This is a genomic window from Pseudomonas sp. BRG-100, assembly GCF_000737955.1.
GTDB lineage: Bacteria > Pseudomonadota > Gammaproteobacteria > Pseudomonadales > Pseudomonadaceae > Aquipseudomonas > Aquipseudomonas synxantha_A.
The window spans coordinates 408,463-465,963 of the sequence record NZ_JPRX01000001.1; the positions used below are offsets into that span (position 1 = coordinate 408,463).

The window sequence follows — 57,501 nt, forward strand, 5'->3', positions numbered from 1 at the left end:
GCCACTTCCAAGCTGACTGACACACCGCTTTCGCGGGCAAGCCCGCTCCCACATTTTTTGTTCTGCGCATGAAAATGAAACCGGTTTCAGAGGTAAACAACAATGCATAAATACCCCGTCTCCATCAGCCTTTCCAGCTACGGCGCCGACCTGGTTCGCCAGCAGGGTCAATTGAGTTTTGTCGCGCTGCTCAGCGCCGCCGGTGCCCAGCGCATTGAATGGCGTGAAGAACTGCTCACCACCGAGCAACCGGCCGAGCTGGCCCTGGCCGCTGCAGAACAAGGCCTGGAATCAGTATTTTCCTCGCCCTTGGAGCTGTGGGTCGCCGGCCGTGCCCAGCCCAATGCCGAGCTGGCCGCCACCCTGGACCGTGCCCAGGCCTTTGGCTCGGGATGGCTGAAGGTCTCGCTCGGTTACTTCACCGACACAAACGACCTGGAAAGCCTGCACGCCTTGCTCAACCGCCACCCGGTCAAGCTGCTGGTGGAAAACGACCAGACCCTGCACGGTGGGCGCATTGAACCCATGCAACGGTTTTTCACCGAAGTCGAACGCCTGGGCTTGCCGGTGAAAATGACCTTCGATATCGGCAACTGGCAGTGGCAAGACCAGTCCGCGCTCACTGCTGCGCGGTTGCTGGGCCGGCATGTGGATTACCTGCACTGCAAGGCCGTGGCCCGTCGCGCCGACGGCAAGCTCGTGGCCTTGCCGCCGGGCGCCACCGACCTGCATCTGTGGGAACAACTGCTCAAACACATGACTCAAGGTATTACGCGGGCGGTGGAATTTCCGTTGCAGGGCGATGACCTGGTCGAGGTCACTGCGCAACAGGTCGCCACCCTCGCCTGCCTTGGCCAACCCCGCGTGGAGAATGCGCATGTCTGAGATCGATATCCTGTCGTTTGGTGAAACCATGGCGATGTTTGTCGCCGAGCAGACCGGCGATCTGGGCCAGGTCGCGCAGTTTCACAAACGCATTGCCGGCGCCGACAGCAATGTCGCGATTGGCTTGTCGCGCCTGGGGTTCAACGTGGCATGGCTGAGCCGAGTAGGTGAGGACTCCCTCGGGCGCTTTGTGGTCGACACGCTTGGCAAGGAAGGCATTGATTGCCGCCATGTGGCCGTCGACCCGTTGCATCCCACCGGGTTTCAGCTCAAGTCGCGCGAAGAGGCCGGCGCTGATCCCCAGGTCGAGTACTTTCGCAAAGGCTCGGCGGCCAGCCATTTGTCCATCGCCGATATCAGCCCTGCGTTGTTGCAAGCCCGCCATCTGCACGCTACCGGGATTCCACCGGCATTGTCCGATGCCACCCGTGAACTCTCCTTCGAACTGATGACGCAGATGCGTAACGCCGGGCGCAGCGTGTCATTCGACCCGAACCTGCGCCCCTCGCTCTGGGCCAGCCAGGCGCAGATGATCCGCGAAATCAATGCCCTGGCCACTCTGGCGGACTGGGTGTTGCCGGGCCTGGGTGAAGGCCGCCTGCTCACCGGTTTCGAGGATCCTGCGGATATCGCTGCGTTCTACCTCGACCAGGGCGCCGAAGCCGTGGCGATCAAGCTCGGCCCCGAAGGCGCCTATTACCGCACCCACATGGACCAGGGCTTTATCGCCGCAGTCAAGGTGGAAAAAGTCGTGGACACCGTCGGCGCCGGCGATGGTTTTGCCGTGGGCATGATCAGTGCCCTGCTGGAAAACTCAAGCTTCCCCGAGGCCGTCCAGCGCGCTAACTGGATCGGCAGCCGCGCCGTGCAGAGCCGTGGCGATATGGAGGGTTTGCCGACCCGCGCCGAATTACCCACTCGATCCGTTGCGTAACCCATTACCTGTTGCCACAACTACAACAAGCTCAGGAGCAACCCCATGGAAACCGTGAAACTCGCCACCCGTCGTTGGTGGTACATCATGCCTATCGTGTTTATCACCTACAGCCTGGCCTACCTGGACCGAGCCAACTACGGCTTTGCCGCCGCCTCCGGGATGGCCGAAGACCTGATGATCACGCCCGGCATGTCTTCGCTGCTCGGTGCGCTGTTTTTCCTCGGCTACTTTTTCTTCCAGGTACCGGGAGCAATCTATGCGCAAAAGCGCAGCGTCAAAAAACTGATCTTCGTCAGCCTGATCCTCTGGGGCGGCCTGGCGACTCTGACCGGCGTGGTGTCCAACGCCTATATGCTGATCGCCATCCGCTTCATGCTCGGGGTGGTCGAAGCCGCGGTGATGCCAGCCATGCTGGTGTACCTGTGCCATTGGTTCACCCGTGCCGAACGCTCGCGGGCCAATACCTTCCTGATCCTCGGCAACCCGGTGACCATGCTGTGGATGTCGGTGGTCTCGGGCTACCTGGTGCAGCACTTCAGCTGGCGCTGGATGTTTATCATCGAGGGCCTGCCGGCCGTACTGTGGGCGTTCATCTGGTGGAAGCTGGCGGATGAAAAACCCGCCGACGCCAAGTGGCTGAGTGAACAGCACAAAAAAGACCTGGAAACCGCCCTCGCCGCCGAACAGGTGGGTATCAAGGCGGTGAAGAATTACGCCGAGGCGTTCCGTTCGCCCAAGGTGATCATCCTCGCCCTGCAATTCTTCTGCTGGAGCATCGGCGTGTATGGCTTTGTGCTGTGGCTGCCGTCGATCCTCAAGGCCGGCTTGCAGATGGACATGGTCGAAGCCGGCTGGCTCTCGGCGCTGCCGTACCTGGCGGCGGTGATCGGGATGCTGGTGGTGTCCTGGGGCTCGGACAAACTGCAAAAGCGTAAGCGCTTTGTGTGGCCACCATTGCTGATTGCGTCCATCGCCTTCTACGCGTCCTACGTGTTGGGTGCCGAACATTTCTGGTGGTCCTACACCCTGCTGGTGATCGCCGGTGCATGCATGTATGCACCCTACGGCCCGTTCTTTGCCATTGTCCCGGAAATCCTCCCAGCCAACGTCGCCGGTGGCGCCATGGCGCTGATCAACAGCATGGGCGCGCTGGGCTCGTTCGGTGGCTCGTACCTGGTGGGTTACCTCAACAGCAGCACCGGCTCGCCTGGCGCTTCGTACCTGTTGATGAGCGGCGCGTTGCTGCTGTCGGTGGTGCTGACGATTTTCCTCAAGCCCGGCGCGAGTGACCGCTCGCCGGTGCCAACCCTGGAGTTGAAGGTAAAAACCTCATGAAAAAGTCCGTTGTGTTGTACAAGAAACTGTCCGCGCCGCTGATGGCCCGCCTGCATGAGCAGGCCGAGGTCACGCTGATCGATGCACTGGATGAGGCCGGCCTGGCCAAACTGCGCGATGCGCTGCCCAGCGCCCATGGTCTGTTGGGTGCAAGCCTGCGCCTGGATGCCCGGTTGCTCGACCTGGCACCCAAGCTGGAAGCCGTGGCCAGCGTCTCGGTCGGGGTCGACAACTACGACATCGACTACCTGACCCAACGCGGCATTCTGCTCAGCAACACCCCGGATGTGCTCACCGAAACCACCGCCGACACCGGCTTTGCGCTGATCCTGGCGACCGCCCGGCGTGTGGTCGAGTTGGCCGACATGGTGCGTGCCGGCCAGTGGAACAAGAACATCGGCCCGGCGCATTTTGGCAGCGATGTGCATGGCAAGACGTTGGGTATCATCGGCATGGGCCGCATCGGCGAAGCCTTGGCCCAGCGTGGGCATTTTGGCTTCGGCATGCCGGTGATCTACCACAGCCATTCGCCAAAGCCTGCGGTGGAGGCGCGCTTTGGCGCGCAGTACCGAAGCCTCCAGGACTTGCTCAAAGAGGCGGATTTTGTCTGCCTGACCCTGCCGTTGACCGCCGAAACCGAGAAGCTGATCGGCGCCGAAGAGTTCGCACTGATGGGGCCGGAGACGATCTTTATCAATATCTCCCGCGGCAAGGTGGTGGACGAGGCTGCGCTGGTCGAAGCGTTGCAGCAACGCACCATCCGGGCGGCTGGGTTGGATGTGTTCGAGAAGGAACCGCTCAGCCACGACTCGCCGTTGCTGCGCTTGAACAACGTGGTAGCGACGCCGCATATCGGCTCGGCGACTCATGAGACGCGCGAGGCGATGGCCAAGTGTGCGGTGGATAATCTGCTGCAGGCGTTATCAGGCGAGCGGCCACAGAATCTGGTCAATCCACATGTGTGGAAGCGTTCTTAACACGCCAAAACTGCGGTGCCTAGCTGTGAACCTTGACAGTATCCCTGTGCTCAGAAAAGCGCTGGAATGACTTTGCGCCCCAACTGAGGCAGGGGCACTAACTCAAGGAGAGTAATGTCATGACGCCTGAAAACAGCACAGGTCCGGTTCCCGTCAAACCTGAGTTACCGGCGGAGGTCGCCAATGGCGTTACCCCCGCCTACCTGCAAGCCAACGGCGACACACTACTGATGACAGTTCCCGTTTATCCCACGCAAGTCGTAGGAAGCAAGATAGGAATGCGGATCGGGGGGCCTGACGAAGAACCCATCGTTCCTTACGTTATTACCAGCACAACCACCGCAGCAATTGTCCCGATCACTGGCGATGTGCTACGTACCTTTCCAGACGGTGTTCACCTGATCTATTACACCATCACCAACACCTCCGGCCAAGTAAGCCCTAACTCCAAAGGCGCATTCCTGCGCCTGGCCTTGAAGACAACCACATGAGAACACGCTGAGCGGTTAGATAACGAACCTGGCCACCATCCCATTCAAATCCACCGCCAACCTCGACAGCTCATGGCTGGCCGCGCTGGTCTGGTTGGCGCCCGCCGCTGACTGGGTAGCCAGGTCGCGGATGTTGACGAGGTTGCGGTCTACTTCGCGGGAGACCTGGGCCTGTTCTTCCGAGGCGCTGGCAATCACCAGGTTGCGTTCGTTGATCAGGCTGATGGACTGGGTGATCTGCTCCAGGGCCACGCCGGCAGCACGGGCCATTTCCAGGGTGGCCTGGCTGCGTTGGTTGCTTTGCTGCATGGACTGCACCGCTTCACCGGTGCCATTTTGGATGCCAGCGACCATCTTCTCGATTTCCTGGGTCGATTGCGCGGTGCGATGGGCCAGGGCCCGCACTTCGTCGGCAACCACCGCAAAGCCGCGCCCGGCTTCGCCGGCACGGGCGGCTTCAATCGCGGCGTTAAGCGCCAACAGGTTGGTCTGCTCGGCAATCGCACGGATCACGTCGAGGACCTTGCCGATATCCCGTCCTTGAGTCGCCAGGCCTTCGATCATCACGGCGGTGTTTTGCACATCCTGGGTCATGGTCTGGATCGCGCCGACAGTATCCATCACCCGGTCGCGGCCTTCGCGCGCCACGTGGTTGGACTGCCCGGAGGCCTCGGAGGTGGAGACAGCATTACGCGCCACTTCCTCTATCGCTGCGGTCATCTCGTTGACCGCCGTGGCGGCTTGATCGATTTCATTGTTCTGTTGCTGCAGGCCACGAGAGGCTTCCTCGGTCACCGCACTCAGCTCTTCTGCCGCCGAAGCCAGCTGCGTGGCCGAGCCGGCGATATGCTGGATGGTCTGGCGCAGGTTGGCCTGCATGCTCGACAAGGCACTGAGCAAGCGCGCAGGTTCATCCTTGCCATCGTCCGCGAAGGTTTTGCTGAGGTTGCCGGCGGCGATGGTCTCGGCAACTTCCACGGCTTTGCGCAATGGCGTAACGATGCTGCGGGTCAGCAGCCAAGCCAACAGCACCGTGAGCAATGCGGCCACCACCGACACTGCCACCACACCGGTGATTGCGCCCTCATAACTTTGCCCAGCCGCCGCGTCGGCGGTTTTAGCATCGGCGGCATTGAGGGCGATCAGCTTGTTCAACTGCTCGCCCATCTGGTCGGTGCCGTCCTTGATGCGGCTGTTGATCAGCGCGCGCATTTCATCGACCTTGCCTTGCTTGGACAACACCAGCATGTCGGCCTGGGCCTTCAAGTAATTATCCAGCGTCACGCTGAAGGTCTTGTACATCACCGCCTCTTGCTCGCCCATCGATAGCTGGGCGTAATGGGCCTGGGCGGCCTTGACCTTATCGGTCAGCACGCCGATGCGGGTTTCGGCTTCCTGCAGGGCAGCCGGTTCGCGGTTGACCAACACCCGGAACGACAGGATGCGCATGCGCAGTACGTTTTCAGTGATGTTGCCCAGGGACGTCACGCTGGGCAGCTGGGTTGCGCTCATGTCCACGGAAGACTGCCGGATCTGCGTCATGCGGTTGACCGCAAACACCCCCAGGATGACCACTAACACTGCAATGAAGGCGAAACCGAGAAACGCTCGAGGCGCAATATTCAGGTGACGAAGGGACATAGGGCTGCTCTCAGAAGTAGTGTTTGCGAACGTCCCTGTCGCGAAACGATCTGTCAGCGTCAACGCGCCGGCCAGACCTTGGTCACCACTGTTGTCGTTGTAATGTGGGCCTATATTCACTATCGGCCGGGACAGTTTTTTTGCGCAGGGTCTTTATTAATATTTTTTTACACTTCTGACGACTGACGGTTTCTGGCATTCTTCGCCTCCATTTTCCGACCCGAGCCATCATTTTGTCTGACGCTCAAGCCCCTCGCCCGCGCTATAAATCCGACCTGATCTACGGCCTGGAAGACCGCCCGCACTTCACCGCCGCGATATTTGCCGCCCTGCAGCACGTCTTGGCCAGCTTCGTCGGCATCATCACCCCGACCCTGATTGTCGGCGGCGTGTTGGGCCTCGAAAGCGAAGTGCCCTACCTGGTGAGCATGGCGTTGTTCGTCTCGGGGCTCGGCACCTTTGTGCAGGCACGCACGTTCGGTCCAGTGGGTTCGGGCCTGTTGTGCCTGCAAGGCACCAGCTTTTCGTTTATCAGCGTGATTCTCAGTGCGGGCTTTATGGTCAAGGCCCGGGGCGGCGGCACCGATGAAATCCTGTCGACGATCTTTGGCATCTGCTTTTTCGCCGCGTTTATCGAGGTGCTGCTGAGCCAATTCATCGGCAAGCTGCGCAAGCTGATCACCCCGGTTGTGACTGGCACCATCATTACCTTGATGGGCCTGTCACTGATCAAGGTGGCAGTCACCGACATGGCGGGCGGCTATGGCGCGGGCGACCTGGGCGCCGCCAGCAATATGGGCCTGGCGGCGCTGGTGCTGCTGACCATCGTGGTGCTCAACCGTTTCAACAACCCGTTCCTGCGCCTGGGTTCGATCGTGATCGGCCTGACGTTGGGCTTTGTGGTGGCGTGGTGGCTGGGCCGCGTCGACATGGCCGCCCTGCCCCAGGTGCCGTTGATCAGCGTGCCGGTGCCGTTCAAGTACGGCTTCTCGTTTGACTGGGTGGCATTTATCCCGGTGGCGGTGATCTTCCTGATTTCGCCTCTGGAAGCGGCTGGAGACCTGACAGCCAATTCGATGATCTCCCAGCAACCGGTCAAGGGCCCGCTGTATATCAAGCGCATCAAATCCGGCCTGCTGGCCGATGGCCTCAACTCGGCGATGGCCGCTACCTTCAACAGCCTGCCGATGGTGACGTTCGCCCAGAACAACGGCGTGATCCAGCTGACCGGCGTGGCCAGCCGCTACGTGGCGTACTTTATCGCCGGGCTGCTGGTGCTGCTGGGGTTGTTCCCGATGATCGGCGCGGTGCTGCAACTGATGCCCAAACCAGTACTTGGCGGCGCGACCCTGATCATGTTCGGCACCGTGGCCGTGGCCGGGATCAAGATCCTCGCCGAAGCCGGCCTGCACCGGCGCAATGTGCTGATCGTGGCGATTTCCCTGGGGATGGGCCTGGGCGTCGCCGCAGTGCCGGAAGTGCTGCGCGATTTGCCCAAGGCGCTGCACAACATCTTCGAATCGCCGATCACTGTGGGCGCGTTCTGTGCAATCCTGCTGAACATTTTCCTGCCCGAAGAGTTCATAGAGCTGGAAGAAGATGAATTCGATCCGGAGTCCTCTACCCTCAAGGTCATGCAGGACCCGGACGTCACGAAACAGTAGGAGCACTTTTATATGCGCAAGCTCATGGTTCTTTCGTTGTTGTTGCTGAGCTTGAGCGCCTGCGCGCTGTTCCCCAATCGCGACCCGGTGAATATCAACGTGGTGGGCATCGAGCCCCTGCAAAGCCAGGATCTGGAAGTGCGCTTTGCCGTGAAGCTGCGGGTGCAGAACCCCAATGAAACGGCAATCGACTACAACGGCGTGGCGCTGGATCTGGAAGTCAATGGCCGGCCGTTGGCGTCCGGGGTAAGTGACCAGGCCGGCAGCATCCCACGTTTTTCCGAGACGGTGCTGATGGTCCCCGTGAGTGTTTCGGCGTTCTCGGTGTTGCGCCAGACCCTGGGCCTGAGCCAGACCCAAAGCCTGAATAACCTGCCCTATGTGCTGCGCGGAAAACTGGCGGGCGGATTGTTCGGCACCATGCGCTTTGTAGAGCGTGGCACTCTGGATTTGCCCAATACCGCCACCTGGTGATGCGCGAGTGATCTGATCCAAATCTGCGAAATGCAAGCTCGCGCCTACAAAAGCCTTGGGTTGACCCGGTTCAATCAGTGATGTAGCGCACGCCTGACTTGGCGCGCTCGTCCACCACCAATTCAAAAATATCCGGCCGAGCGTAATGCCCCACTACGTCGTAGTCGTAGCGTGCCCGCACCAGATCATCTGTATTGATCTGCGCCGTCAACAAACCCGCCTCCCCCAGCAACGGCCCCGCCAAAATATCGCCCATGGGCCCGACGATCACGCTACCGCCGGCAATCAACGGGCGCTCCGCCGGCCAGTTGGCAACCTCCACACCCAAGACCTGCGGTGATGCCTGCACCTGGCAGGCGCTGACCACAAAGCAACGGCCTTCATGGGCAATATGGCGCATGCTCACCTGCCACATCTCGCGCTCGTCCACTGTGGGCGCACACCACACCTGCACGCCCTTGGCATACATCGCCGTGCGCAACAGCGGCATCATGTTTTCCCAGCACACCGCCCCGCCGATACGCCCGACAGCCGCGTCAATCACCGGCAAGGTTGAGCCGTCGCCCTTGCCCCAGATCAGCCGCTCAGTGCCGGTCGGCATGAGTTTGCGGTGCTTGGCGACCAAACCGCTCGACGGTTCGAAATACAGCACCGTGCAATACAGCGTGCTGCCACTGCGCTCGATCACGCCGAGCACCAGGCTCGCACCGGTACGCGCCGATAACCCGGCCAGCGCCTTGGTCTCCACGCCCGGCACGTCGATGGCATTGGCAAAGTACCGCGCAAAGGCTTCACGGCCTTCGGGCAGGCGATAGCCCAATTGCGTGCCGAAGCTTTCGCCCTTGGGATATCCCCCCAGCAACGCCTCAGGCATCACCACCAACTGCGCGCCACTGCGCTGTATTTCATCTTCATAGGCCAGGATCTGCGCCAGGGTTTGCGCTTTGCCGCCAGGCAAGGAGCCGATTTGCAGGGCTGCGACGATCGATACGGGCATGTGCTCACTCCGGTAATAAGGGTTGCCCATTCTCCCGCCAGACTCGATCATGAATAAAGCCCACCTCAGTGCTAAATGATATGAGCCAAATGAATATCGCCCAGGTTGACCTGAACCTGCTGAAAACCTTCGAAGCCCTGCACGACGAGTCCAGCGCCAGCCGTGCTGCCTTGCGCCTGGGCGTTACGCAATCGGCAATCAGCGCCGGTTTGCGGCGTTTACGCGAACTATATGGCGACCCACTTTTCGTACGCACCGGTCGCGGCCTGGCGCCCACCCTGCGGGCCAATCAGTTGAAACCGGTGATCAGCGAGGCATTGGACCGCTGCCGACAAAGCCTGGCGATGATCCACCCGGATAACCCGCATTATCAGGGGCGATCGGTGGTGTTAGGTCTGTCAGACGATTTCGAAATCGCCTACGGCCGGCAGCTGATGGACGCCATTGCAGAGCGCCTGCCGAAACTGCGGGTGATCTTTCGCCAGACCCACAGCCAGATCGTTGCGGCTGCCCTGCTCGACCGCAACCTGGACCTGGCCATTACCGCCGGCGGGTTTGCCGAGCGCAGGCTGAGTCGGCAAGTGCTGGGCGAAGGTGACTACCGTTGCCTGGTTGACCCAGGTAGCCTGGCGCCCGATCAGCAAGGTATCGAGCTTGCAGAATTCATCGCACGCGACCATGTGCTGGTGTCGTCAGGCGGGTTTATCGGTATTACCGATGAAGGGTTGGCGGCGCAGGGCTTGAGCCGCCAGGTATGTGCGTCCACCAGCCACTTTGCGGCGCTGCCGTACCTGCTCAAAGGCAGCGCGGCGGTGGCGACGATCCCCGGTCATGCGGCCCAAGCGATTGCGCAGATGACCGGCTTGCGTGTGCTGCCCTGCCCGCTGGCGCTGCCGCACTACCCGGTGGAGTTGGGCTGGCGTACCCAGGCCCAGCTTGATCCGCTGTTGCTCAAGGTTCGCGAGGCGATCGTGGCGTGCTTTATTTCGCCGCTGCCATCAGCTTGTTGACTTCACTGCGCACCATGTTGGAAAACTCCGGCGGCGACATGCCGTCAAGTTCGGCGCGCACCCACTCGGCCCATTTTCCCTTGCGCTTGGCGCGCTCGCCGAACAAACGGGCCGCTTCGCCCTTGGCTTTGCCCAGGTTGGTTTGCCAAAGGTCGTAGAGGCGCGACTTTTCGTCTTCCAGCTCGGCGCGTTCGGCGAGGGTCTTGTTGGCGAGATTGAAGCTCATGTTGTATTACCTGCTGCACAAATGACTGACATCTTACACTGTAGGCCCAAAGGGCCTGATCACCATTGTGCCGCAAATGGACGGCTCGCAAAATAACTGCAACTTTTGCCGCTGCCCGATACTCCATTGTTCACTGTCACATTCACTTGCAAGGAGTCACACATGGCCCGCAAAACCGCCGCCCAAGCCGTCGAAGAACAAATCAAGGATCAAGCCTTCAGCGAACTGACCGCGCTGATCGAAGAATCGGACAAACTGCTCAAAAGCAGCGCATCCCTGGTAGGCGAGGAAGGTGAAACCCTGCGCGAGCAGGTTGCCATCAAACTCAAGCAAGCCCTGGATTCGGTGTCCAGCGTCCGTGAGCGCAGCAAGCCAGTCGTGGACGCCACCGAGACCTACATCGGCGGTCATCCATGGCAGACCGTGGCCATTTCCGCAGGCTTTGGCCTGGTGGTGGGTCTGCTGCTGGGTCGCCGTAACTGATCAGCACGGGCTGCGCCCATGGCGCAGCCTGTTTCACCCCGCCGCCAGTTCTCGCAGTTGCCGAAGGTCCTGCGCGTCAAGCTCTATGCCTGCTTCCTGCGACTCCGCCCGTGTGCGATGGCGCCGATCCCCCGGTAATCGCCGTAACCCCGCCGCATGCATCTGCCGCACCAGTTCCTGGCTGCGCTCGGCAAAGCTTTGCCCGGCGGTTTTGCGCGGATCGATCACTATCAGTAATTGGCCGGTCCAGGGCGTACGCGCTCCCGGATGATCGGCCCAATTGAATTCGAACGAAAAATTGCCGCCTGTCAGTGCCGCCGCCAGCAACTCGACCATCATCGACAACGCCGACCCCTTATGCCCACCAAATGGCAACAGCGCGCCCCCCTCCAGAATGGCTTTCGGGTCCTGGGTCGGCTGGCCCAGGCTATCGACGCCCATGCCTGGTGGGAGCCGTTCGCCTTTGCGCGCGGCGATCTGCACGTCGCCATGGGCGATGGCGCTGGTGGCCAGGTCGAACACAATCGGCGCGCCATCGGCCCGCGGCGCAGCAAACGCGATGGGGTTGGTGCCGAACAACGGGCGATCAGCGCCATGGGGCACCACGCAGGTCATGCTGTTGACCACACTGAGTGTAACCAGCCCTTCTTCGGCGAAAGGTTCGACGTCCGGCCACAAGGCCGCAAAGTGATGGGAATTGTGGATAGCCAGTAACGCAATGCCGGCGCTGCGGGCCTTGCTCACCAGTAACGCACGCGCGGCCGCCAGAGCGGGTTGGGCGAACCCATTGGCGGCGTCGACCCGTACGAAGCCTGACGCAACGTCGGTCACGATCGGCACGGCGGCGCCATTGACCCAACCGCTGGCCAGGGTCGAGAGGTAACCCGGGATACGAAAAATACCGTGGCTATGAGCGCCATCACGTTCAGCGCTGGCGCAATTATGCGCAAGGATCGCCGCCACTTCTGGCGAGGTGCCGTGCCTGACGAAAATCTGTTGGAGCACCCCCACCAACTCAGTGAAGCTGATGAAGGCCGTGACAACTGTCGGAGACTGCGCAGACATTTGAAGCTCCATTTTTATGATTGGAAGGGGCAACGAATGGACATCCAGGCCGTCGATTAAACACCACCTGCAGCGCTCACTGTCAACTTACGACGAGACTCAATAGTTACCCCCGCCAGTCATCGGTGCCTGCCTACCCTGTGTCTTCCTATTCACGCTGGAGACAGGCGATGACCCGTGTCACCCCGCCCTATTTTTTCGACGAGTTCCTGCTACCCGTCAATCGCTCGACGTTGAGCGAGCGCGAACGCGCCCTGGGGTTCACCGTCAAGGATCTGGAATGGCTGCACGGCGTGTATTACGCCAGCGACGCCAGCCGTCAGGATACCCGCCTGCAAAGCCCGCCCATGCGTGTAGAAAAGCTAATGATCAATGTGTCGGGGCAGGCTGCGATCCCACTGGCCGGCGCGTTTTTGATGAGTTCCACGCCCGACGGTGCCAAGGCTCTGCTGTACACGCCTTATGGTGGCATCCAGGTGTTTGACAGCCATGCCTCGCTGCTTGCCGAGGTCAGTCAGGCGTTGGCTGATTCGGTACAGCGCGTGGAGTTGCTGAGTTTTCTGTCGATTGCACAGCGCAACAGTCTGCCGGCGGATAGCGTTCTGACACTGACCACTTCGCCGGTCCTGGGTGCGGTCATGCAAGACCAGGAACAAACCCTGCAGGCCTGCCAACAGGCCAACGTGCAAGCAATGCTTGAGCACTTGCAGAAGACCCCGACCTTGTCCGCCATGCTCGACACATTGCTCGGCATAATGGCGCACCCTCATTTCCCCGGCCTGGATCAGCGGCAAACGCAAGTGAACTGCTTTCTCCAAAGCCCGACGGATGCCGATCGACGCTGGATCGACTCCCTGTCGTTACGTGATGCGTTATTGCAGTTCTATGTCAAACATGCCTGGCCCTTGGGGCAAACTCGCGAATTCATCAACCCCAAGCACGTCACCAGCCACTTCACCCAGCCCCAGTTGCAACAAGACCGCGAGTATTGGGACACGCTCATCGAACAAACCTCCGGTACGCTGTCCAAATTGCTCGAGAGCCTGCTACAGACCTACTGGAACGAAGACATCGACAGCGGCACCTCACGCCTTGACCTGTTCGCGCAAATCCTGGCTGACAAGTTCCGCCTCGATGTGCTGCTCAAGCGCCAGAACGGCATCCTCAGTGCTGACGAAAGCCATATGCTCCAGGCCCTGCTCCTCAGCGACCAGGGCGCTCGCAGCACCTACGCCGCCAAACTGAGCGTAGAAAAAGTGCGCATCTACGCGCCGTACCAGCACTACGTGGAACTGGCCAGTACCCTGATGCTGCATGACAGCCATGCCTACCTTTACACCCAATCCCGCGGCTTGCAGGTACTTAAAGATCTGGACGATCTCAAAGACACGCTATTGACCATGCTCACCGCCGCCGGGCACGAAGATGAACTGCTCAATTTCCTGTCTCTGGACGAGCGCAACACCTTTATCGGCCTGGACCAGATCAACGTTGCCGCACACCCCGTCACCGGGCACGTGTTCACCGACATGATCGAAGACATCGCCGCCAAGCAGACCAGTAATATGAATCATGCCCTGAGCCTCTATCGCAGCAGCGCCGGCCAGGTGGACCTGGAAGCATTGCTCGATTACGCCCTGGACATCCGCACCATGCTCGACAGTCGCCTGGCCGACCTGGACACCGATGGGCGCTGGACGATACATCCCGTCAGCAGCGGCAATGGCCGCCCCTCCACGGTGCAAGCCGAGCGCGCCAAGCTGCACCTGCAACGCCTGCGCGCTGCCCAAGAAGGATTGCAGATCGAGCGCCTTAAGCACCCGACACTGCGCAGCATGGCCACCCTGGCCCTGAACACAGAACTGCAAACCCAACGACTGGACCTCAAGGCCGACGAGATTTATGTCAACACTTACGCGTCCCGCGCCGAGCAGCGTGAGGAGCGCGCGCCTGTGTCTTCGCTGAGCATGGTTGAACATTTCATCGAGCGCCTCGGCCAGAAGAGCAAGCCGCTCCCAGTGTCTTCCAGAACTGGGTTTTACGCAGAACGCAACCAGGGTGTCGCCCTGAAGCTCAATAACATGCCCCTCAAAACCTTCAACAACATGATCGAACGGGTCTTGAAGGTGTTTGCCGGCCACGAGATGCGTGAACTCCCGCGCCTGTTCCTGAACAATATCCGCGATAAACACGCGCACTCGATGCTGTTGGGCTTGCGCAGCGAGGCTGAACTGCGACTGCTGGGTAAAACGCTGACGCACCGCAGCAACGCCATTCTTGATGCGGTCCTGCGAACTGACAGCCTGGCGCGCCTGACCCGACATGGGATCAACGGGTTTCTGCCGGATGCTTATGCGCTGGCATTGCACAAGGGTACGTCCGACGCGCTGCTGCCGCTGGCCAATCTGTTTGTGCTGACCGAACGTGGCGGCCTTGACCCCAAGAATTCGGGCCAGGCGATCCTATGGACGCCTCGGCGTGGTCATGAGGTTTTTGCGTCGGTCTCGACCCTGCGCGAGGCGCTCACCCAGCGCCTGGCGCATCCGATCAAACGACTATCGCTACTGGAGAATCTGTCATTGTCCCAGCGCGTGCCTCATCAGGCGTATCGCCTGGCTGCGCTGCAACGTATTGACGATAACCTGCTGGACAATCGCCTGAAAACCTACGGCGATTACGTCATGGACTCGGTAGACCGACTGCTGGCCATGGACTTGCCGGCGCGCGCCGTGCAGGACCGCCTGGATGAGATCCTGCAGATCCCGGCGCCCACCAACCTTGCACGAGCCAAGGCGCTGGCCGATGCCATGGTCACCCAGCAGGCCCTGCCCGTGTGGCTGGCAATGGCGCCCGCCAAGGAGCAGATCTACCATGCAGAACTGCTTGAGCAATACCACAACAGCGCCCCGGAAGAGGAAGACTACCTGCAGGGCATCCTGTCCCTGCGCGAGCACACCTTTGGCGCCCTGAGCAAGCTGCTCCAGGCACGCTTCCCCGAACACACAATCAGCCCCGATGACGTGCTGATTCCCGTGCACCAGGCCCTCGACATCCATGACTACAGCCTGACCGATTTTGCCTTGCGTCACTGGCCGGACCTGAACAACCAGACTATCGGCCCGCGATCGCGCACCGCCACACCGCTGCCGGACACCCTGGATGCCAATGCGCTGGTTCAACTGGTGCGGCAACTGGACTTGAAATCGGTGTACCAAAAGCGATTGCAAACCGAGATGGACACCCGCACGGAAGCTGCACGCAAACGCCGGCGCCTGTTCTGTCGGCAACTGCCATGGCAGGTGTTGCAATACGCCCACGAGCAACATCTGCAAGAACGCCTGTCAAACAAGGCCTTGGGCTTGGTCCAGCAGGTGTTCGACATGCCTGACGGCCTGGCACGTGCGGCGTTGAAGGACGTATCGACGCTGATCCGGCCCGTTGAGCTGGTGGCGACTGCAGGCGCTACTGCCGCCAAGGTATTGGGCATGTACCTGATCAGCCCTGGAGGTAAAGAGGCCGGTCCGGTAGTGCTCTATGCGCCCTACAGTGAAAACCACGTGCTCAAGCAATATGACAACGAGCAAGCGCTGCTGGATGAAGTGGAGCGACCAGGGGAACTGCAGGACTGGGTCATTCAGCACCTGGAAGATCCGCACCAGGCCGTTTACCGCAGCTTGCTGCAAAACAACCTTCATCGCTCTTCGGATATGAGCCTGGCCTCATCTGCCGTGACCGGCAACCTGCTGCACTATTTATTCAGTGAGAACACGCTGATCCTGCTAAAAATGCTCGCCTGCCAGTTCGAAAAAGGCTCCAAGCTGCTTTGGGATAAAGTGGTGGGCGTGTTCGGCAAGGGCATACCCACGGCAGTGCACTTCATGGCGGGCAAACTCGCCTATCCACTTGTGGTCTGGCGCAGCTACCAGTTAGTCAAGCGCTCGGCTGAAGCGCTGCAACTGCACCAGTGGAAAGCCGCGATGAAGGACTTCAGCCTGGCCGTGGTGCAAATGGCCGCCCTGTACAGCGAGCTTGATGGCAGCGAAACCCCACCGCCTGATGACGCTGACCTGGTCGACCTGCCGGAAGGCGGCCTGCCCACCGCCACTGCCCCGGGCCTGCGGGACGTCACCGCCACTTCGCGAACGCGGTTGCAGCGCTTGGAGGGCTACGACATCGCCCTGGAGGACCTTGAGCTGGACACCTCCACCCATGTCTACAAGGATAAGGCGAGCGCCAAGAGTTACGTGCCGCTGGCAGGCAAGGTGTATCCGGTGAAGAAAACCAAGGAGCACTGGCGCCTGGACAACGACGATCAGCAGGGCCCCTACGTCGGTCGCAATGCTGATGGCAAATGGGTAATGGACCTGAGCATACACAAGCCCCGCTTCGGCCAGGCCTGGACGCGGCAAAAAGTGCGACGAGCCGAAAGGCGCGACATCAATATTGAAGCGCAGGGCATAAGGGCGATCGCTGCAGTGTCAAGCTGGAAAGCCCAAGTCATCGACGAAGCCTTGAACGTATCGACTTACTACGCCGTCAACTGCAAGCGCAACATCCATCACTTTGCAGAGCTGCTCAAGCCTGATAGCCGGGTAGGCCTGTTTTTGTGCGACCTGTTCGGCACTCTCAATCTGAACCCGGCCCAAGTGAAGAAAATCGAGGACATCATCGATGGAATACTGGATGAGCTAAGCGACCCCACCTTGATCGGGCCTGACTCAATGCGCTTTGTCAGCGGGGAAAGCGTGAAAGCCCCCACCACTGATTACGCGATGGTGCTTCTCGGTGACAGCGAGCGCAAAGTGTACCTGTTCGAAAGGTTCTTCCATCCAAACCTGGCTGAATACGCCACCATACTGAGTGAACCTTTCGACATGTTCGCCCATGCCAGAGCCTCTACCCTGATCCATGAGCTGACGCATCTGCGGTTCAAGACAGAGGACATTGCCTACCTGCGGAGCCTGGAGCCATTCCGAGACCTGATCGATACGGCAAAGCCGGGTGCTCAGGCGGTGAAGACGCGCCAAGATGATTTGCAAACGAGCGGGCTGTCGACGTTGACGCCGGCAACTATGCTATTCAAGGCATGGGATGACATATCCAATACCTGGGAGGATTACGGCTTTTTCACCGCCACCAGCTTCCTCAAACGCAGAGTCCTGAATATCACGGGTGCCAAGACCCTGAATGAGGCCCGAGAAGTTTTCATGAGCAATGTCGACAAGCGTATTGACGTCATTCTATCCAACGCCGACTCAGTCAGTTACCTGATTACACATCTGGGGAGAATGCTGGATGAGGGGGCCTGAGCAGGCCCCCAACACGTGAATCAATCTTTCTGGTCGCGCAGGACATTGCCCGAGGCGCCGTCGATTCGTGCTTCATACACCACGCCGTCGGATTTACGGCCTTTGACTTCCCAGTAGCCGTCGTTATCGGCTTCGGCGGCGTAGACCTCGACATACCCAGCCTTGGTCTTCGCCACTTCAATAGCTTTTTCAATCGGAATCCAGCCCGCACCCGGCTTGTCTGCCAGCGCAGCGCCGGCGCTCAACAGCGCGGTGGTTGCACACAGGGCGGCTAAGGTTTTCTTCAACATTTTCGTACTCCTTGGTGGATGACAGTGTGTTTCCTGATTTTTTAGGCGCGTTTAAACAAGAATAAGTTCCAATTGATATGCAATCGCCATGATGCTGTTCTCGCCGTAAGGCTCGGGGGGGTAGAATGTGGGGAAATCAGGATGGATAAATGAGCGAAAAGTCCCTTTCAGAAGCCGAATACGACGCCATCACCGACGCCGCTGCGCATTGGTGTATGCGTGTGCATGCCAGCGACTGCACGGCGGCTGAACGTCAGGCCTTCGAACATTGGCACGATGCCCACCCGCTGCACGCCTTCGAGTATGCCGCGATGTTGGAAATCTGGGACGTGGCCGATCATTTGCCCCGCAATGCGCCTGCACCGCTTGTGGTGCCGCTCAAGCCTCGTAAACGCTGGCGCTCTTATGCGGTGGCAGCCGCTATCTGCCTTGCTGCTCTGCCGCTGGCCGCCTTCACGGGCTGGGAAGCCGGTTGGTTGCCAAGCTCATACGAGCGGTTTGACGCCACCAACGGGCTGCGCAAAGTTACCCTCGGTGACGGCAGTGAGGTGGAGTTGAACCTGGGCACCGAGCTGGTCTACAGCCACTACAAGGATCGTCGCCAGGTGAAGTTGGCCAAGGGCGAAGCGTTTTTCAACGTCACCCACGACAGCGAGCACCCGTTTATCGTGCAGGCTGGCGAAGGCCAGGTTCGGGTGACGGGCACCCAGTTCAATGTGTGGAAGTATGAAGACCAGGTGCGGGTAATGTTGCTGGAAGGCTCGGTGCAGATCACCAGCGACGCGGTGCATGGCAGCGTGCCGTTGACTCCGGGGATGCAGGCCAGCTACCACCGCGGCGACGCCACGCCGCAAGTCGCCGCGATCAAACCCAATGACCCTGCGCTTGCCTGGCGTACGGGCAAGCTGGTGCTTGATAACCTTGCATTGGCCGATGCGTTGCCGCTGATCAACCGATACCTGAACAAGCCAGTGATGCTGGCGGATGCTGGCACCGGGAGCATTCGCATTGGTGGCATCTATAACCTCAGCGAGGTCAACAACCTCATCCCTTCCCTGCCCAAGGTCCTGCCGGTCTACCTGACCCGCAACCAGGATGGCAATCCCGTACTCAACTCCATCCCGGGTAAAACGCCCAAGGGTTGAGGCGCGTTTTTTTTACTTCAGTGTCCACTTTTGAAACACCTCGGTACGCTGAATCGCCCAGCGGCTGCGGATTCATGCATCTGTCATCGAGACTGTTTCATCGCTGACACAGTTGAAGAGTGTGGCCGGGCATATCGCGCCGCCCAGCGACTGTTTCATGCTTGAAACACTGCTATCGGCGATGCGCGCAGAAAAATCGCAACCTATTGAGTTTCAAACGTAAACGAAAAGCGGCACGGGTTCTGCTCTTTCCCTGATAACGCTGTTTAGGGTCAGCGTTCAGAAAAAGGACTGCCGCCGTGATCACACTCACACACGCCTCGATAACCGTACTGCTGATCAGCTGCGTGCTCAGCGCCGGCATCAGCCATGCGGGCGATGGCGTTATCGTGACAGGGCGAACCGTGCAGGGTCACATGTACGGACGCACCTCCCTCCCCGATCCATACCCCACCACTGCCAACGCCAACCCCAGCAAAGAAATCATCAGTGCCACCTCCGGCGAACTCAGTGATCGGGACATTGGCGGCATCCGCAGCGGTTCTGGCCTTGCGCGATCCATCCAGCCCAACGGCAACCTGTCTGGCCTGGGCGCCACGCAAAACAGCCTGTCGACCCAGGGCGCCGGTGCAGCCGCCGGCCATGGCGCGGGCAGCAGCATGGCTGGGCAGATCAATGGTTCGATCCAGCGCGGCATGGCGCCCTTGAACAATCTGGGCAACATGCTGGGGGGCAAATGATGAAGCGCATCCTGTTGACCATCGCCCTGCTGGGCAGCGTCTCGGCAATGGCCGACAACACCGCCGTTATCAATAACAGCGGCCAACAGTACGAAGGTGTGCTGTCGATCAACCAGGCCGCCGGCAACCAGCAACAGATGTCCAACAGCCGCGCAATTGCGCTCGATGGCCAGGCCACCAATGTGAATATCCAGCGGCTCGACGGCAACGTCGACCCGTCCTTGAGTGCCAAGGTGGCGATTCAGGGCGCTTCATTTATCAATGGCAACGGCGTGCTGGGCGTTAACCAGTCGGCCGGGGCCAATAACCAATCAATCAACGCGGTGCGGATCAGCCTCAACCCTGGCCCGCAAAGCATCGATGACAGCGTCCTGTTGCAACAGAACACGACGCAGTTGACCGACTCAGGGCTCACCCCCACCACTGGCAGCCGCCAGGTCGCGACCAGCGACCAGGCCTTCACCGGCAGCCGAGGAGTGATTCAGGTGAACCAGAGTGCCGGGGTGGGGAACCGAGTGGCTAACACCCTGGGCATCACTATCAAGTAACCGCTTGGTAGACGTTAGTTAGACCGTACCAACACTTAACCCAACTAATTAGAAGCAAGGAGAAACACCATGAAACCTCAAATGGCTCTGAAACCTCTGGTTTTCGCTCTCGCCGCACTCATGGCAGCAGCTGCTCAAGCGGGTGGCTGGCACCCAGCGCCTCAGCCAACGGGCGTAATTGCTGCTGTCGTCACGGATGTACAAAACAGCGCAGGCAATAAATTCAACGACACCAAAACCGAAAACAACGCGTCTGCCGATGACTCCGTCAATGGCAACAGCGGTAACGTCGGCGTCAACGTGCAGTCTGGCAGTGGCAACCAGGCCGACAACTCTGCCGCCATCTCCAGCGCCAAAGGCGATGCAGCGACCGTGTTCGGCGTGGTCGACGTGAATCAAAACAGCGGGCTGAACAGCTTCATCAACAAAGGCACGCAAAACAACTCCTCCCTGGATAATGCTGTTAACGGTAACTCCGGCAACGTCGGTTACAACGGCCAGTCCGGTCAAGGCAACCAAGGTAAAAACAACCTGGCTATCGTGACCGCTGACGGGAAAAATATCGCGGCGGCAGCCAATACCGAACAAAACTCGCTTGCCAACAACTTCCTCAGCACCGCCGCCAGCAGCCACGGCTATGGTGGCAAAGCTCAATACGTGTCGAACAATTCCAGCCTCGACAACTCGGTCAACCGCAACTCCGGCAACGTAGGCGTCAACCTGCAATCCGGTGCGGGCAACCAGGGCAGCAACAGCCTGTCGATCGGCCAGGGTTGCACTGTGTGCAGCAGCGGCGTGCGCTTCTGATCCAACGGGGCCTTGGCAACAAGGCCCTTTTTATTTCAGTGTCCAACAGGTCATTCGATCATGCGTATCGCGACCCTCACCCTCTTGATGTTGCTCACCGGCACGACCTGGGCAGGCACCATGGCGATTTCCGCCATGCCCGGCGGTGCGGTGATCTTCAAGAAGGTCGAGAGCATCCGTGAGCGCCGGTTCGCCAACCTGGTGGAACAGAAAACCGATTTCAGCTGCGGTGCCGCGGCACTCGCGACCATCCTGCGCCAGGCCTATTGGCTGGACGTCGACGAAGACCACATCATCAAAGGGATGCTGGTAACCGCCGACCAGGACCTGGTGCGCACCCAAGGCTTTTCCATGCTGGATATGAAGCGCTACCTCGAAAGCATCGGTATGCGTGCCCGCGGCTACAAGATCGCACCCGATACCCTGGTGACGGTGAAGATTCCCGTGGTGGTGCTGCTGGAGATTCGTGGCTACAAGCACTTCGTGGTGATGCAGCGGGCCGACAAGGACTGGGTGTATATCGGCGATCCCGTGCTGGGGCACAAGCGCTATTCCCGTGACGACTTCGTCAAAGGCTGGAATGGCATTGTGTTTGCCGTGCTGGGTGAAGGTTACGACAAGGCCAACGTCTTGCTTGACCCGCCCACTCCGCTGACGGCCAAGAACCAGTTGAACGAGTTCCGGCCCGTGGGCGATGCCGAGTTGATGGATTTCGGTTTTATCCAGAGCGACTTCTTCTAGAAGCGCAATAAGGGGCAGGACGCCCCAGGAGCAGCAGATGAACACTTTCCGTTGGCTGACGGTCTTGTGTCTGGCAGCCTCTATGCCCGCCTATGCTTCATCGGCTTTCAAACCGATCGAACTCAATGATGCGCAGATGGCCGACTTGCGTGGCCGTTACGTAATGCCGGGGCGCATCATCAGCTTCGGTATTGTCATGAGCAGCACCTGGACCAACGCCGTCGGTGACCGCATTACCGGCACGGCCAACATGCAGATCGACAAGACCACCGTTACTCCGCAATTCTATGTGCAAACCACCGGCTCCACGGGTAACGGCAGCCTGCCAAACACCGGCACCGGTAATGTGGTCGGTGGCGCCGGCCTCGGCAGCGGCCAGGGCGTAACCCAAAGCGTGCGCACCGCAGGCGATGGCAACACCGCCTACAACGATGTGGGCATCAGCATCGAGAATGGTGTCGCCCCCGCCAGTAACCTGCAAACGGGGCAAGTGCTGATGGCCGGCGGCACCGTGACCGGCGACAGCGCGGCGGGCCGCGTCAGCGTTTCGGCCAACAATGGCGGCGTGCAGATGGCGATCCAGGCCAACCACAACCAGGGCAACAGCCTGCAGCAGATCGGCGGCGGCAATGTGCTGCAGGGTACGGTGCTGACCGGCAACAGCAACCTTGTCAGAAACATCACCCAACTCAACGTCGTGATGAACAATAACGGCTTGAACAACGGCGCGTTGAACTGCAATTTGGATCAACTCAAAGGCCTACGCACGCTCGGTTATTGAACTACGCTGACCCTCGACACTTTCGCATTAGAACAGGACGGCTTATTTCATGCATCGATCGTTATCGCTACGCGCGGTGATTTGTTTAAGTACGCTCTTGCCCGCATCCTTGCTGTATGCCGCGCCAGACGCCGATATCGAAACCCTGAAAAAGGAACTGCTGGAACTCAAGCAACGCTATGACGTGCAGCAAAAAGCCTTGGCCGTGCTGGAGCAACGCGTGCGTCAGGTAGAGGATCAACCCGCAGCGCCCGCCCCCAAGCGCTTGGCCAAATCACCTGCCGACTTCAAGCAAGGCGCTAACGCTGTCGCCGCCACGGGTACCGGTGCAGCCGCAGCGTCAGGTGGTGCAGGCGGTGGCGGCAGCTCCTACGGCCAATCCCTCAAGGACGACTCGGCCCCTGCGCAAAGTGTGAGCAACCTGTACAACGAGGCCAGCGGCTTTTTCGGCAATGGCAAGTTCAGCGTGGAAACCGGCATCACCTATGCCCGTTACGATGCACGCCAATTGACCCTCAATGGCTTCCTGGCGCTGGACTCGATCTTTCTGGGCAATATCAACCTGGACCGGATCAAGTCCGACAGTTGGACCCTGGACCTTACCGGGCGCTACAACGTCGACAACCGCTGGCAGTTCGATCTGAACGTCCCCGTGGTGTACCGCGATTCGACCTACCAGTCCGGCGGCGCCGGCAACGATGCCACCGCCACCTCGGAAGCCTCGGTGACCCGCGACCCTACCATCGGTGACGTCAACTTTGGCGTGGCCTACAAGTTCCTCGACGAAACGCCGACCTTGCCGGATGCGGTAGTGTCTGTGCGCGTCAAGGCGCCCACGGGTAAAGAGCCGTTCGGCATCAAGCTGGTCAGGCAACCCAATAACGACAACCTCTACTTGCCGGAAAGCCTGCCTACGGGCAACGGGGTCTGGTCGGTTACACCGGGCATTTCCCTGGTCAAGACCTTCGACCCGGCGGTGCTGTTCGGTTCGCTGTCGTATACCCACAACTTCGAAGACTCGTTCGATGACATCAGCAGTGAAGTCAACCAGAAGGTGGGGGGCAAAGTACGCCTGGGCGACAGCTTCCAGTTCGGTGTCGGTGTGGCGTTCGCCTTGAACGAGAAGATGAGCATGTCGTTCTCGGTTTCCGATCTGGTGCAGCGCAAGAGCAAGCTCAAGCCGGACGGCGGCGACTGGCAATCGGTGGTGTCCAGCGATGCCAACGCGGGTTATTTCAACGTAGGCATGACGATTGCCGCCTCGGATAACCTGACCATTGTGCCGAACCTGGCGATCGGGATGACCGATGATGCGCCGGACTTTACGTTCAGCCTGAAATTCCCGTACTACTTCTGACCGCGAAAAAGTGGGAGGGGCAAGCCCGCGAAGACGTCGGCCCAGCAAACATTGATGTTGGTTGATCCACCGCTATCGGGGCATAGGTATCTACACAACTTTGCAGTCGCCAATGGCAACCACGATGCGAAGCGAGCCGTTCTTGATCTTGATCTGCTTTTGATCTCAGGCGCCCCGTCAAACCACGCTGGCCGGAATTCGACAGGGATTTGGGGGGTAAACCGGCAGGGATGCCGGTTTAGCCGCCCCGCGCCATGGATGGCGCGTGGCGGCGGCCCCCCAAATCCCTGGCGGATTACGGGCACACCGAGCCCAGGCGAGGTGCCGAGTGGTGGGGCAAGAGCCTTTTGGTTACTTTTGGGCTCTTCTTTTCAAAAGTGACCCGCTGTAAGAGCGGAACCAGTAGCAGCCGTTACCCAAATAACGGATATGTACTCGGTCTAATCCAACATCCCGGCCGGTCCTGAGGCCGCCATCGGGAGCAAGCCCCCTCCCACAGGGGATCTGCGCTTAACTGACCGGCATTACCCTCCACAACCCGCCTTAGCGGATCTGGTGCTTGTGCAGCAGCCGGTAGAACGTCGGCCGGGAAATCCCCAGCACACGGGCTGCAACACTGAAATTATCACTGTGCCGATTGAGCACATCGCACAACGCCTGGCGTTCGGCGCGGTGCTTGTAGTCTTCCAGTGTCGCCATCGGCGGCGAAAGTACCTGCTGGCCTTGCAGCCCCAGGTCCACGGCTTCGATCTGGCGCCCTTCGGCCAGCACCAGACCGCGGCGCACACGGTTGGCCAGCTCACGCACATTGCCCGGCCACGGGTGTTGCCCCATCGCCACCAATGCCTCTTCGCTGAAGCTGCGCGGGCGTCGGCCGGTTTCCTGGCTGTAGAAACGCGAAAAATGATTGGCCAGCATCGCCACGTCACCATGGCGCTCGCGCAATGGGGCCGTGACTACTTGCAAGACATTGAGGCGGTAATACAGGTCTTCGCGAAAGGCGCCCTTCTCCACCGCGGCTTCAAGATCCACATGGGTGGCTGCCAGCACCCGCACATCCACCGAAATGGGTTGGCTGCCGCCGACGCGCTCGATATGTTTTTCCTGAAGAAAGCGCAACAGGTTGGCTTGCAGCTCCATCGGCAAATCGCCGATTTCATCCAGAAACAACGTGCCACCGTGGGCCGCCTCAATCCGTCCGACCTTGCGCTGATGTGCGCCGGTAAAGGCGCCCTTTTCATGGCCGAACAGTTCCGACTGGATCAGATGTTCAGGGATCGCCCCACAGTTAATCGCCACAAACGGCTTGGCGTGGCGCTGGGATTGCCGATGAAGGGTCTTGGCGACCAGCTCTTTGCCGGTGCCGCTGTCGCCACGAATCAGTACCGGCGATTCGGTGGGCGCCAACTTCGACAACAATTTGCGCAGTTCACGAATCGGGCGGCTGTCGCCTAACAACTCGTGGGGTTCATCTACCGGCACGACACCTTTGCCCCGCAATCGCGCCATGCCAAACGCACGCCCAATGGTCACCTGGACCCGAGCCACATCGAACGGCAAGGTATGAAAATCGAAGAACCATTCGCAGACAAAATCTGCGACATTCTGCAAACGCAGGACTTCAGGACTGAGCACGGCGATCCACTCGGTACCGCTGCGGCCAATCAACTCCTTGACCGCCTCGGGGCGTTCCAGATGGCAGGGCTGCAAGCGGAGCAGGCCCACATCGCAAGAACGATCCCCCACCGCCTGCAATGCACAGCTGTCAACTTCCCAGCCGGCAGTGCGCAAGCCGGGTAGTAGCCTGTGACAGTCATCACAGGGCTCGACTACCAGCAAGCGGCGTTGAACAGGTGTCACAATCATGACGATTCCTTGGCGCCAAGATTATTAAAGTTATTTAGAAACAAGGATTTGGGGCGCCTGGCGCTAACCCTAGCAAGATCTTGACGCTCACCTTGTACTATTTCGCTATAAGTGCGGGCAAAAAGCCATGTGTGTTTAATCGGGGGCAAAAAGTTTGCTGCTGCCGAAACTTTCAATCAGCTTTCAAAACAGCCGCTTACATGACGTTAGTCAGGGAAAGTTAAAATTTCTTGCTCTAGCATGTGACCCGCACCCCACCATCGTGCATCAGTACAAGTAACCCACCGCACGGTCAGCCCAACCGCCGGTACTCACTTGAATGGGCATACAGAGAGAAGACCCAAATGAACGCTCCGCTGCGCATCAACGAAGCTCTTTTGATTGCAGACCGTGCCTTCCAACCCTTTCAGTGCGTGGCCTGGCACGATGGCAATGGCGCCCTCAGCCTGAGCGTCATCGACCGTACCAACACCCGTATCGGCAGAAAACAGCTGTCGTCGACTGCCTATACCGACCCGGCTCAACTTGAAGACCTGTTGTTGCAGGCTCGCGCCGAGCTCGACAAAGATGGCTACCAGTTACAGTCCTGGGCAATGCCGAAGTAATTCAATGCGGCAACTTCCAGCCAACGTCAAACATCGGCTGGAAGTTGTGCAATAACACTTCAAGTACTTAGCGTGCCGCGAGAATAAACCGCTCGAATGCCTCGGCAGCCCCGTCCTCGACGTTGCTGCCGGTCACCAAATTGGCCTGACGCTTGACGGTTTCTTCGGCCTGGCCCATGGCAATCGACAACCCAGCCACGTGAAACATCGCCGGATCGTTGCCGCCGTCGCCGATGGCGGCGGTCCGGTTCAGCGGCACGCCAAGGTGCTCAGCCAGGGTTTTCAAGGCTTCGCCTTTGTTAGCCAGCATTGCGGTCACGTCCAGATACACCGGCTGCGAACGCGATACCTGAGCCAAACCTTGTACCTTGGGCTGCAACTGCGCTTCCAACTCCACCAGCAACTGCGTGTTGTTACTGGCCGCGACAATCTTATCGACCCGGTCCAGGTAGGGCTCGAAACTCTCCACGACCACCGGGCCATAGCCCAGGCCATCAGCTTCGCGCTGCATCATTGGCCCTGGCGGGTCGCGGCGCAGCCAATCGCCGTCGGCAAACACCCACACTTCTACATCCGGCTCGGCAGAAAACAGCGCCAGCGTGACCAGTGCCGCTTCTGCCGGCAAATGGTGAGCCACCAGGATGCTGCCATCCGGGTTGACCAGCGTGCCGCCGTTGAAACCGGCCACCGGCACATCGATGCCAAACGTCTCGATCAAATGCAGCATGGCCTTGGGCGGACGCCCGCTGGCGAGGCTGAACAGCACCCCGGCTTCACGCATCGCACCAATTGCATCGGCGGTACGCTGGCTGAGGCTGTGGTCGGGGTGCAACAGCGTCCCGTCTACATCACTGAGGACAAAGCGGATGGGATGAATCGTTACGTCACTCATCCGAGGCTGTGCCAGGTGCGGCCGTCACGAGCGAGTAACGCATCCGCTGCCACCGGGCCATCTTCGCCAGCCTTGTAGGCCTGGATACCGTCGTCTTCCTTCCATGCATCCAGGAACGGCTGCACGGCGCGCCAACCGTTCTCGATGTTGTCGGCACGCTGGAACAACGTCTGATCGCCGGTCAAACAGTCGTAGATCAGGGTTTCGTAACCTGTCGAGGGCTGCATCTCGAAGAAGTCCTTGTAGTCAAAACCCAACTCGATATTGGCCATCTCCAGAGTCGGCCCAGGCTTCTTGGCCAGCAGGTCGAACCACATGCCTTCGTTCGGCTGGATCTGGATTTTCAAGTAAGTGGGCTTGAGCTCATCGACTTCGGTATCGCGAAATTGCGCATAAGGCGCCTGCTTGAAGCAGATCACGATCTCGGTGTCGCGGATGCTCATGCGCTTGCCGGTTCGCAAGTAAAACGGCACACCGACCCAACGCCAGTTATCGATCATCACTTTGAGCGCAACGAAGGTCTCGGTGCTGCTGTCGGGTGCGACGTTGGCTTCTTCGCGATAACCGGGCAATGGCTTGCCAGCGATTTCGCCAGCGGTGTACTGACCACGCACGGAGTTGGCCCGCGCATCTTCCAGCGACCAGGGACGGATCGCACCCACCACCTTGGCTTTCTCACCGCGCACCGCATCGGCACCAAAGGCTGCCGGCGGTTCCATGGCGACCATCGCCAGTAGCTGGAACAGATGGTTGGGCACCATGTCGCGCAGTGTGCCGGTTTTTTCGAAAAAGTTACCTCGGGTTTCAACGCCGACGGTTTCAGCCGCGGTGATTTGCACGTGATCGATGTAATGGTTGTTCCAGAACGCTTCGAACAGCACGTTGGAGAAGCGGCTGACCAGAATATTCTGCACCGTCTCCTTGCCCAGGTAATGGTCGATGCGGTAGATCTGCTTCTCGCTCATCACCTTGAGCAGGCACGCGTTCAGCGCCTCGGCGGTGGCCAGGTCGGAGCCGAACGGCTTCTCGATAACCACGCGCCGAAAGCCATCGTCCGTTTCATTCAACAAACCGGCACTGCCCAGGCGCTGCACCACTTCACTGAAGAAGCGCGGCGCAGTGGCGAGGTAGAACACGGCGTTGCCGGTGCCGCTGTCGGCGATCTTCTGCGCAATATCCGCGTAGGTGCCGTCGTCGAGGAAGTCGCCCTCGACATAGCTGATGCCCTTGGCCAGTTGCGCCCACAGCGCAGGGTCCAGGGCATGTTCAGCATTGCCCCGGACCTTGCTGGCGGCTTCGGTGCGAATGAAATCCTCAAGCTTCTTGGCGAAGTCTGCGTCGCTGATGGCGTTGTGATCAACGCCGACAATACGCAGGCCATCGCCCAGCAACCCGTCGCGGCTCAGGTTGTACAGCGCCGGCATGAGCAGGCGCTTGACCAGGTCGCCATGGGCGCCAAACAGAAACAACGTGGTAGGTGGAGCAGGTTCGGCCTTGGGTTTCTTGCCGTTGGCGGTCATTTTTTGGAGGTCTCCACATGGCCGCCAAAGCCGAAGCGCATGGCAGACAGCATTTTGTCGCCGTAGGTGCTCTGCTGGCGGGAGCGGAAACGCGCAAACAGCGACGTCGACAGCACCGGTACCGGCACCGCTTGTTCCATGGCCGCTTCGATGGTCCAACGGCCTTCGCCGCTGTCCGCTACGGAACCGGAGTAACCATCGAGTTTCGGGTCGGTGGCCAGGGCGTCGGCGGTCAAGTCCAGCAGCCACGACGACACCACGCTGCCACGGCGCCAGACTTCGGCGATATCGGCAACGTTGAGGTCAAAGCGCTGATCCTCCGGCAGGTTTTCCGAGTTCTTGGTCTTGAGGATGTCAAAACCTTCGGCGAACGCCTGCATCATTCCGTATTCAATGCCGTTGTGGATCATCTTGACGAAGTGACCGGAACCCGCCGGGCCTGCATGGATATAACCGTGCTCGGCGCGTGGGTCGGCTGCGGCCGAACGGTCCTTGGTGCGCGGGATATTGCCAAGGCCAGGGGCCAGGCTCTTGAAGATCGGGTCCAGGCGCTGCACGGTCTCGACGTCGCCGCCGATCATCATGCAATAGCCACGCTCCAGGCCCCAGACGCCGCCGGAAGTGCCGACGTCAACGTAGTGCAGGCCCTTTTCAGCCAGGGCCTTGCCGCGACGTACATCATCCTTGTAGTTGGTATTGCCGCCGTCGATGATCACATCGCCGTCTTCGAGCAGCTCGCTCAAGGCATTGATGGTGTCTTCGGTGGGCGCGCCCGCCGGCAACATTACCCAGACCGCACGGGGCTTTTGCAGGCCAGCCACCAGGGCATTCAAGTCGGCGACGCCAGTGGCGCCCTCCTCGCTCAAGGCTTTGACGAAGGCTTCGTTACGGTCGTATACAACGGTGGTATGCCCATTGAGCATCAGGCGCCGCGCAATGTTACCGCCCATGCGGCCTAGTCCGATAATCCCCAGTTGCATGTGCTGATGCTCCTAACTTCTAAAAAATGTGTGACATAGTTTATAGCGCAATGAGGCTAATGAGGGTTAGTCCAGAGCAGATCCGTGTAGTTTCATGACAAAAAAGTTGCCATCGTTTCACCATCACCGCCTGAAAAGTCACACGACCGCCAAAAATAAAAAAGTTCCCTTGCTGCAAAAAAGAATTCAAACTTGCTTCCGACTGTTGCCCAAACCCTGTTTGAGCAGCGCGATCTACCGGCTATTTGCGAGGTAAGCAATGAGCACAGCACAGATGACCCGCCCGCCACAGACCCTCTACGTCAGCATCCGTCGCGATGAATTGCGCCAGTTGAAGGACGAGCGCGATCAGTTGCAACAGGAAGTCCTGCGTCTGCGTTCACACCTTCAAGCCCAGCTCGAGCTGCCATCCCAGGCCAAGCCGGCGCTCTGCTGAACGCACCTGGTCAGTTTGTAAGGCAATACCTACGGAAAACTCACAAAGTTTTCACACACTTATCCTGATACTCCCGCCCGCGATGCCGCTCACGTTCTGAGCGGCCCGATGTCGCGCGACTCTGCGCGACGATCATTGACTGATGGGGCGCTGGATGGCGATGTTCAAACGCAGCACGACGACTGCGAAAGGCTTTGATTGGGCCGGCCTTGGTTGGCTATTCCTGTTTTTCTGGTATTTCTCGGGTATTACCCAGCTTCTTATCCAACTGACCGGCACGTCCGGCTTCAGTGGTTTCCGCCAGGCATTCTTCATGAGTGCACTGTGGCTGGCGCCGATGTTGCTGTTCCCGCGCAAGACACGCCTGCTTGCCGCCTTGATCGGTGTAGTGTTGTGGGCCTGCTCCATGGCCAGCCTGGGTTACTTCTTCATTTACCAGCAGGAGTTCTCCCAGAGCGTCATCTTCATCATGTTCGAGTCGAACATCTCCGAAGCGGGCGAATACGCGACCCAATATTTTGCCTGGTGGATCGTGCTGGCGTTCATAGCCCACACCGCCTTCGCTATCTTCCTCTGGACGCGCCTGCGCCCGGTGTACCTGCCTCGCGGCCAGACGATCGTGGCGGCCATCGCCATTGTCCTGGCGGTTGTGGGCTACCCGCTGGTCAAGCAAATCGCCACCAGCGAAACCATGGAATTGGCCATTGATCGTTTCGAAACCCGTATCGAGCCTGCCGTGCCTTGGCAGATGATCGTCGCCTACCGTCGCTACACCGAACAGCTGGACAATATGCAGGGCATGCTCAACAGCGCCAGCCAGATCCCGCCATTGAAGAACCTCAAGGACAGCATGGCCGGCCAGCCGTCCACGCTGGTACTGGTAATCGGCGAGTCCACCAACCGCCAGCGCATGAGCCTGTACGGTTATCCGCGCAACACCACGCCGGAACTGGACAAGCTGCGCGACCAACTGGCCGTGTTCGATAACGTCATCACCCCTCGCCCCTATACCATTGAAGCGCTGCAACAGGTGCTGACCTTTGCCGATGAAGAAAACCCGGACCTGTACCTCAAGACGCCGTCGATTGTCAGCGTGATGAAACAGGCCGGCTACAAGACCTTCTGGATCACCAACCAGCAGACCATGACCAAGCGCAACACCATGCTCACGACCTTTTCCGAACAGGCCGACGAGCAGGTGTACCTGAACAACAACCGCAACCAGAACGCCCGCCAGTACGACGGCGATGTGCTGGCGCCTTTTTCCAAGGCCCTGGCCGATACCGCCGAGCGCAAGTTCATCGTGGTGCACCTGCTGGGTACTCACATGAGCTACCAGTACCGTTACCCGCCGACGTTCGACAAGTTCACCGACCGCCAGGGCGTGCCGGCCGGTGTCAGCGACGCGCAGTTGCCGACTTACAACAGCTACGACAACGCAGTGCTGTACAACGACTTCGTGGTCTCCAGCCTGATCAAGGACTACGCCAAGACCGACCCCAACGGCTTTTTGCTGTACCTCTCGGACCACGGCGAAGACGTGTTCGACTCCGCCGGCCACGACACCCTGGGCCGCAACGAAGGCAAGCCGACTGCACCGATGTACACCATCCCGTTCATGGCCTACGCCTCACCGAAGTGGCGCGAAAGCCACGACTGGAGTTTCGCCGGCGACCTGCAACGGCCTTACAGCAGTTCGCAGTTGATCCATACCTGGGCCGACATGGCAGGCTTGAGTTTTGACGAACTGGACCACAGCAAGAGCCTGGTCAGCGACAGCTTCAAGCCTCGGCCCTTGTTGATCGGCAACCCTTACGAAACCAAGCAGAAGGCCCTGATCGACTTCAGCCTGATCAAGCCGAAGAAGGCCAATGGCGCCGAAGTGGTGGCGAAGTAAGCAGGGGCGCTGCAACACAAAGATAACAATCATTCTCGTTTAAGCCTAAAGTTCCACACCTCCTTTCGTCTTTGAACCATGCCCTCCCACCCCGGGAGGGTTAAAAGACGACAAGGAGTCTGCCGCAATGTTCGCGCCTTTTACCCGTTCCATGACCATTACCTTCGGTCTGTTCAGTCTTGCGCTGAGCCCGGATCTGCTGGCTGAAATCGACGCCGGACAAGCCTCCAGCAAAGCCCTGGAGCTGGGCGCGACCACTATCAGCGCCGACGGCCTTGGGTCCACCACCGAGCACACCGGTGCCTACACCACCGGCTCAATGAATACCGCCACCCGCCTGAACCTTTCCATCAAGGAAACCCCGCAATCGATCTCGGTGATCACACGCCAGCAGATGGATGACTTCAACCTCAACACCTTGACCGAAGTGCTGCGCCAGACCACCGGCATCAACGTTCAGCATAACGATTCGGACCGTGTCTACTACTCCTCCCGCGGTTACGGCATCAACAACTTCCAGGTTGATGGGATGCTCAATACATTCGGCTACATGAAGTCCGACGCCGACACCATCATCTACGACCGTATCGAGGTGGTACGCGGCGCCACGGGCCTGACCACTGGCGCGGGCGATCCTTCGGCCACCGTCAACATGGTGCGCAAGCGTCCTACTGCCCAATGGCAGGCACAGACCGGTGTGAGTGGCGCGAGCCATGACAACTACTACAGCTACATCGACGTAGGTGGGCCTTTGGCGTTCGACGGTAAGCTGCGCGGGCGTAGCGTCCTGGCCTACCGTGACAGCAAATCCTTTCGCGATAACTATGGGCTGCAGCGGGCAGTTGGCTACGGCATTCTCGAAGGTGACCTTTCAGACGATACGGTGCTGGCTGTAGGTTTTGATTACCAGGACAAACAGGTACAAGGCACCTCCTGGGGCACTGTGCCCTACTGGAACAGCCAGGGCGGCAAGGCAAGGTTGCCTCGCTCCACCAATATGGCGGCGCACTGGAGCTCCTGGCCGCTGACTGACAAGACCACCTTCGCCACCCTCGACCATCGGCTCGGCGGCGACTGGCATTTGAAGGCTGCCTATACCCATCGCCAAAGTGACACCGACGGCAAGGTCTACTACGGCGGCACCGGTTTTCCCAATGCGGACCGCAGCGGCATGACGGCCTGGGCCAGTCATATGCGCGGTACGTCGCGGATGGAAGCCATCGACTTCAACCTGGCCGGCAGCTACACCCTGCTGGGCCGCGAACACGGGTTGATGATGGGCTATGGCGAGGCCGCCCAACGGGACGTCTCGCCCTTTATGCGTAACGACCTGCCTGCCAGCTACTACCCCATCGAGGATTGGAAGCACATGGGCGATATCGGCAAGTTCGCCGACACGGTCACCGACCTCAAGGGCGAACACAGCAAAAAACAGCAGAAAGCCGGCTACCTCGCCACTCGACTGAGCCTTACAGACCGCTTGCACGCCGTGCTGGGTAGCCGCTACGGCAGCTGGGAGCTGGAAAGCGCCACGCCTGAATACAACGACAATGATCAACTGACGGCTGCCGGCAAAACACGCCAGACCCACAACGACATGTGGACGCCCTACGCCGGGCTGCTCTATGACATCACCCCGCAGTACACCGTTTACGCAAGCTACACCGATATCTTCAAGCCGCAAGACAGGCGTGACGTCAACAAGAAGTACCTGGAACCGGTGGTGGGCAGCAATTATGAGGTGGGGCTCAAGGGCAGCCTGCTCAATGAACGTCTGAACCTGGCGGCCGCCTATTTCTGGAGCACCCAGGACAACGTTGCAGAGCGCGATGACTCGGTCCCTCCCAACCCCGTCACTGGCGAGGAGTACTACAAGTCTGGCGGCAAGGGTAACAAGGTCAACGGCTTCGAATTGGAAGCCGCAGGCGAAATCCGGCCGGACTGGAACCTGACCGCCGGCTACACCTACACCCACTCGCTTAATGGCTCAGACAAACGTACCAATACGGGCCAGCCCTTGAACCTGTTGAAGGTTTCCAGCGCCTATCGCCTGCCGGGCGCATGGCGCAACCTCACCGTCGGTGGCGCGGTGAACTGGCAAAGCGAAATCTACGATTTCGGTAACCGGCCCACAGGGGCACGCAATAGCGAAGGTCGGCCGATAACCACGCGGGCGAAGATCACGCAACAGGGTTACACCGTGGTCAACCTGATGTCACGCTACCAGTTCGACGAACAGGTTTCCGCCTCGGTTAACGTTAACAATCTATTTGATAAAAAATATTACGAACGTGTCGGCTTTTATAATGGTGTGTATTGGGGTGACCCGCGATCTATCACGCTTGCATTGGACTGGAAGCTGTAGTCGCTCCCTGCGAAGTTAACAAAATCGTTAACTTCGCAGTGCCTGTCAGTTAATTCCCACTTAATAAGATAGCGCCATAGTCGCTCCATGATTCTGATCAAGGAACGGCCAGACACCTATCACTCTTAATGGGAATACCGCGATGAAAATCTCGACGTTGATGCTTGCCAGCCTGATGACCCTGACCTCCGCCGCTGCCTTCGCAGAGGGCGGTTCAGAGCGTTCGAAGGAGTTCTACGACAACTTCAGCTTTATTCAACAGCAAACTCACGGCACAGCAGAGCAACGAATGGCCTCTGCCGACGGGAAGACGTTGAAAGTCGATACCGTCAGCCAGGAACAACCGAACAGTTGATTTAATGCTTAGTTAATCCGTAATACCCTGCGCCATCCCGCTCCGTTGGCAAAGGTTTATTGGGCGCCATCTAATGGCGCCTTTTTTTCGCCAGTCATTTATGACAGCGACTTGCTCCAAAACAACATATGGCCATACTTCGGATCAAATACTGAATCATCGAACCCGAACTTGCGATACGCCGATTGCGCCAGTTCATTGCCCTCAAGCACTTCCAGAGTAATCTTGCAGCAGCCCCTCTGGCGGGCGATTTCTTCGACCTTCTGCAGCATTTTCTGGCTCAAGCCCAAGCCACGAAACTGTTCCCTCACCATCACATCGTGAACGTTGACCAGCGGGCGGCAAGCAAACGTCGAGAAGCCCTCAAAACAATTGACCAACCCCGCCGGTTCGCCACCGACAAATGCCAGCACGCTGAACGCATGAGGACGCTTGGCCAGTTCAGCCGGCAGTTGCTGCAACAGATCGGCTGACAAGGCGTGGCCGCCGCCCATCGGGTCTTGCGCATAGTGGTTGAGCAGCAAGCCGATGGCGTTGGCGTGCACCTCGTTGGTATAGCTGGCTTGCAGCACCAGGATGTCTGGGGTGTCCATTTCCTTCCTCGATAACGACAACCAGGGATTCGTTCCCCTTTGAGAGCCTCGATTGTAAGCGTGGAGTCGGCAGTAGATGAAGGAGATTAACTACAAATATCTGACAGAAATTGCGAAGGTTGCTCGCATCAAATCGCGCAAAAGCCCCTGGAGTGGGGATTTTTCCTAGACAGCAAAGCGCTGCAGTTGCATCTCTTGCAAGCGGCTCAGGGTGCGACGAAATGGAAACTCCAGGTAGCCTTCGGTGTACAGGCACTCCAAGGGCACCCGGGCCTCGATAAAGAGTGGCACCTTGCGGTCGTAGCATTCGTCCACCAAGGCGATAAAGCGCCGCACGCTGTCATCATGAACCGACAGTTGCGGCAATTGGCGGTCCCCGGCCATCACACGCTCGGCGCCGTCCTCGGTGCCACGGGCAATCCGCCCCGGGCGCTGTTGGGCGCTGAGGTTCGGGACCTCACCCAGGAGGATGGCCTCGAAGCTATCGCACAGCAGCATGAAGTCCATCGCGGCCAGGGGTTGCTCGCACAGTTCGGCGTAACGACACCAGAGCACCGTATCACTGGCCTGCACCGCCACAATGGAGCGGTACCCCACGCTCACCGCCCCGCTGCTTACGGCCTGGCCTTGGCTCAATTGCTTGAACACCGCAGCCAGTGCATTCGGTTGATTCACCCAATAGCGTTGCTGCCCCACCCCCGGATGCAGGCGATGATCTTCGCCACCGTCCACCGCCACCACTTGCATATGCTGCTGGAGCGCGTCGATGCCCGGCAGAAAACGCTCGCGATTGAAGCCATCGGCATACAACTGATCAGGCGGCTGGTTGGAGGTGCACACCATTACCACGCCTTGCTCGAACATCACCTGGAACAGCCGCCCGAGGATGATCGCGTCGCCGATATCATTGACAAACAGTTCATCGAAGCACAGCACGCGCACTTCCTGGCTCAGCTCCTGAGCCAGCGCCCGCAAAGGATCCTGGGTTCCGGTGAGCTGGAACAAGCGCTGATGCACCCACCCCATGAAGTGATGAAAATGCTGACGCCGCGCGGGCACACGCAGGCTTTGGTGGAACTGGTCCATCAGCCAGGTCTTGCCACGCCCCACCGGCCCCCACAGATAGACCCCGGCAACTGGCGAATGGCCTTGATGCAACCCCTCGTGACAGGTTTGCAAAGCCTGCACCGCCCGACGCTGGGCGTCGTCGGAGACGAAGCCTTGCTGGGCGATAGCGTGCTGGTAGGCAATGAGGGGCGAGTCGAACGTCATGTCAGATGCTGCTCTGCGGACTAAATATGAGAGGGGGCACGCCCCGTTGAGCCTGGTTTGTAGTCACCAACCGTAACCACGATGCGAAGCGAGCCGCTCTTGATCTTGATCTGCTTTTGATCTCAGACGCCCCGTTAAACCACGCTGGCCGAAATTCGACAGGGATTTGGGGGGTAAACCGGCAGGGATGCCGGTTTAGCCGCCCCGCGCCATGGATGGCGCGTGGCGGCGCCCCCCCAAATCACTGGCGGATTACGGGCACACCGAGCCTAAGCGAGGTGCCGAGTGGTGGGGCAAGAGCCCTTTTGGTTACTTTTGGCTGGGCCGGCATTCCGGGCTCTTTTCCAAAAGTGACCCGCTGTAAAAGCGGAACCAATATCAGCCGTTACCGCAGCAATGGATATGTACTCGGTATAACTGTGTCGGCTGCCTGGCCGCCTTCGCGAGCAAGCCCGCTCCCACATTTTGCCCCCGGAACATCAGGCAGAAAACGTTACGCCAGGCTCTTGCTGACCACCTCATACACATCGCTGGACAGCTCGCCACACGCGAGAATGCGCTCCAGTTGCGCCTTCATCAGCGCCTGGCGTGCGCTGTCATACTTGCGCCAGCGCGTCAGCGGCGCCAGTTGGCGCGAGGCGATCTGCGGGTTCAAGGTGTTGAGCTCGATCACCAGATCCGCCAGGAAGCGATAACCCGAGCCATCCGCCGCATGGAAGTTGACCAGATTCTGGCCGGCGAATGCGCCGATCAAGGCGCGCACCTTGTTCGGGTTCTTGATGGTGAACGCCGGGTGTTCCATCAACGCCTTGACCCGCGCCAGCCCGCCCGGCAACGTGCTGCCGGCCTGAACACTGAACCACTGGTCCATGACCAACGGGTTGTCCTTGAAGTTCTCGGCAAACACCGCCAGCGCCTGGGCCTTTTCCGCTTCGAACGGCGAGTTCACCAGCACCGCAAGGGCCGTCAGGCGTTCGGTCATGTTATCGCTGGTGTCGAACTGATCCAGGGTGGCCGCCAATACTTCTGGCTTGCCGCTGAGCATCAGGTACGACAACGCGATGTTCTGCAAGGCACGGCGGGCAAAGTGCTCGGCCTCTGCCACGTACGGCGTTTGCTTGGACAGCTCACGATTGGCCTGGTAGCGCAGCCACAAGCCTTCGAACAGGTTCTCGGCCAGTTGCTTGCGGGCATATTCACGGGCCGCGTGGATCGCATCCACATCCGCCACTTCGCTGATTTCCGTCAGGTAGGCTTCACTTGGCAGCGAGAGCATTTCCGCGACCATGGCCTGGTCGAGACTTTCGTCGCTCAATACCGTGCGCAGCGCATCGATCAGGCGCTGGTCCAGCTTCAGCGGCTGGCCTGCCTGATGCTGGGCGATCAGTTCCTGCAACACCTGCACCGACAGCTGCTGGCCGGCATCCCAGCGGTTGAAGCCGTCGCTGTCGTGCTGCATCAGGAACATCAACTGATCGCGGTTATACGGGAAGCTCAATTTCACCGGCGCCGAAAACCCACGCAACAGCGAAGGCAACGGCTTTTCAGCGACATCGACGAAGGTGAACGTCTGCTCGGCTTCAGTCACCGAGATCACTCGTGAGGTGCCTGCAGCTGTAGCCTCACCGGCCAGGCGCAAGTTGATTGCGGCGCCCTGCCCGTCCAGCAGGCCCAATTCCACCGGGATCACGAACGGCAGTTTTTCGACCTTGTCCGGCGTTGGCGGGCAGCTCTGGCGGAAGGTCAGGCTGTAGGTCCTGGCCGCCGCGTCGTAGGACTCGCTCACCGCCAAGCGTGGCGTACCCGCCTGGCTGTACCAGCGTTTGAACTGGCTGAGGTCGGCGCCATTGGCGTCTTCCATGGCCTTGATAAAGTCGTCGCAGGTCACGGCCTGACCGTCATGGCGTTCGAAGTACAGGTCACTGCCTTTGCGGAAGCCTTCGGCGCCGAGCAAGGTGTGGATCATGCCGACTACTTCCGAGCCCTTTTCGTAAACGGTCAGGGTGTAGAAGTTGGAGATCTCGATAAAGCTGTCCGGGCGCACCGCGTGGGCCATAGGGCCAGCGTCTTCGGCGAACTGGTGCGTACGCAGATAGGCCACATCCTGAATGCGCTTGACCGTGGCCGAGTTCATGTCGGCGGAGAAGCCCGAATCACGGAACACGGTGAAGCCTTCCTTGAGCGACAACTGGAACCAGTCGCGGCAGGTCACGCGGTTGCCCGACCAGTTGTGGAAGTATTCGTGGGCGACGATGGCTTCGACGCGCTGATGGGCGGCGTCGGTAGCGGTTTCGGCGCGGGCCAGCACGGCGCTGGAGTTGAAGATATTGAGGCCCTTGTTCTCCATGGCGCCCATGTTGAAATCGTTGACCGCCACGATCATGAAGATATCCAGGTCGTACTCGCGGCCGTAGGTTTCTTCGTCCCAGCGCATGGATTTCTTCAGGCTGGTCATGGCGTGCTGGCACTTGTCGATGTTTTCCGGCTCGACGTAGATGCGCAACGCGACTTCGCGATGGGTCATGGTGGTGAAGCTGTCTTCGACGCACCACAGGTCACCGGCCACCAGCGCAAACAGGTACGCCGGCTTCTTGAACGGATCTTCCCAGGTCGCCCAGTGCCGGCCGTCTTCGCCAGGGCCACTGGCAATCGGATTGCCGTTGGACAACAGCACCGGGTAGCTATGCTGCTCGGCGATCACCGTGGTGGTGAACACGCTCATTACGTCCGGGCGGTCGAGGTAGTAAGTGATCTTGCGAAAGCCCTCGGCCTCGCACTGGGTGCAGAACATACCGCTGGATTTGTACAAACCTTCCAGGGCAGTGTTGGTTTCCGGATGGATCTTGACGGTGGTGTCGAGGGTGAAGGTCTCACTCTTTGGCTGCACGGTCAGGTGGCTGTCGGTCAACTGGTAGTCAGCGTCCGTCAGCGGCCGGTCGGCCAGGTTGACGCTCAACAGCTCAAGTTGCTGGCCGTCGAGTACCAAGGGCGGCAAACCGGCGCCGCGCTCGGGGTTGCGGCGCAGCACCAGCTGCGCGTGGACCAGGCTGTGGTCCTCGAACAACTCGAAGGTCAGGTGCGTCTCGTCGATCAGGTAGTCCGGCGCCTGATAGTCCTTAAGGTAAATCATCTTCGGTTGTTCGGTGCGCATGCTTGGGATCCTTCTACTGATGCACGGCGAGCTGGTAGGCCGTGTATTTACGAATATTGATGACGCCGGTATCGAAGATCAGGTATTGGCCCTTGATCCCCAGCAGCGTGCCTTCGGCAATCGGGTTCTTGTCCAGGTTGAAGCTGACGATCTTGGTCGGATACTGCTCGACCGGGTAGCGGATTTCAATCGGCTCGATGTCGGCAATGGTTTGGATGGCTTGCAGGCCAAAGCGTTCCTGCAAACCCAGCAAGCCTTCGGCGCAGGAGGCGAACAGCTCATCGCGCACCTGCTTGAGGTCCACCGATTGCGCGTCGCCCTTGAGCAAGGCGCGCCAGTTGGTCTTGTCGGCCACCTGGCTGCGGAACAGGTCTTCGACGAAGCCGGACTGCTGGCGAGTCGACACGCGCATGATCGGCAATGCCTGGCTGGCACCCTGGTCCAGCCAGCGGGTGGGCAGTTGAGTAGCGCGAGTAATGCCGACCTTGACCCCCGACGAATTGGCCAGGTACACCACATGGTCGGTCATGCAGAATTTTTCGCCCCAGCCTGGATCACGGCAGGTGCCGGCGTCGTAATGGCAACGCTCGGGGCTCATGATGCACAGGTCACACTGGGCCAGCTTGGTCATGCACGGGTAGCAATACCCTTGACTGAAGCTGGTCTTGGTCTTGCGCCCGCAATGGCTGCAATGAATGGCACCCAGGTACTCCAGGCGCACATGGGTGCCGATCATCGGATTGACCGGCACCTCGACATCGCCCAGGCGAAACGCATATTGAACGGTCGGCTCACCAAGTTGCGCCGACATTTTGCTGACTGCACCGCGACCAATTTCAATCAATGGATCGCATCCGACTTGAACAGGATGTTCGCCACCGGCTCCGACTTGGACGCGCATTCCTGCGGGCCCATATAGCCGGTACGCTGCTCTTCGGGCAGGTTCTGGATCTCCCAGGCGATCATCGCTTGCAGGGACAATTCGCGCTGTTCGGCGGTGAGCTTGCGGCCATCGGACCATTTGCCGATTTCCACGGCGAGCTTGAGGCTTTCGTAGATATCGGGGGTGATGTTTTCGATCATTTCAGCAAAAGAGGACATTCGGCTCTTCCTTATCAAATAGACGATTTGCGACGGTTGTACAGCCCGCCGAGCAAACCGGTGAGGCAACCGATAACCAGGCCGCCGACATGGGCCGCGTTGGCGATTTGGCCGAAGCCGATCATCGAGACCAGCCCCGACAGGCAGAGCAGCAGCCACACCAGCATCATCACCAGCACCCCACGGGGCAGGCGATAGGCTGGGTTGGGTGACAATAGTTGAAAGATCCAGCAATGCCCGAGCAGGCCATACAACACACCGGACAAGCCACCGAACAGGCCAGGGCCGCCATAAGCGTATTGCGCGTAGTTGGAGACCAGGCTGAACAACAGGGTCAGCCCCAGCAAGTTGATACTGCCCTGGCGCGCTTCGATGCGCCGGCCCAACTCCCAGTACCACATGCCGTTCATGGCCAGGTGCAGGATGCCGAAGTGGATCAGCATCGGCGTGACCAATCGCCACCACTGCCCTGAAGCGAGCGTGTCGGCCAACGGCGTGAACTGGATGTACTCGCCCAGCACCCGGAACGGCAGGAACGTCAGCCAGGCCATGGCTTGCAGGTTTTCACCAAGCAGGGTCACGGCGCCGACAATCAGGCTGGCCAACAGCACCAGCGCCGTGACAGGGCTATGACGCAGCTGCTGGACGAAACCTGGCCGTGCAACTGGCGCCTGTTCAGGAATATCCAGCTGCTGGTCCGGGTCGCCGGCAGGAAAGCGTTGATACAACACGCGCACGTCATCGCTGATGGTTTCAGGCACCCACAACACTTGCTCACCCGCCTCTTCACTGACGCGATGGGGCACCTGCATGCGTTGCAGCAACTTGACGAAACCACCCAGGTCGACACTCAGGGGCAAGCGCAATACGGCTACGGTACTCATGGAATGGCCTCGGGTCGCTCAACGTCGACCCATACAAATTTACGCGGATCCAGTTGGGTTTCCTGGTCGAGTCGATACGCCACCAGCTTGCCGTACAGCACCGCGCTGTAGTCCAGGCAGGCCAGGTTCGGGCGGATCGGCGCCGGTTTGCCACTGCGCCAGTAATGGCCGACGAACAACAACGGCTCGTCGACGCCGTAGCGCAGCAGGGAATTCTTTTCGGTGGACGACAACGGCGTGCGCGCCACCGGCTCTGGCAAAGCGTCGGGCTGGAACACGATGTCACCGTAGGTCTTGGGGTCATCTTCCCAGAACTTGGTGCGGAAGAACGACCGCGTCAAGCCATCTCCGCCGGTCAGGGTCAGACCGTCGGGCAGGCGCATATCGGTGCCGCGCAACAGCCGATCGAAGGCGTTGCAGGCGAAGCTGCCCGGTACGGCGGCGGCTTGCAGGAAGTGCTGGTCGATGCAGCCATCCGGGAAGGTGGCGCGCAATGGCTGGATGAAGCCTTCATCCCAGCACGCGTGCACCACGCGAAAACGCCCGGCATCGACAAACAGCGGCATGTCGTAGAACCAGCCGAGGAAGTCGTGCCAGTCGGCCGGGTGGTGCTCGAACTGGGTCAGGGTCTCTTGGATCAACCGCGCATGACGTGGGTTGTGCTCGCGCACGAACTGCCTGCCGCTGCCGGGTGGTGCCGGGGTGGTCCAGCCCAGCGCATTGAACTCATGGTTGCCCATGATGCACAGCGCCTGGCCGGCCTCGGTCATATCATGGACGATATGCAGCGCCTCGCGGATGCGTGGGCCACGGTCGATGATATCGCCCAGGAACACCGCCATGCGCGACGGATGGCGCCAGGTGCCGCCCTGCTTGTGGTAACCCAATTGGTCGAGCAAGTGCTCAAGGGTATGAGCGCAACCGTGCACGTCACCAATCAGGTCGTAGCTACGCGCGGGATCGAGCATCAGTCGCCCCCACCCCCCAAGCGGCTGCCCCAGCCCAACTTGGTACGGCACACTTCGTAGTAGTTGTGATCCAGCGGGTGGATCAAGCGCAACTTCTGTGCCTTCTTGCTCACGGTGATGGTGTCACCGGGGGCGCAGGTGAAATGGTTCTGCCCGTCGCAGGAGACTTGCGGGTAGATCTGCATGTCTTTGGACACCACGATTTTCAATTCACTGTTGCCATCGACCACAATCGGTCGACTGGACAACATATGGGGGTACATCGGCACGATCACAATGGCATCGAGCTTGGGATGCATGATCGGGCCACCGGCCGATAGTGCATACGCGGTGGAGCCGGTAGGCGTGGCGACAATCAGGCCGTCGGCCTTCTGGCTGCACACAAACTGGCCGTCGATATACAGCTCGAACTCGATCATCCGCGTGGATTTGCCCGGGTGCAGCACCACATCGTTGAGGGCATCGCCCTGGCCGATCGCCTCGCCATGGCGGCGCACTTCGGCTTGCAGCAGGAAGCGGTTTTCCACCAGGTAATGGCCGTCGAGCACCTTGGCCACTTCGACTTCCAGCTCATCGGGGCGGATGTCGGTCAGAAACCCCAGGCTGCCGCGGTTGATCCCCAGCACCGGCACGTTATGCCGCGCCAGCGCCCGGGCGGCGCCGAGCAGGCTGCCATCGCCGCCGACCACGATGACCATGTCGCAGACCTCGCCGAGCATCTTGCGCGACGAGGTCTGCAGGCCGTGGCCCGGGAGGATTTCGGCGATGGTGTCTTCGAGGATCACATGCAGGTGGCGCTCGAGCAGAAACTTCTTCAGCCGGCGGACGGTGTCCAACACCTGGGTACTGCCCAGGCGACCGATAATGCCGATATTGCGAAATTGCTCCATGGGGCTCCTGCGGGATTTGGGGTGCGGCAAAAAAGAACGATTATGGGCGAAAGGCCGCCTCAGGCAAAATCCTTTGTCGCCGCCACGCCTTGATGACAATGGTTCTCAGACACCTTCACCCGGCTGAAAAGGCTATGCTCGGACCATGACCGTGTTCCCTGACTTGCACAACTTGCCCCGCCAATTGCGCCACCCCGAGGTGCGCGACCTGGCGTGGGTGATCCTCGCCCCGCCCATGCTGGCGCAAACGCCGTGGCCGCAGCGCCACCCGCTGGCCGGCAGTGACTGGGTGCAGGCGCCACACCGGCTTGAGCATTGGCTGCGTGCGCTTGATCAGGACAGCAGCGCCCTGCAGCAGTGGCTCAGCCTGTCGCGCACACGGCGCCTGGGCCTCTATTACGAGCGCCTGTGGCAGTTTGCCGTGCAGCACGCGCCGGGTGTGGAATTGCTGGCCGCCAACCTGCCGATCCGCCGCGCCGGGCATACCCTGGGCGAACTGGACATGCTGTTGCGCGACCGCGATGGCGTGCACCATCTGGAACTGGCGATCAAACTCTATCTTGGCCCACAGGACGGCAATGGCCAGGACACCGCGCTATGGCTCGGGCCGGGCTGCCATGACCGGCTGGACCGCAAGCTGGCGCACCTGGCCGAACATCAACTGCCGATTTCTGCGCGGGCCGAGAGCCGCGACGCCTTGGCGGCGCTGGATATCCAGGTGTTCGATGCGCATTTGTGGCTGGGCGGTTATCTGCTCTATCCCTGGCCTGGCACGGCGCAACCCCCAATCGGCGCCCACCCGCAGCATCTGCGTGGTTGCTGGTTGCATCAGCGTGACTGGTCGGATTTTGTCAGCACCCGCCCACCCGGCCACTGGCAACCCCTGCCCCGCCACGCCTGGTTGGCACCTGCGCATTACACGGCGGATCAAGTGTGGAGTGAAGCGCAGATGCAAAGCTGGCTGAAGGACCTGGATCCGATGGCACCGGCGCAGTTACTGGTTCGGATGGTGCAGAACGGTGAGGACTGGGAGGAAGCGGAGCGGTTGTTTCTGGTGGCGGATCTTTGGCCGAATGTGCCGGGGGCAGGCTGATAAATCCTCGGTGTATTCAAGGCAGCCATCGGGGGCAAGCCCCCTTCCACAAGGTAGTGCGGCGCACTGAAAAATGTGGGAGGGGGCTTGCTCCCGATGTCGATTGCCCAGGCACTACACATCATCGATATGCTGATAATCCAACTGCAACCCCATCGCCAACTCCTGAGCCCGTCCCAACCTGATCGGCCCGCGCTCAATGTCTACCAGTAACCCCGGACACTCCAACGGCGGCAACCCATCAATGGCTTTGAGCCGACCATCAGTGATCACCAGCAATCGCTGTTGCTGCGCCGGGTAACGCTTGCGCCGCGCTTTGAGCCACTGCCCGGCCTCGCTCAAGGCGGCGAGCAATGGCGTACCGCCACCGGCGCCTAACTGCTCCAGCCAACCCGTCAATCCCTTTGCCGCCTTCAAGCCCTGCACCTGCCACTTCGGCGCTGATCCGCTGGCCGTCAACAGCGCCATGCGCGCCCGTTGCCGATAAGCGTCGTCGAACAGCTGAGCCAACAAACCCTTGGCATCGGTCAACGCCCGATGGCGCCGGGTGGACGCCGAGGCATCGACGATTACCAACCACAGTTCCGGCGCCGAACGGCTACGCAGGTGGAACAGCAGATCATCACGGCATTGTGGCCGTCCACCGAGCAACGTACCCGGCCAATTGATCCTGCCTTTCTGTGCGCTGCGCGCCTTGCCCTGCCTGCCGTTGTCCAGTCGCCCCGCCTGGGGCCGGGCATCCGCCCCCGCGTCAGGTCGGGGGCGAATGCCTAGGGCTTTTTTGGCCAGGCCGGCACATCGCGGCGGGCGCCCGTGGGCAAGGCCGGCGCAGGCATATCGCCCCATTGGCCTTGGCCGGGCGAGCTTTCAGACGGTTTCGACGACTGCCCTTGATTCGGCGGTGCGGCCGCGGGCGTTTGCTGCTGACGGCGATGGCGCAAGGCAAACTCGGCCACCGCTTCGATGTCTTGCTCGGCAATGGCTGACGCGCCTCGCCACGCCGCATGGGCCCGGGCACCACGCAGCCAGACCAGGTCGGCGCGCATACCGTCCACGCCTGCGGCAAAGCAGCGTTCGGTAATCTGCGCCAACGCGTGATCGTCCAGGTCGATGCTGTCGAGTCGCGCCCGCGCCTGCGTGCAGCGTTCGCGCAACTCGGCTTGCGGCGCGGCCCACTGCGCGCAGAAGGCCGCCGGATCACTGTCGAAATCCAGACGACGACGAATGATCTGCCCACGTTCGGCGGGCAAGGTCTGCCCGCTCAGCGCCACATTGAAACCAAAGCGGTCGAGCAACTGCGGGCGCAACTCCCCCTCCTCCGGGTTCATGGTGCCGATCAGCACAAAGCGCGCCGAATGCCGATGGGAAATACCGTCGCGCTCGATCAGGTTGGTGCCGCTGGCGGCCACGTCCAACAGCAGGTCCACCAAATGGTCGGCCAGCAGGTTGACTTCATCCACATACAGCACGCCGCCGTCAGCCTTGGCCAACACGCCAGGGGAAAATTGTGCACGGCCTTCGCCCAGTGCGGCATCCAGGTCCAACGTGCCGACCAGGCGTTCCTCGGTCGCGCCCAGGGGCAAAGTCACGAACTGGCCACTGGCGAGGAGGTCCGCCAGCCCACGGGCCAGGGTCGACTTGGCCATGCCTCGCGGGCCTTCGATCAGCACGCCGCCGATGCGGGGGTCGATGGCGGTCAGGCACAGCGCCAGTTTCAGGTCGTCAGCACCGACCACGGCGGACAGCGGAAAATGGGAAATCTCGGTCATCAGCTGTCTTCTTCTATATCCAGCAAGAGGTTTTCCAGTGCTTCGCGATAAGCCCCCGGCGCCTGCCACATGCCCCGCTGCTGGGCTTCGAGCATACGCTCGGTCATGTCGCGCAGGGCATCGGGGTTGTGCTGCTGCACAAACGCCCGGGTGTCAGGGTCCAGCAGGTAGGCATCGGCGAGCAGTGCATATTGATGGTCGTCGATCAACGCGGTGGTGGCGTCGAAAGCGAACAGGTTGTCCACGGTCGCGGCCATTTCAAACGCGCCTTTATAGCCATGGCGTTTCACGCCTTCGATCCACTTGGGGTTGGCGGCGCGGGCGCGGATCACCCGGTTCAGCTCTTCCTTCAAGGTGCGGATTCTGGGCAAGTCCGGCTGACTGTGGTCGCCATGATAACTGGCGGCCTTGTCACCGCTGAGGGTTTCCACGGCGGCGAGCATACCGCCCTGGAATTGGTAGTAATCATTGGAGTCGAGCAAGTCGTGCTCGCGGTTGTCCTGGTTCTGCAACACCGCCTGCACTTGGCTCAGGCGCTGGGCAAACTGCTCGCGGGCGGCGGTGCCTTCATCGGAGCCCCCGTAGGCATAGCCGCCCCAGTTCAGGTAGACCTCGGCCAAGTCCTCGCGGCTCTGCCACAGGCGCCCGTCAACCGCGCCCTGCACGCCCGCGCCATAGGCGCCCGGTTTGGCGCCGAAGATGCGCCAGCCGGCCTGCTTGGCCGCAGCCTCTGCATTCAGGCCCGACTCAACCAGCGCCTGGCGCTCGCTGCGCACCTTGGCGGCCAAAGGGTTCATGTCGTCCGGTTCATCCAGGGCCGCCACCGCCTGCACCGCTGCGTCGAACAGGCGGATCAGGTTGGCGAAGGCATCGCGGAAGAAGCCGGACACGCGCAGGGTCACGTCGACACGCGGGCGATCCAGCAGGCTGATCGGCAGGATTTCAAAATCGTCGACCCGCTGGCTGCCGGTGGCCCATACCGGGCGCACGCCCATCAGCGCCATGGCCTGGGCGATATCATCACCGCCGGTGCGCATGGTGGCCGTGCCCCATACCGACAGGCCGAGTTGGCGCAAATGATCGCCATGATCCTGTAGATGGCGTTCCAGAATCAGGTTGGCCGATTGGAAACCGATGCGCCAGGCTGTGGTGGTTGGCAGGTTGCGTACGTCCACGGTAAAGAAGTTACGCCCGGTCGGCAGCACATCCAGGCGTCCGCGACTGGGCGCACCGCTGGGCCCTGCCGGGACGAAGCGCCCGCTCAAGGCATCGAGCAGGCCGCGCATTTCCGCCGGGCCGCAGGCGTCCAGGCGTGGCGCCACCACGATGCGCAGGCTTTCGACGACCGACTTGACGTCCTCCCAGCCAGGCTCTTCCAACTGCTCGACAGGGCCTTCCAGCGCCTGCTCGATCAAGCGCGTTGCGTAAAGCTCCAGGCGTTCGCGGGTATCGCCGGCGGTGCGCCACAACTGCCCGTCGATCTTTTGCAGTACCAACGGGCGCCGCCCCGTCCATGGTTCGGCCAAGGCGCAATCGAGCGGATCGAAGCCCAGTTCGAAGGCCTTGGCCAGCACCCGCAACAGGCTCGATTGCGGGCCACGGCCATCGCCACGGGGAATGCGCAGCAACGCCAGCAAGGTGTCGATGCGCAAGCGGCCCTCGGGCGACTCGCCAAAGACATGCAGGCCGTCGCGGATCTGCGACTCCTTCAAATCGCACAGGTAGGTGTCCAGGCGCGGCAACCAGATGTCGGCGTCAGTCTCGCTGTCCAGCTCCAGCTCCTGGTCGATGCGGGTTTCGCGCACCAGCTTGAGAATGTCTTTTTGCAACTCAAGGGCGCGGCGCGGGTCGAGCAATTGCGCCTCGTAATACTCGTCGGCCAACAACTCAAGGTTACGCAACGGGCCGTAGGTTTCGGCACGGGTCAACGGTGGCATCAGATGGTCGATGATCACGGCCTGGGTACGCCGCTTGGCCTGGGCACCCTCGCCCGGGTCGTTGACGATAAACGGGTAGATGTTCGGCAGCGGCCCCAGCAATGCATCCGGCCAGCAGTTTTCCGACAGGCCCACGCCCTTGCCCGGCAACCACTCCAGGTTGCCGTGCTTGCCCACATGAATCACGCCGTGTGCGCCGTAGGTGTGACGCAGCCAGAAATAGAACGCCAGGTACCCATGGGGCGGCACCAGGTCCGGGTCGTGGTACACGGCACTCGCGTCCACCTGGTAACCCCGGGCAGGCTGGATGCCGACGAAGGTCAGGCCCAGGCGCAGGCCGGCGATCATCATGCGGCCGTCGCGGAACATTGGATCGTTTTGTGGAGCACCCCAACGTTCCAGCACGGCCTGGCGATTGGACTCGGGCAGTCGATCGAACAACGCCTGGTACTCGGCCAGGCCCAGGCTTTGATGGCACGGGCGCTGGTCGAGGCTGTCGAGGTCGTTGGTGACACCGCCGAGCAGCTCGTGGATCAGTGCGGTGCCGCTGTCCGCAAGCGCCGGCGCCACCGGATAGCCTTCAACCTGCAAGGCCCGCAGGATATTCAGCGCCGCTGCTGGCGTGTCCAGGCCCACACCGTTACCGATGCGACCGTCACGGGTCGGGTAGTTGGCGAGGATCAGGGCGATGCGTTTGTCGGCATTCGGCACCCGGGCCAAGTCAACCCAACGCCGCGCCAGTTCAGCGACAAAATCCATGCGCTCGGGCGCTGCGCGGTAGCACACCACGTCAGACTGGCTGCGCTCGCTGCGCCAGGCCAGGTCCTTGAAGCTGATCGGCCGGCTGATGATGCGCCCATCCAGCTCGGGCAAGGCAATATGCATGGCCAGGTCGCGGGGGCCGAGCCCCTGTTCGTTGGCCTCCCAGCCGGGCTGGTTATCCTGGGCGCAGATCGCCTGGATCACCGGGACGTTGCGCCGAAACGGTCGCAGATGCGGCGCTTCGGGGCTGGATTGGGCAAAGCCTGTGGTGTTGAGGATCACCGCGACTTGCACGTCGTCCAACAGGTCCTCGACCACTGTGAGGCAACCGGGCTCTTTCAAACTGGCCACTGCGATGGGCAATGGGTTCAGGCCCGCTGCCTGCAAGCGCTGGCAGAACACATCGATAAACCCGGTATTGGCCGCCTGCAAGTGGGAGCGGTAGAACAGCACCGCGGCCACGGGAAAGTCGGCGCGCCAATCCGCCTGCCAGTCATTGAGGCGGGCATTGGCTTTGTGCGGGTGATAGATCGCCGTACGCGGCAAGGTTTGTGGCTCGGCCCAGGCATAGTCGCGGCCCAGATGGGCGCTGGCCAGGCAGTGATAAAAGTCCAACGCATTGCCAAGGCCGCCCTGGCGCAAAAAGTGCCACAGACGCTCGCGCTGTTCAGCAGCAACAGTGCTCAGGCCGCTGAGTTCCGGGTCTGGACGATCATCCCCCGGCACCAGGATCAACGTGACGCCACGCTCGGCCAACTCCACCAGGCGCTCGATGCCGTAGCGCCAATAACCAATGCCGCCATGCAAGGAAATCAGGATGACCTTGGCGTGACGCAACACCTCATCGACGTACAGGTCGACCGAGGCGTGGTTCTGCACCTGCATCGGGTTGGCCAGGCGCAGGCTGGGGTAATCCTCGGGCAACTGCTGGGCGGCTTCGGCCAGCAGCGCCAGGCTGGAGTCACCGCTGCACAGGATCACCAGCTCGGCGGGGGTTTGGCCAAGGTCGGCAATATTGTCGTCCGCGACGAAACCACCGGGTTGGGTCCTGAGCAGGTGCATGGTTAAACGCTGAGGGCAGCGCGCAATTGCGCTTCAAGGCCAGCGGCGTCCAGCTCCTGACCGATCAGCACCAGGCGCGTGATACGCGCTTCATCGGCACCCCAGGCACGGTCGAAGTGCTTGTCAAAGCGTGTGCCCACGCCCTGGATCAGCAGGCGCATCGGCTTGTTCGGGATAGCAGCAAAGCCTTTGACGCGCAAAATGCCGTGTTGCACCACCAATTGGGTCAGGGCGTCCAGCAACAGTGCTTCGTCGGCTTGAGGCAGGTCGATGGAGATGGAGTCGAAAGCATCGTGATCGTGGTCGTCTTCGCCTTCATGGTGGTGATCGTGATGGCTGTGGCGAGCGTCGATATGCTCTTCGGAGCCGGCACCCAGGCCGATCAGCACGTCCAATGGCAGGCGACCGCTGCTGGCTTCGATGATCTTAACCGCCGGCGGCAACTCTTCGGCCACTTCCAGGCGCACGCGGGCCAGGTCTTCGGTGCTGATCAGGTCGGCTTTGTTGAGGATCACCAGATCGGCGCTGGCCAGTTGGTCGGCGAACAGCTCGTGCAAAGGCGACTCGTGGTCCAGGTTCGGGTCCAGTTTGCGCTGGGCGTCGACTTGATCCGGGAACGCAGCGAAAGTGCCGGCGGCCACGGCCGGGCTGTCGACCACAGTGATCACCGCGTCAACCGTGCAGGCGCTGCGGATTTCCGGCCACTGGAACGCTTGCACCAAGGGTTTTGGCAAGGCCAGCCCCGAGGTTTCGATCAGGATATGGTCAAGGTCACCACGACGGGCAACCAGTTCGCGCATCACCGGGAAGAACTCTTCCTGCACGGTGCAGCACAGGCAGCCGTTGGCCAGTTCGTACACGCGGCCGTTGGCTTCTTCTTCGGTACACCCGATGGAGCATTGCTTGAGGATTTCGCCGTCAATGCCCAGTTCGCCGAACTCGTTGACGATCACGGCTATGCGACGGCCCTGGGCGTTATCGAGCATGTGGCGCAGCAACGTGGTCTTGCCCGAGCCGAGGAAGCCGGTAACGATGGTGACGGGGAGTTTGGCCAGTGTTTTCATCGGATGCCCTTTGGGGCGGGCATACGGGACGACAGGCCCTGCGGCGCGCGCAGCAGCGGATTTCGTCACCGGATCACCCCGCCCGGTTGAATTGGAAAATCGGTGACGAGGCAGGTCTCCTGGCTTGGGGCGTGCAGGTCTTGTGACCAACGCTGACTGCGCCTTCCCGCCGTCTCGGCAGTGGCGTGGCAGTCAACTGAACCCTTCACAGTTGCGGGGGCAGCCGCGGCTTGAACCGCGTTCCCTTCTTAGCTTCGACCTGGGCCGAAGAACCTCGAGGGTGCAAGGCTACGCAGTGCAACGGAGCGGGTCAATGTCGCGCCGCCTAAAGCATAAACTTACCCAGCCTGTGCCTTGACCAACTCAGTCTTTGTAACGCTTGCGCCGATCCCGCAAAAGCGCCCTGCAATATGATGTCATATTCAATACGGAACGGACGCGCAGAACGACACCACGCAGCAGTGCTCATTTCATACAGAGACTCCTGCCATTTCGCAATTAGCGGAGTGTTTTTGAAATGTGGCGAATTTTAATCCATTGGCTTCAGGAATGAATCATGCTGATATCGACTTCTAACGCGCCCACCCCCCTCGCTCTTTTTAACAATACGGGTGCACTCAATAACAAACAGCCCGTCAGTGCTGACGCTGTTGGGCGTGCGCCGCTGGATTCTCAGGACAACCCTCCCGCAGCCCTGAACGCTCGCGGCAACTTACCGCGATTCAAACGATCAGAGCCGCTTATGAGCAGCCTTGTGGAACAAGGGATCAGCAAACGTGGCCCCCTACTCCATTGCTTCCAAGACGATCTGATAAATGGGATAAAAAAGCACTTTCGTGAGTACGCCGCAGGCGAAAACGACCGATTTGTAAACTTTAACGAATTGAAAGAAGCGGCAGGTCAAATACCAACCACCAGAGCTTTTTCCGCCGAGGCAACCCTCTATGCCAAAATACTCCTGCAGAACCCTCGGGTACTTCGTGAGTTAGATATCGGAATTGGTGACCATGGCCGGCCCGGCGCGGAAGATGGGAGATTTGATATTGAAAACATCGAGCACATGTTAACAAAGCCAACTTATATGGGAGAGCACTTTGCGATTTTGCTGGATTACCGACTCACCTGATTAGTTCGGTCAGATACAACACAGTCGGCGGTGCTTGATACAAGATGGCAAGGTTTCGACAGGCAAGCTGCGTTCGTCACTACGTATCAGTTTGACGCACATCACTGCGTCATGCTCTCCTACACATCTTGTTTCGGGTGCCCTTCACAGGGTGAAACGGGAAACCGGTGCGTCATAGACTTATGGCCAGTCCGGTGCTGCCCCCGCAACGGTAAGCGAGCGAAGCGTCAAATCCACTGTGCTGTGCATGGGAAGGAGACGCTTGTCAGGATGGACTCTATCAAGAGCCGCCCCTCGCAAGCCCGGAGACCGGCCCGAAAATATCAGATAACAAACCCGCGGTGGGCGGGCGCTGTTCAGAACCCTGCGTGCCTGGCTCGCGGGGTTTTCATGCGCTCGTTTCACCCTGATACCTGAAAGGGACGCGCCATGTCGATCATCAGCAGCACTTCGCACTCCGCCAGCAGCACTGCCACCTTGAGCCAACGCCTGACCGCCGCCATCGGTGCGTCAATCCTTGGTGCGTGCCTGGTGTATTTCGCCGGTTTCTCCCATATCGAAGCCGTGCACAACGCGGCCCACGATACCCGCCACAGCGCCGCGTTCCCGTGCCACTGAGACCTGCCGACATGATCAAGCGTATTGCCCAAACCGCAGGGTTCACCGGCTTATTGGCCGCCCTGCTGCTGACCCTGCTGCAAAGCTTGTGGGTCGCGCCGTTGATTTTGCAGGCGGAGACCTTTGAAAAGGCTCCAGCTGTTGCCGAAGTCCCCCATGAACATGCTGCTGGCACCGCTGCCCACACCCACGACGCCGAAGCCTGGGAGCCGGAAGATGGCTGGCAGCGCGTGCTGTCGACCACCGGTGGCAACCTGGTCGTTGCGGTCGGGTTTGCGCTGATGCTGGCCGGCCTGTACACCCTGCGCGCACCAACCCGTACAGCTCAAGGGCTACTGTGGGGCCTGGCCGGTTACGCGACATTCGTACTTGCGCCGACCTTGGGCCTGCCGCCTGAACTGCCGGGCACCGCCGCCGCTGATCTGGCGCAACGGCAGATCTGGTGGATCGGCACTGCCGCGTCTACCGCTGCTGGCATTGCTTTGCTGGTGTTCGGTCGCGGCTGGTTGCTCAAAGTGCTGGGCGTGGCGATCGTCGCCGTACCCCACGTGATTGGCGCTCCGCAGCCGGAAGTCCACTCCATGCTGGCCCCGGAGGCCCTCGAAGCCCAGTTCAAGATCGCGTCGCAGTTGACCAATGTGGCGTTCTGGCTGGCCCTTGGTCTGATCAGTGCCTGGCTCTTTCGCCGTAACCGCGACGAACACTACTCGGCATGACCCTCGTCGTCGGCCTGGGTTGCCAGCGGGGTTGTGATGTCCGAACCCTGCTGGAACTCCTTGATAGCGCCCTCGCCGAAGGCGGCATTGAACGCCAACGCATTACCGCGCTGGCGAGCATTGATCGCAAACAGGCTGAGCCGGGGTTGGTGGCCCTGGCCCAATTATTGAGCCTGCCCTTGCAGTGTTTCAGCGCCGAACAACTGGCCGGCTTTGAACATCGGCTGAGCCACAAATCAGACGTAGCATTTAGCCATACCGGCTGTTACGGCATCGCCGAAAGTGCCGCATTGGCCTTGGCCGAGCAACTCGCCCACGGCCCTGCCCACCTGCTCATCACCCGCAAGAAAACCATCCAGGCCACCCTTGCATTAGCCTGCGCCGGTTAAAATCCCGATAATTGCCGCTCTCGATCATGAGCAATCTTCATGCTCGCCCGTTTTTTCAACAGGAATTCCCCATGACCGTCTACTTCATCGGCGCAGGCCCCGGCGACCCGGAACTGATTACCGTCAAGGGCCAGCGGCTCATCCGCAGCTGCCCGGTGATCATCTACGCTGGCTCGCTGGTGCCTGCGGCAGTACTGGAAGGTCATCAGGCACGCCAGGTGGTCAACAGTGCCGAGCTGCACCTGGAACAGATCATCGACGTGATCAAAGCCGCCCATGCGCAAGGCCAGGATGTGGCGCGCGTGCACTCCGGCGACCCGAGCCTGTATGGGGCGATTGGTGAGCAAATCCGTCACTTGCGCGAGCTGGGCATTCCCTTTCAGATCATTCCCGGGGTCACGGCGGTGGCTGCCTGCGCGGCGTTGCTGGAAACCGAACTGACCCTGCCGGACATTGCCCAGAGTGTGATCCTGACCCGTTATGCGGATAAAACCAGCATGCCGGCGGGTGAGGACTTCGACAGCCTGGCCCGGCACGGCACGACAATGGCCATTCACTTGGGGGTCAATCATCTGGACAGGATCGTCGCTGAGCTGCTGCCGCACTATGGTGCAGATTGCCCGATCGCCGTGGTGCACCGCGCGACATGGCCGGACCAGGATTGGGTGGTGGGTTCGTTGAGTGATATTGCCCAGAAGGTCGCGACTAAAGGCTTTCGGCGTACGGCGCTGATTGTGGTCGGGCGGGTGTTGGCAAATGATAACTTTGGCGAATCCTCGCTGTACCGCGCAGGTCACGCCCACCTCTATCGTCCTTGAAGATATGGACTGAACCACAGCCAATCCAAACTATCAGACAATCATCATAGCTGGCTGAATTTAGAGCATAAAAAAACGGCGCTCACGGGGCGCCGTCTTTTAAGCTCGCAGTGAACACCTTACTCAGTAGTAGGCGTTTTCTTTCTGCGTGTGATCAGTCACGTCGCGCACACCCTTGAGCTCAGGAATACGCTCAAGCAAGGTGCGCTCGATGCCCTCGCGCAGAGTCACGTCCGCCTGGCCGCAACCCTGGCAGCCGCCGCCGAACTTCAATACCGCGATACCGTCATCCACTACGTCGATCAGGCTCACCTGACCGCCGTGGCTGGCCAGCCCCGGGTTGATCTCGGTTTGCAGGTAGTAGTTGATCCGCTCATTGACCGGGCTGTCGGCGTTAACGTTGGGCACCTTGGCGTTGGGCGCCTTGATAGTCAACTGGCCGCCCATGCGATCGGTGGCGTAGTCGACTACAGCGTCGTCAAGGAAAGCTTCGCTGAAGGCATCGATGTACGCGGTGAAGCTTTTCAGCCCCAGGGCGGTGTCTTCAGGCTTCTCTTCACCAGGCTTGCAGTAGGCAATGCAGGTCTCGGCGTACTGGGTGCCGGGCTGGGTGATAAAGACGCGGATGCCGATACCCGGGGTGTTCTGCTTGGACAGCAGGTCAGCCAGGTAATCGTGGGCGGCGTCGGTAATGGTTATGGCAGTCATGGAAACTCCTCACAGGCTTGCCGGCAGTTTACGCCAAATTATTACGCAGGTACAAAGTCCGAGCATTTTTGTCGGAAAAGCCCCCTATCCCCCTGACCGATGGCGAACAACCGCCCCATTGCCCGTGAAAACAGATCGATCGCCAACGCCTGCCTTGCACCTAGTTATATAGGCCTCCCGCAAAATCATGCTGAATATAGTGAATCCTCTTCGGCTATTGGTTGTGAGGATTCAATGAATATTGCTATGCAGAGTTTCCATTTCAAGGGTTTGCCTGAACAGCCAGCGCATCTGGACCATTTGATTGATTACGTGACCGCACGCATCCCACTGAAGTCGTCACCCGCTTCTGATTGTTATTATTACCCCCCGCAAGATTCCGCATTGGGTCGCGAGTGCAAGGAAGCCTTTCGGGTGCTGAAAAAACTGCAGGAGGATGAAGACTTTCAACAGTTCCTCTGCAAGAAACCAGAGCCTGACAATTCCGTACTGGGGCGGGACTTTCTCTACGACCTGCTCTCGACAATGCTCAGCAGCACCCGCCCGCCGATGCCCGCTCTTCCCGAAGTTTTCAGCATCGACGACCACGCCGTGGTCCTTCGACATGTCCCCACTTATTGGTCCATCGACGTCGATGTATTGCTCGACATCAACCGCCGCGTGGGCAATGGACTCAAAGCCGATGGCTCGGTAAGGCTTGATCTGGTCTTCAAGTATTACTCCATCGCCCCCCCACAGCCCAAGACCACCGCACAGTGGAAATCGGTGCTCTATGGCCTGCAGGAGCACCGCGTTCTGCAGCGACTAGGACACGACGGCCACGTAAGCGACTTGGAGCATTTGTTGGATGCACCGGCCGACGAAACTATCAAGGAGGTGACCCGCCAAATCGAAAAGGAAACCGGCCGATCTCTGTTCCGTACAGTATTGCCTGAGCACTATTCCCCATCGCAGCAGGAACTGCTCGCAACGACACCAACGGTCTTGCTTGAGCAGATTCTCAACAGCCCGCAGAACCTGGCACTGGCCGAACGGATAGCCACGGCGTTGGGCTGGTATGGCAGCCAAAAGCACGAAAGTTGCCCACAGCCGGTTCTAGTGAAATTACTCTGGCGCGCGCTATGGCTGACGATCATCCCCGCACCTCAAGCGTCCATTGATAATGAATTGAAGTTGTTCATCTCAGCGGGAACTTATTATTCGTCGATCCGCAATTCTTTGGCCCGGCGCTTTGAAAACGCCCTGTCGATCAGCCCTGAGTCGACACCCTTGGTGATGTGCGTGGCCAAGGCCAATATCGCCAGCGAGGTATGGGTCGCCGATATTCCCCAGGACCTGCCCTACGGTGTCACCACTGCCTGGGTCAACTTCAGAAGCGGTTTCCTTCTGGCCGAAGCGCTGGCACCAGGCTCATCGCGCCACATGACCTTCGAACAATTGCTCAACCTGCCAGCGGCACACTATAGCGCCCATGCCAACAGCCCCGAGCAACAAGCACTGGTAGCGGCCGCCAAGCTCGCGCCGAGCGTTTACTGGGCGCAAGCCAACGGGTTGATTGCCACTCGGCAGTCAGGCCACTCCCGTGAGGAACTTGCCCAAGCCGTAGCCGCCCTCGAGCAACATGAGCATGAGGTGTTCAACGCAGTCCGCGATCTTGCGCTCAAGCTGCCCAGTCGTTGGCGCTCGGCGTCGGATGCCGAGTACGACAAAGCTTTCCGTGAGGCCCTTGAGACGCCCAGGAACGCCTACAAGGTCTTGATC

51 protein-coding genes and 2 riboswitches (1 of these 53 only partly in view) are annotated in these 57,501 nt (G+C 60.1%); of the genes, 29 read left to right on the top strand and 22 right to left on the bottom strand.

Annotation, left to right across the window (positions count from 1 at the left end):
- Positions 1 to 102: 102 nt before the first annotated feature.
- The 5 genes from JH25_RS25020 (at position 103) to JH25_RS25000 (ending at position 4,625) form a co-directional block, all read left to right on the top strand.
- Complete coding sequence (locus JH25_RS25020; protein ID WP_032875835.1) at positions 103 to 885, top strand: sugar phosphate isomerase/epimerase family protein; 783 nt, start codon at positions 103 to 105, stop codon at positions 883 to 885.
- Positions 878 to 1,819 (top strand): sugar kinase, encoded by a 942-nt coding sequence (locus tag JH25_RS25015; protein WP_032875838.1) that lies wholly within the window; start codon positions 878 to 880, stop codon positions 1,817 to 1,819. Before JH25_RS25020 ends, JH25_RS25015 begins: the two co-directional genes overlap by 8 nt.
- A gap of 45 nt (positions 1,820 to 1,864) precedes the next feature.
- Entirely contained in the window at positions 1,865 to 3,157 is a 1,293-nt protein-coding gene (locus JH25_RS25010) for an MFS transporter (RefSeq protein ID WP_032875841.1), read from the top strand.
- Positions 3,154 to 4,134: an NAD(P)-dependent oxidoreductase gene (locus tag JH25_RS25005; protein WP_032875844.1), complete on the top strand. Its 981-nt coding sequence runs from the start codon at positions 3,154 to 3,156 to the stop codon at positions 4,132 to 4,134. The genes JH25_RS25010 and JH25_RS25005 overlap by 4 nt, the downstream gene beginning before the upstream one ends.
- 119 nt (positions 4,135 to 4,253) lie before the next feature.
- On the top strand, positions 4,254 to 4,625 hold the full coding sequence (locus JH25_RS25000) for a hypothetical protein (RefSeq protein WP_032875847.1): 372 nt from the start codon (positions 4,254 to 4,256) through the stop codon (positions 4,623 to 4,625).
- Between the two features lie 15 nt (positions 4,626 to 4,640).
- Here JH25_RS25000 and JH25_RS24995 read toward each other — a convergent pair whose 3' ends face one another.
- Positions 4,641 to 6,266, bottom strand: a complete 1,626-nt coding sequence (locus JH25_RS24995; RefSeq protein ID WP_032875849.1) for a methyl-accepting chemotaxis protein — start codon at positions 6,264 to 6,266, stop codon at positions 4,641 to 4,643.
- Positions 6,267 to 6,499: 233 nt separating this feature from the next.
- Here JH25_RS24995 and JH25_RS24990 point away from each other — a divergent pair, with 233 nt between their 5' ends.
- The gene (locus JH25_RS24990) at positions 6,500 to 7,930 is read left to right on the top strand and encodes a nucleobase:cation symporter-2 family protein (RefSeq protein WP_032875851.1); all 1,431 of its coding nucleotides are present in this window, start codon (positions 6,500 to 6,502) and stop codon (positions 7,928 to 7,930) included.
- Positions 7,931 to 7,942: 12 nt separating this feature from the next.
- The gene (locus JH25_RS24985; RefSeq protein WP_005788636.1) at positions 7,943 to 8,404 is read left to right on the top strand and encodes an LEA type 2 family protein; all 462 of its coding nucleotides are present in this window, start codon (positions 7,943 to 7,945) and stop codon (positions 8,402 to 8,404) included.
- Positions 8,405 to 8,474: 70 nt separating this feature from the next.
- Here JH25_RS24985 and JH25_RS24980 read toward each other — a convergent pair whose 3' ends face one another.
- Positions 8,475 to 9,401: a carbon-nitrogen hydrolase family protein gene (locus tag JH25_RS24980; protein ID WP_032875855.1), complete on the bottom strand. Its 927-nt coding sequence runs from the start codon at positions 9,399 to 9,401 to the stop codon at positions 8,475 to 8,477.
- An 89-nt stretch (positions 9,402 to 9,490) separates the two neighbouring features.
- Between JH25_RS24980 and JH25_RS24975 the strand changes: the two genes are divergently transcribed.
- A complete protein-coding gene (locus JH25_RS24975; RefSeq protein ID WP_032875858.1) occupies positions 9,491 to 10,411 on the top strand; it encodes a LysR family transcriptional regulator in 921 nt (306 codons plus the stop codon).
- Here the strand turns inward: JH25_RS24975 and JH25_RS24970 are convergent.
- Complete coding sequence (locus tag JH25_RS24970) at positions 10,383 to 10,637, bottom strand: hypothetical protein (protein ID WP_003190904.1); 255 nt, start codon at positions 10,635 to 10,637, stop codon at positions 10,383 to 10,385. The two genes, JH25_RS24975 and JH25_RS24970, sit on opposite strands and share 29 nt — an antisense overlap.
- A gap of 162 nt (positions 10,638 to 10,799) precedes the next feature.
- Between JH25_RS24970 and JH25_RS24965 the strand changes: the two genes are divergently transcribed.
- On the top strand, positions 10,800 to 11,120 hold the full coding sequence (locus tag JH25_RS24965) for a DUF883 family protein (protein WP_032875861.1): 321 nt from the start codon (positions 10,800 to 10,802) through the stop codon (positions 11,118 to 11,120).
- 33 nt (positions 11,121 to 11,153) lie between these two features.
- Here JH25_RS24965 and JH25_RS24960 read toward each other — a convergent pair whose 3' ends face one another.
- Complete coding sequence (locus JH25_RS24960) at positions 11,154 to 12,185, bottom strand: Ldh family oxidoreductase (protein ID WP_032875863.1); 1,032 nt, start codon at positions 12,183 to 12,185, stop codon at positions 11,154 to 11,156.
- 170 nt (positions 12,186 to 12,355) lie between these two features.
- Here JH25_RS24960 and JH25_RS24955 point away from each other — a divergent pair, with 170 nt between their 5' ends.
- Entirely contained in the window at positions 12,356 to 17,494 is a 5,139-nt protein-coding gene (locus JH25_RS24955; RefSeq protein ID WP_032875866.1) for a dermonecrotic toxin domain-containing protein, read from the top strand.
- 20 nt (positions 17,495 to 17,514) lie between these two features.
- Here the strand turns inward: JH25_RS24955 and JH25_RS24950 are convergent, their stop codons facing one another.
- Positions 17,515 to 17,784 (bottom strand): PepSY domain-containing protein, encoded by a 270-nt coding sequence (locus JH25_RS24950; protein ID WP_032875869.1) that lies wholly within the window; start codon positions 17,782 to 17,784, stop codon positions 17,515 to 17,517.
- A 149-nt stretch (positions 17,785 to 17,933) separates the two neighbouring features.
- Between JH25_RS24950 and JH25_RS24945 the strand changes: the two genes are divergently transcribed.
- From JH25_RS24945 to JH25_RS24915, 7 genes are all read left to right on the top strand, one after another.
- Positions 17,934 to 18,929, top strand: coding sequence for a FecR family protein (locus JH25_RS24945; RefSeq protein ID WP_032875872.1), 996 nt, complete (start codon positions 17,934 to 17,936; stop codon positions 18,927 to 18,929).
- A gap of 299 nt (positions 18,930 to 19,228) precedes the next feature.
- Positions 19,229 to 19,669: a hypothetical protein gene (locus JH25_RS24940; protein WP_032875874.1), complete on the top strand. Its 441-nt coding sequence runs from the start codon at positions 19,229 to 19,231 to the stop codon at positions 19,667 to 19,669.
- Entirely contained in the window at positions 19,669 to 20,217 is a 549-nt protein-coding gene (locus tag JH25_RS24935) for a hypothetical protein (protein ID WP_032875877.1), read from the top strand. Before JH25_RS24940 ends, JH25_RS24935 begins: the two co-directional genes overlap by 1 nt.
- Before the next feature lie 69 nt (positions 20,218 to 20,286).
- A complete protein-coding gene (locus JH25_RS24930; RefSeq protein ID WP_032875880.1) occupies positions 20,287 to 21,024 on the top strand; it encodes a hypothetical protein in 738 nt (245 codons plus the stop codon).
- A 60-nt stretch (positions 21,025 to 21,084) separates the two neighbouring features.
- Positions 21,085 to 21,765, top strand: a complete 681-nt coding sequence (locus tag JH25_RS24925) for a C39 family peptidase (RefSeq protein WP_032875883.1) — start codon at positions 21,085 to 21,087, stop codon at positions 21,763 to 21,765.
- A 37-nt stretch (positions 21,766 to 21,802) separates the two neighbouring features.
- Positions 21,803 to 22,546 carry a hypothetical protein gene (locus JH25_RS24920; RefSeq protein ID WP_032875886.1) on the top strand — a complete coding sequence of 248 codons (744 nt, stop codon included), beginning with the start codon at positions 21,803 to 21,805 and terminating at the stop codon, positions 22,544 to 22,546.
- A gap of 49 nt (positions 22,547 to 22,595) precedes the next feature.
- Complete coding sequence (locus tag JH25_RS24915; protein WP_032875889.1) at positions 22,596 to 23,903, top strand: autotransporter outer membrane beta-barrel domain-containing protein; 1,308 nt, start codon at positions 22,596 to 22,598, stop codon at positions 23,901 to 23,903.
- 543 nt (positions 23,904 to 24,446) lie between these two features.
- Here JH25_RS24915 and JH25_RS24910 read toward each other — a convergent pair.
- Positions 24,447 to 25,769, bottom strand: a complete 1,323-nt coding sequence (locus tag JH25_RS24910) for a sigma-54 dependent transcriptional regulator (RefSeq protein WP_032875892.1) — start codon at positions 25,767 to 25,769, stop codon at positions 24,447 to 24,449.
- A 344-nt stretch (positions 25,770 to 26,113) separates the two neighbouring features.
- On the opposite strand from JH25_RS24910, the gene JH25_RS24905 reads away from it, so the two are divergent.
- On the top strand, positions 26,114 to 26,374 hold the full coding sequence (locus JH25_RS24905; RefSeq protein WP_032875895.1) for a hypothetical protein: 261 nt from the start codon (positions 26,114 to 26,116) through the stop codon (positions 26,372 to 26,374).
- Positions 26,375 to 26,441: 67 nt separating this feature from the next.
- Here JH25_RS24905 and JH25_RS24900 read toward each other — a convergent pair whose 3' ends face one another.
- From JH25_RS24900 to gnd, 3 genes are read right to left on the bottom strand one after another with little or no spacing between them, the layout of a single operon-like run.
- Entirely contained in the window at positions 26,442 to 27,266 is an 825-nt protein-coding gene (locus JH25_RS24900; RefSeq protein ID WP_032875898.1) for a Cof-type HAD-IIB family hydrolase, read from the bottom strand.
- Positions 27,263 to 28,786 carry a glucose-6-phosphate dehydrogenase gene (gene zwf / locus JH25_RS24895; protein WP_005788671.1) on the bottom strand — a complete coding sequence of 508 codons (1,524 nt, stop codon included), beginning with the start codon at positions 28,784 to 28,786 and terminating at the stop codon, positions 27,263 to 27,265. Before zwf ends, JH25_RS24900 begins: the two co-directional genes overlap by 4 nt.
- Positions 28,783 to 29,766 carry a phosphogluconate dehydrogenase (NAD(+)-dependent, decarboxylating) gene (gene gnd, locus JH25_RS24890; protein ID WP_032875901.1) on the bottom strand — a complete coding sequence of 328 codons (984 nt, stop codon included), beginning with the start codon at positions 29,764 to 29,766 and terminating at the stop codon, positions 28,783 to 28,785. Before gnd ends, zwf begins: the two co-directional genes overlap by 4 nt.
- Before the next feature lie 259 nt (positions 29,767 to 30,025).
- Between gnd and JH25_RS28535 the strand changes: the two genes are divergently transcribed.
- The 4 genes from JH25_RS28535 (at position 30,026) to JH25_RS24875 (ending at position 34,819) form a co-directional block, all read left to right on the top strand.
- Positions 30,026 to 30,202, top strand: coding sequence for a DUF6026 family protein (locus JH25_RS28535; protein ID WP_157243918.1), 177 nt, complete (start codon positions 30,026 to 30,028; stop codon positions 30,200 to 30,202).
- A 154-nt stretch (positions 30,203 to 30,356) separates the two neighbouring features.
- A complete protein-coding gene (locus JH25_RS24885; RefSeq protein WP_032875904.1) occupies positions 30,357 to 32,099 on the top strand; it encodes a phosphoethanolamine transferase CptA in 1,743 nt (580 codons plus the stop codon).
- 127 nt (positions 32,100 to 32,226) lie between these two features.
- Positions 32,227 to 34,464 (top strand): TonB-dependent siderophore receptor, encoded by a 2,238-nt coding sequence (locus JH25_RS24880; RefSeq protein WP_032875907.1) that lies wholly within the window; start codon positions 32,227 to 32,229, stop codon positions 34,462 to 34,464.
- Between the two features lie 142 nt (positions 34,465 to 34,606).
- Positions 34,607 to 34,819 carry a hypothetical protein gene (locus JH25_RS24875; protein WP_032875909.1) on the top strand — a complete coding sequence of 71 codons (213 nt, stop codon included), beginning with the start codon at positions 34,607 to 34,609 and terminating at the stop codon, positions 34,817 to 34,819.
- A 98-nt stretch (positions 34,820 to 34,917) separates the two neighbouring features.
- Here the strand turns inward: JH25_RS24875 and JH25_RS24870 are convergent, their stop codons facing one another.
- The 8 genes from JH25_RS24870 to JH25_RS24835 all read right to left on the bottom strand — a co-directional run bounded on the left by JH25_RS24870 (position 34,918) and on the right by JH25_RS24835 (position 43,678).
- A complete protein-coding gene (locus JH25_RS24870) occupies positions 34,918 to 35,412 on the bottom strand; it encodes a GNAT family N-acetyltransferase (protein ID WP_032875912.1) in 495 nt (164 codons plus the stop codon).
- Positions 35,413 to 35,577: 165 nt separating this feature from the next.
- On the bottom strand, positions 35,578 to 36,684 hold the full coding sequence (gene zapE, locus JH25_RS24865) for a cell division protein ZapE (RefSeq protein WP_032875915.1): 1,107 nt from the start codon (positions 36,682 to 36,684) through the stop codon (positions 35,578 to 35,580).
- Positions 36,685 to 37,177: 493 nt separating this feature from the next.
- Positions 37,178 to 39,835: an aminopeptidase N gene (pepN, locus tag JH25_RS24860; RefSeq protein ID WP_032875918.1), complete on the bottom strand. Its 2,658-nt coding sequence runs from the start codon at positions 39,833 to 39,835 to the stop codon at positions 37,178 to 37,180.
- Between the two features lie 13 nt (positions 39,836 to 39,848).
- Complete coding sequence (locus JH25_RS24855; RefSeq protein WP_005788687.1) at positions 39,849 to 40,679, bottom strand: DUF2797 domain-containing protein; 831 nt, start codon at positions 40,677 to 40,679, stop codon at positions 39,849 to 39,851.
- A complete protein-coding gene (locus JH25_RS24850; protein ID WP_005788688.1) occupies positions 40,676 to 40,936 on the bottom strand; it encodes a YeaC family protein in 261 nt (86 codons plus the stop codon). Before JH25_RS24850 ends, JH25_RS24855 begins: the two co-directional genes overlap by 4 nt.
- A gap of 14 nt (positions 40,937 to 40,950) precedes the next feature.
- Positions 40,951 to 41,820 (bottom strand): rhomboid family intramembrane serine protease, encoded by an 870-nt coding sequence (locus JH25_RS24845; RefSeq protein ID WP_032875921.1) that lies wholly within the window; start codon positions 41,818 to 41,820, stop codon positions 40,951 to 40,953.
- Entirely contained in the window at positions 41,817 to 42,791 is a 975-nt protein-coding gene (locus JH25_RS24840; RefSeq protein ID WP_164699547.1) for a metallophosphoesterase, read from the bottom strand. Before JH25_RS24840 ends, JH25_RS24845 begins: the two co-directional genes overlap by 4 nt.
- Positions 42,788 to 43,678 (bottom strand): NAD(+) kinase, encoded by an 891-nt coding sequence (locus JH25_RS24835; RefSeq protein ID WP_003217892.1) that lies wholly within the window; start codon positions 43,676 to 43,678, stop codon positions 42,788 to 42,790. Before JH25_RS24835 ends, JH25_RS24840 begins: the two co-directional genes overlap by 4 nt.
- Positions 43,679 to 43,823: 145 nt before the next feature.
- Here JH25_RS24835 and JH25_RS24830 point away from each other — a divergent pair, with 145 nt between their 5' ends.
- Positions 43,824 to 44,771: a DUF1853 family protein gene (locus tag JH25_RS24830; protein WP_032875927.1), complete on the top strand. Its 948-nt coding sequence runs from the start codon at positions 43,824 to 43,826 to the stop codon at positions 44,769 to 44,771.
- Between the two features lie 114 nt (positions 44,772 to 44,885).
- Here the strand turns inward: JH25_RS24830 and JH25_RS24825 are convergent, their stop codons facing one another.
- Genes JH25_RS24825 through cobW form a run of 4 tightly spaced genes read right to left on the bottom strand, consistent with a single transcriptional unit; the run spans position 44,886 to position 51,365 of the window.
- Positions 44,886 to 45,488: a vWA domain-containing protein gene (locus JH25_RS24825; protein WP_032880973.1), complete on the bottom strand. Its 603-nt coding sequence runs from the start codon at positions 45,486 to 45,488 to the stop codon at positions 44,886 to 44,888.
- A gap of 53 nt (positions 45,489 to 45,541) precedes the next feature.
- Positions 45,542 to 46,540, bottom strand: a complete 999-nt coding sequence (locus JH25_RS24820) for an ATP-binding protein (protein WP_032875930.1) — start codon at positions 46,538 to 46,540, stop codon at positions 45,542 to 45,544.
- Entirely contained in the window at positions 46,540 to 50,301 is a 3,762-nt protein-coding gene (gene cobN / locus JH25_RS24815) for a cobaltochelatase subunit CobN (protein WP_032875932.1), read from the bottom strand. The genes JH25_RS24820 and cobN overlap by 1 nt, the downstream gene beginning before the upstream one ends.
- Positions 50,302 to 50,303: 2 nt before the next feature.
- Complete coding sequence (gene cobW / locus JH25_RS24810; RefSeq protein WP_032875935.1) at positions 50,304 to 51,365, bottom strand: cobalamin biosynthesis protein CobW; 1,062 nt, start codon at positions 51,363 to 51,365, stop codon at positions 50,304 to 50,306.
- Between the two features lie 92 nt (positions 51,366 to 51,457).
- Positions 51,458 to 51,657, bottom strand: a riboswitch (cobalamin riboswitch).
- Between the two features lie 264 nt (positions 51,658 to 51,921).
- Between cobW and JH25_RS28875 the strand changes: the two genes are divergently transcribed.
- The 5 genes from JH25_RS28875 (at position 51,922) to cobM (ending at position 55,032) form a co-directional block, all read left to right on the top strand.
- Positions 51,922 to 52,491: a hypothetical protein gene (locus tag JH25_RS28875; RefSeq protein ID WP_177327389.1), complete on the top strand. Its 570-nt coding sequence runs from the start codon at positions 51,922 to 51,924 to the stop codon at positions 52,489 to 52,491.
- A gap of 118 nt (positions 52,492 to 52,609) precedes the next feature.
- Positions 52,610 to 52,823: riboswitch (cobalamin riboswitch) on the top strand.
- A 97-nt stretch (positions 52,824 to 52,920) separates the two neighbouring features.
- Positions 52,921 to 53,109, top strand: coding sequence for a CbtB domain-containing protein (locus JH25_RS24805; RefSeq protein WP_032875937.1), 189 nt, complete (start codon positions 52,921 to 52,923; stop codon positions 53,107 to 53,109).
- A gap of 11 nt (positions 53,110 to 53,120) precedes the next feature.
- Complete coding sequence (locus tag JH25_RS24800; protein WP_032875940.1) at positions 53,121 to 53,825, top strand: CbtA family protein; 705 nt, start codon at positions 53,121 to 53,123, stop codon at positions 53,823 to 53,825.
- On the top strand, positions 53,822 to 54,214 hold the full coding sequence (locus JH25_RS24795) for a cobalamin biosynthesis protein (RefSeq protein WP_032875943.1): 393 nt from the start codon (positions 53,822 to 53,824) through the stop codon (positions 54,212 to 54,214). Before JH25_RS24800 ends, JH25_RS24795 begins: the two co-directional genes overlap by 4 nt.
- A 71-nt stretch (positions 54,215 to 54,285) precedes the next feature.
- Positions 54,286 to 55,032, top strand: coding sequence for a precorrin-4 C(11)-methyltransferase (cobM, locus tag JH25_RS24790; RefSeq protein WP_032875945.1), 747 nt, complete (start codon positions 54,286 to 54,288; stop codon positions 55,030 to 55,032).
- 123 nt (positions 55,033 to 55,155) lie between these two features.
- Here cobM and nfuA read toward each other — a convergent pair whose 3' ends face one another.
- Complete coding sequence (nfuA, locus tag JH25_RS24785; RefSeq protein WP_003190728.1) at positions 55,156 to 55,740, bottom strand: Fe-S biogenesis protein NfuA; 585 nt, start codon at positions 55,738 to 55,740, stop codon at positions 55,156 to 55,158.
- A 414-nt stretch (positions 55,741 to 56,154) separates the two neighbouring features.
- On the opposite strand from nfuA, the gene JH25_RS24780 reads away from it, so the two are divergent.
- Positions 56,155 to 57,501 carry the beginning of an SET domain-containing protein-lysine N-methyltransferase gene (locus tag JH25_RS24780; RefSeq protein WP_236648012.1) on the top strand. Its footprint extends 2,835 nt past the window's final position, so only the first 1,347 of its 4,182 coding nucleotides appear in the window; it begins with the start codon at positions 56,155 to 56,157; its stop codon lies beyond the right edge, outside the window.

Bases quoted from the DNA above. Each gene is read 5' to 3' on its own strand.
- JH25_RS25020 (WP_032875835.1), top strand. From the start codon at position 103: ATGCATAAATACCCCGTCTCCATCAGCCTTTCCAGCTACGGCGCCGAC.
- JH25_RS25015 (WP_032875838.1), top strand. From the start codon at position 878: ATGTCTGAGATCGATATCCTGTCGTTTGGTGAAACCATGGCGATGTTT.
- JH25_RS25010 (WP_032875841.1), top strand. From the start codon at position 1,865: ATGGAAACCGTGAAACTCGCCACCCGTCGTTGGTGGTACATCATGCCT.
- JH25_RS25005 (WP_032875844.1), top strand. From the start codon at position 3,154: ATGAAAAAGTCCGTTGTGTTGTACAAGAAACTGTCCGCGCCGCTGATG.
- JH25_RS25000 (WP_032875847.1), top strand. From the start codon at position 4,254: ATGACGCCTGAAAACAGCACAGGTCCGGTTCCCGTCAAACCTGAGTTA.
- JH25_RS24995 (WP_032875849.1), bottom strand. From the start codon at position 6,266: ATGTCCCTTCGTCACCTGAATATTGCGCCTCGAGCGTTTCTCGGTTTC.
- JH25_RS24985 (WP_005788636.1), top strand. From the start codon at position 7,943: ATGCGCAAGCTCATGGTTCTTTCGTTGTTGTTGCTGAGCTTGAGCGCC.
- JH25_RS24980 (WP_032875855.1), bottom strand. From the start codon at position 9,401: ATGCCCGTATCGATCGTCGCAGCCCTGCAAATCGGCTCCTTGCCTGGC.
- JH25_RS24975 (WP_032875858.1), top strand. From the start codon at position 9,491: ATGAATATCGCCCAGGTTGACCTGAACCTGCTGAAAACCTTCGAAGCC.
- JH25_RS24970 (WP_003190904.1), bottom strand. From the start codon at position 10,637: ATGAGCTTCAATCTCGCCAACAAGACCCTCGCCGAACGCGCCGAGCTG.
- JH25_RS24965 (WP_032875861.1), top strand. From the start codon at position 10,800: ATGGCCCGCAAAACCGCCGCCCAAGCCGTCGAAGAACAAATCAAGGAT.
- JH25_RS24960 (WP_032875863.1), bottom strand. From the start codon at position 12,185: ATGTCTGCGCAGTCTCCGACAGTTGTCACGGCCTTCATCAGCTTCACT.
- JH25_RS24955 (WP_032875866.1), top strand. From the start codon at position 12,356: ATGACCCGTGTCACCCCGCCCTATTTTTTCGACGAGTTCCTGCTACCC.
- JH25_RS24950 (WP_032875869.1), bottom strand. From the start codon at position 17,784: ATGTTGAAGAAAACCTTAGCCGCCCTGTGTGCAACCACCGCGCTGTTG.
- JH25_RS24945 (WP_032875872.1), top strand. From the start codon at position 17,934: ATGAGCGAAAAGTCCCTTTCAGAAGCCGAATACGACGCCATCACCGAC.
- JH25_RS24935 (WP_032875877.1), top strand. From the start codon at position 19,669: ATGAAGCGCATCCTGTTGACCATCGCCCTGCTGGGCAGCGTCTCGGCA.
- JH25_RS24930 (WP_032875880.1), top strand. From the start codon at position 20,287: ATGAAACCTCAAATGGCTCTGAAACCTCTGGTTTTCGCTCTCGCCGCA.
- JH25_RS24925 (WP_032875883.1), top strand. From the start codon at position 21,085: ATGCGTATCGCGACCCTCACCCTCTTGATGTTGCTCACCGGCACGACC.
- JH25_RS24920 (WP_032875886.1), top strand. From the start codon at position 21,803: ATGAACACTTTCCGTTGGCTGACGGTCTTGTGTCTGGCAGCCTCTATG.
- JH25_RS24915 (WP_032875889.1), top strand. From the start codon at position 22,596: ATGCATCGATCGTTATCGCTACGCGCGGTGATTTGTTTAAGTACGCTC.
- JH25_RS24910 (WP_032875892.1), bottom strand. From the start codon at position 25,769: ATGATTGTGACACCTGTTCAACGCCGCTTGCTGGTAGTCGAGCCCTGT.
- JH25_RS24905 (WP_032875895.1), top strand. From the start codon at position 26,114: ATGAACGCTCCGCTGCGCATCAACGAAGCTCTTTTGATTGCAGACCGT.
- JH25_RS24900 (WP_032875898.1), bottom strand. From the start codon at position 27,266: ATGAGTGACGTAACGATTCATCCCATCCGCTTTGTCCTCAGTGATGTA.
- zwf (WP_005788671.1), bottom strand. From the start codon at position 28,786: ATGACCGCCAACGGCAAGAAACCCAAGGCCGAACCTGCTCCACCTACC.
- gnd (WP_032875901.1), bottom strand. From the start codon at position 29,766: ATGCAACTGGGGATTATCGGACTAGGCCGCATGGGCGGTAACATTGCG.
- JH25_RS28535 (WP_157243918.1), top strand. From the start codon at position 30,026: ATGAGCACAGCACAGATGACCCGCCCGCCACAGACCCTCTACGTCAGC.
- JH25_RS24885 (WP_032875904.1), top strand. From the start codon at position 30,357: ATGGCGATGTTCAAACGCAGCACGACGACTGCGAAAGGCTTTGATTGG.
- JH25_RS24880 (WP_032875907.1), top strand. From the start codon at position 32,227: ATGTTCGCGCCTTTTACCCGTTCCATGACCATTACCTTCGGTCTGTTC.
- JH25_RS24875 (WP_032875909.1), top strand. From the start codon at position 34,607: ATGAAAATCTCGACGTTGATGCTTGCCAGCCTGATGACCCTGACCTCC.
- JH25_RS24870 (WP_032875912.1), bottom strand. From the start codon at position 35,412: ATGGACACCCCAGACATCCTGGTGCTGCAAGCCAGCTATACCAACGAG.
- zapE (WP_032875915.1), bottom strand. From the start codon at position 36,684: ATGACGTTCGACTCGCCCCTCATTGCCTACCAGCACGCTATCGCCCAG.
- pepN (WP_032875918.1), bottom strand. From the start codon at position 39,835: ATGCGCACCGAACAACCGAAGATGATTTACCTTAAGGACTATCAGGCG.
- JH25_RS24850 (WP_005788688.1), bottom strand. From the start codon at position 40,936: ATGTCCTCTTTTGCTGAAATGATCGAAAACATCACCCCCGATATCTAC.
- JH25_RS24845 (WP_032875921.1), bottom strand. From the start codon at position 41,820: ATGAGTACCGTAGCCGTATTGCGCTTGCCCCTGAGTGTCGACCTGGGT.
- JH25_RS24835 (WP_003217892.1), bottom strand. From the start codon at position 43,678: ATGGAGCAATTTCGCAATATCGGCATTATCGGTCGCCTGGGCAGTACC.
- JH25_RS24830 (WP_032875927.1), top strand. From the start codon at position 43,824: ATGACCGTGTTCCCTGACTTGCACAACTTGCCCCGCCAATTGCGCCAC.
- JH25_RS24820 (WP_032875930.1), bottom strand. From the start codon at position 46,540: ATGACCGAGATTTCCCATTTTCCGCTGTCCGCCGTGGTCGGTGCTGAC.
- cobN (WP_032875932.1), bottom strand. From the start codon at position 50,301: ATGCACCTGCTCAGGACCCAACCCGGTGGTTTCGTCGCGGACGACAAT.
- cobW (WP_032875935.1), bottom strand. From the start codon at position 51,365: ATGAAAACACTGGCCAAACTCCCCGTCACCATCGTTACCGGCTTCCTC.
- JH25_RS28875 (WP_177327389.1), top strand. From the start codon at position 51,922: ATGCTGATATCGACTTCTAACGCGCCCACCCCCCTCGCTCTTTTTAAC.
- JH25_RS24805 (WP_032875937.1), top strand. From the start codon at position 52,921: ATGTCGATCATCAGCAGCACTTCGCACTCCGCCAGCAGCACTGCCACC.
- JH25_RS24800 (WP_032875940.1), top strand. From the start codon at position 53,121: ATGATCAAGCGTATTGCCCAAACCGCAGGGTTCACCGGCTTATTGGCC.
- JH25_RS24795 (WP_032875943.1), top strand. From the start codon at position 53,822: ATGACCCTCGTCGTCGGCCTGGGTTGCCAGCGGGGTTGTGATGTCCGA.
- cobM (WP_032875945.1), top strand. From the start codon at position 54,286: ATGACCGTCTACTTCATCGGCGCAGGCCCCGGCGACCCGGAACTGATT.
- nfuA (WP_003190728.1), bottom strand. From the start codon at position 55,740: ATGACTGCCATAACCATTACCGACGCCGCCCACGATTACCTGGCTGAC.